Here is a 55,066-nt window from a genome sequence, read left to right on the forward strand (position 1 = left end):
TTGACGTAGTCAGCATGGCCCGGGCAGTCCACGTGGGCGTAGTGACGGGTCGGCGATTCGTATTCGACGTGGGCGGTCGAAATCGTGATGCCACGTGCCTTTTCTTCCGGCGCCGCGTCGATCGCGTCATACGCCTTGAATTCGCCACCGAAGCGCTCTGCACCCACCTTGGTCAGTGCTGCCGTCAGCGTCGTCTTGCCGTGGTCCACGTGACCAATCGTGCCGACGTTGACGTGCGGCTTGGTGCGTTCGAATTTACCCTTTGCCATACGCCTAAAACCCCGATGGAGTCGAATGATGAAAAGTGAGGATGATACCCGCGGACCGCGGTGAGATGGTGCTCATGACTGGAATCGAACCAGCGACCTCTTCCTTACCAAGGAAGTGCTCTACCGACTGAGCTACATGAGCACGAAAAACACCTTACGACGACTTCAATGGAGCGGGAGACGGGAATCGAACCCGCACCATCAGCTTGGAAGGCTGAGGTTCTACCATTGAACTACTCCCGCCTGGTTGAATCAGCCTTTGCGGAAATCGTCTGGTGGAGGGAGGTGGATTCGAACCACCGAAGGCGTAAGCCAGCAGATTTACAGTCTGCCCCCGTTGGCCGCTTGGGTATCCCTCCAACAAAGAACGGCTATTGTGTGGATCGGCCCCGGAACTGTCAACACCTCTCGCGGGAAAATTGACGTTTTCCAGCGATTTTTTTCACTCCTGCAGACGCGTTCTTCAGATGCCCTCGGCCACGTGCGCGTCCACCAGCTGCTCCATCTCCTTGGAAAGATTCATTAGCCGCATGGCCTGCTCTTGCAGCTGGCGCTCGTGGTCGTCGCGCGGCTCCCAGGACGGCACCGGCGTGGGCTTGCCCTCGGGTGCATCCAAGGCCACGAACACCATCACGCAGCTGGTGGCCAGGCGGTGCTCGTCCTTGCGAAGGTCGCGCGCCAGCACGTCCACGGCCATGTGCATGCTGGAACGACCCGTATGGATCAAGCGCGCGCGCACCGTGACGAGGTCGCCGATGAGGATGGGCTTCACGAACTGGATGCCGCTGACCGAAGCCGTGACGCAATACGCGCCGCTCCAGGCCACCGCGCAGGCGTAACCGGCCTGGTCGATCCACTTCATCACCATGCCGCCGTGCACCTTGCCGCCGAAATTGACGTCAGTCGGCTGGGCGAGGAAACGGAAGTTCACTTCGTGCTGCTTGCCGGGCATGGGACGGCCACTCCAACGAGAAAGGCGCCAATTATGCGCCGCGTTACGTGGTCGCACACCAGTGATGTGGCTCACTCATGGTCGTCGACGCGATAGATCATGGGTACAGCGATGATTTTCCCTAGCACACGCCTGGGATCGTGATCGATCACGAAGCCCATGTGGAGATAGACAGGCACGGCACCGGGCGCCGCATTCAGCGTGAAGCTTCGCGCGGCGGCACGGCGGATGCAGTCCTTGCGAAGGCGATCCCACAGTTTCCGGGCAACGCCTTGCCCTTGGTATCGCGTGCCGACAAACAGCTGAAACACATGACTGTCATTGCGCACTGCTGCAACGCCGGCTAGCGCGCCGTCGACAAACGCAAGATGGAAGCGCTGACCAGCCTCGATCTTCCCGCGTATCACGCTCGACCGCAGCGACTCTTCCAGCATGATCACCGCGGCGGGCGGCTGGTCGGGAACGACCCATCGGCGCACGACCCTCCGCACCAGCCGAGAAACCGCGGGCGCATCGTCGACGCGTGCCAGTCGCATGCGGACTTCGCTCATGACGGCATCACAACATGTGGTCACGGGCCGGACAAGACGCCTTTGGCCGCAACCCGACAGCAAGTGCCTCGCGGGTTCGAGCCACCCCTCAATCCAACGCCATTCATCGATTGACGAGCGCCAAGGTTATCCAAGGCAAACGACGACAGGATGTTGTCGAAGTTGGCCGATGCCTCTCTCGTCCAAGCCTGACATCGCCCGCGCCGGCTCATGCGTACTGTCCAAACCCTCTTTAACTAAAACCTAATCAGGAAAGAGGACGCATGAATTTCGGCAAGAACAAGCTCTCTGCATCGGTACGTCTGGCGCTCCGCTGGCAGCGTCGCCGCGATCAAGGCGGCAAGCACAGCTGCTCCTTCCACGATCTACCAGATCCAGAAGATTTGGCATGCGGGCCTCAGCGGTGAGCTGTTCAGCCTGCCTGCGGGTGCCGTCCAGTTGGCCGGCGGCTTCGAGTACCGCAAGGACTACGAACACGCCATTCCCTCACCGCAACTGGTGGTTGACCCCACCACCGGCAGCTGCGTGCTGGGCAGCCAGTGCCTGAGCGCCGTGCAGGGCGGCTACACCACCAAAGACCTGTACGCAGAGGCGTTTATCCCGGTCCTCAGCGGCATGCCGGGCGTGCAATCGTTGAATCTGACTGTCGGCGATCGCTACTCCCGCATTTCCGGTTTCGGCAGCACGAATAACTTGAAGTTTGCGCTCGAGTACAAGCCCTTCGATGACCTGCTGTTACGTGGCACGATGGAGCAGGTGTTCCGTGCGCCGAGTCTCAGTGAGCTGTACACGTCGGGTTCCGACGCGCCACTGATCCACTCCGACCCTTGTGACGGCTATACCGGCGCCCCCGCAGGCTCGCCGTTGGCATTGGCGTGCCAGAACGTGCCGACCAACGGAAAGTTCGTGAACAGCGATGCGGCGAGCCGCAACCAGAGCGGCGCCATCGTGCAAGGCGCATATGTGGCGGGCGTGCCGATCAAACCGGAACACGGCACGTCCTACGACTTCGGCTTCGTTTACAGCCCGTCGTACGTTCCAGGCCTATCGACCACGGTGGATTTCTGGCGCGTCAACCTCAACGACACCATCACCACGGTGGGCCTGCAGAGCCTGCTCGATGTCTGCGCGGCTGGCGTGACGGAAGACTGCCGCTTCATCAAGCGCGACGCTACCGGCAACCTGTCGCCGGCGACGATCGAACCCATCACCAATCTGGGCACCATCAACACCGCGGGCATCGACTGGTCGGCCAACTACAAACTCCCGCAGTTCGCCGTTGGCCAGTTCAATATCGGCGTATCGGCGACCTACTTGCAGTACTACGATCTCATCACCGCACCGGGCATTGCAGGCGCCGACGTCTACAAGAATGCCGGCCATTTGTTGCCCTACGGCTCCTCGGCCTCGGCGGCCTGCCCTGACAATGCTGGCGTCTGCCTGTTCCCGCGCTGGCGCGGGCAGGGCTTCGTAGATTGGCAGGCCGGTGGCTGGAGCGCCCAGTGGCGTATGCGCTACATCGGTCGCTTCCAGAACGGTGCCGCAACAGGCTCGCCCCAGGACAGCTATCCGAACGGCGAGTCGGGCACGATCCTGAAGTACGGCGCGACGGTCTACAACGATGTGTCGATCGGCTACAACCTGGCGCCCATCAACACTCGTCTGGACTTCGGTGTGAACAACGTGCTCGACAAGCAGCCGCCCATGCTCTACGCCAACAACACGCTCAATGCCAACACCGATCCGAGCGACTTCGATCTAATGGGGCGTTACTGGTGGGCTCGCGTGACGGTGAAGTTCTAAGCCGCTCACACACGTGCATGCATCGAAGGCCGCGCAATTCTTTTGCGCGGTCTTCGTTCAGGCACCCACGAGCAGCTACCGAACAATCCACCTACCGCAACACAAAAAAAAGCCGCGCAATGCGCGGCTTTTTTTGTTGCCCTGAGTCGTCCAATCAGACGTTGAACAGGAAGTGCAATACGTCGCCATCCTTGACGATGTAGTCCTTGCCTTCCTTGCGCAAGCGACCCGCCGCGGCGGCGCCGCTTTCGCCCTTGTACTGGATGAAATCGTCATAGCTCACCGTTTCCGCACGAATGAAGCCGCGCTCGAAATCGGTGTGGATGACGCCAGCGGCTTGCGGCGCCGTGAAGCCGCGCTTGATCGTCCAGGCACGCACTTCCTTCACGCCGGCGGTGAAGTAGGTCTGCAGGTTGAGCAGCTTGTAGCCGGCGCGAATCACGCGGTTGAGGCCGGGCTCATCCAGGCCCAGGTCCTTGAGGAATTCGTCGCGGTCGGCGTCGTCGAGCTGCGAGAGTTCTTCCTCGATGGCGGCGCACACTGGCACCACTTCGGCGCCTTCGGTGACGGCGCGGGCGCGCACGGCATCAAGGTGCGGGTTGTTTTCGAAGCCGTCTTCGCGCACGTTGGCGATGTACATCAGCGGCTTGAGCGTGAGCAGGAACAGGTCGCGCACCAGCGCCTTTTCCTCGTCGTCCAGGCCCAGGCTGCGCGCGGACTTGCCTTCGTTGAGGCCTGCGGCCAGCTTCTGCAGCACCGGCTTCTTGGCAATCGCTTCCTTGTCGTTGGCCTTGGCCGAACGCTCGGCGCGGTTCAGCGCCTTCTCGACGGAATCCAGGTCGGCCAGCGCGAGCTCCGTGTCGATGGTCTCGATGTCGGCGATGGGATCGACCTTGCCGGCCACGTGGATGATGTCGGTGTGCTCGAAGCAGCGCACGACGTGCGTGATGGCGTCCACTTCGCGGATGTGCGCGAGGAACTTGTTGCCCAGGCCTTCACCCTTCGACGCGCCTGCCACGAGGCCGGCGATGTCGACGAACTCGACAGCGGTCGGAATCACCTTCTGCGGATTGACGATGTCCGACAGCGCCTTGAGGCGCTCGTCCGGCACCGGCACCACACCCACGTTCGGCTCGATGGTGCAGAACGGGAAGTTGGCCGCAGCGATGCCCGCCTTCGTCAGCGCGTTGAACAGGGTGGACTTGCCGACGTTAGGCAGGCCGACGATGCCGCATTTGATGCCCATGTGTTTTCCGTGAGGTCGGCGCCATTGGCGCCTGCAAAAAGGTGAATGGTAAAGGGAAAGCCCGTGCCGTGTTTTCACGTCGCCGATAGCAGCGCCGTGGGCGCCTGCTCAACGGGCGAGCGATGTCACCCGGCAGGTGTATGGAGTTTCTGCATGGCCTTGTCGAACTGGCCATCCACCGCCAGCGGCAGCACATCGAGGGCGCGCGCAATGCCATCGACGATAGCGTCCTCGTCCTTTTGGGACGCGCGACCAAGCACCCACGACGTGACTTTGTCCTTGTGACCCGGATGACCGATGCCCACGCGCAGACGATGAAATTTCGCGTGGCCAAGATGCGCAATGATGTCGCGCAGGCCGTTCTGGCCGCCGTGCCCGCCATCGAACTTCATGCGCACGGTGCCGGGATCGAGATCCAGCTCGTCGTGCGCCACGAGGCACTCTTCCGGCTCGATCTTGTAATAGCGCAGCGCCGAAGCCACCGCGATGCCGCTCTTGTTCATGAAGGTGGAGGGCTTGAGCAGCCACACCGGCTCACCGCCGATGCGGACCTTGCAGGTCTCGCCATGCAGCTTGCCATCGAAGCCGAAGCGCTCGCCCTGCCCTGACGCTAGGGCGTCAACAAACCAGAACCCGGCGTTGTGCCGGGTTCGGAGATATTCGGCACCGGGATTGCCCAGTCCGACGATGAGTCGAAGACCCGCCATAAGATCACGCGGCCCGCGTTCGCATGGAACGCGGGCCGCAGCGACTTACTTCTTGGGAGCTTCCGGCGCCGGAGCGGCTTCGCCCTCGGCCGGGGCAGCGTCGACTTCTTCCTTCACCGTGTTGGCGGTGACGACGGCCGTGTCGTGGTCGGCGCCCAGGTGCAGGGCAACGATTTCCACGCCCTTCGGCAGCTTGAGCTGCGAAAGGTGGACGATGTCGCCCGGCTTCAGGTCGGCCAGGTCGAGTTCGATGAACTCCGGCAGATCCTTCGGCAAGCAGGACACTTCCACTTCGGTCAGGTTGTGCGAGATCACCACGCCCGAGGTCTTGGCGGCGGCGGACTTTTCCTGGTTCAGGAAGTGCACCGGCACGTTGACGCGCAGGGCGGCGTTTTCGTCGACGCGCTGGAAGTCCATGTGCAGCATCTGCAGCTTGTACGGATGCTTCTGCCAGTCACGCACCAGCACCTTCTGCACCTTGCCGTCGACGTTCAGGTCGAGGATCGAGGAGAAGAACCACTCGTGCTTGGCAGCGAGCAGGATGGTGTTGTGTTCGATCTGGATGCTCTGCGGAGCCTGGCCGGCACCGTAGACAACAGCAGGAACGACGCCGGCATGACGCAGGCGGCGGCTCGCACCTTTCCCCTCGTCATTACGGGCCGAAGCCTTGATTTCGTGAGTCGTAGCCATGTGGGTATTGCCTATCAAAAGTGAGCTGCCTCGCGGCAGTCAGGCGACTCCCCCGCGACCAGAGGAGTCGTGAAACAGCGGCAGGCTTGTGCCTGCCGCGGAAAACTCAGTCGATGTACAACGAGCTCACCGATTCGCCAAAGGCGATGCGGCGGATCGTTTCCGCCAGCAGCTCGGCCACCGAGAGCTGACGGATCTTGCTGCACGCGGCAATCTCAGGCCGCAGCGGCAAGGTGTTGGTGACCACCAGCTGGTCGAGCTGGGAGCCTTCGATGTTCTTCAGCGCCGCACCCGACAACACCGGATGCACGCAGTACGCCACCACCTTGCGGGCGCCGCGCTCCTTCAGGGCCGCAGCAGCCGCACACAGGGTGCCAGCGGTGTCGACGATGTCGTCGACCAGCACGCAGGTCTTGCCGTCGACTTCACCGATGATATTCATCACGGTGGCCACGTTCGCCTTCGGGCGACGCTTGTCGATGATGGCCAGGTCCGCGTCGTCCAGGCGCTTGGCCATGGCACGCGCACGCACCACGCCACCCACGTCCGGACTGACCACGATCAGGTCGTCCATGCTGTAGTTGCGCCAGATGTCCGCCAGCAGCACCGGCGAGGCATAGACGTTGTCCACCGGGATGTCGAAGAAGCCCTGGATCTGATCCGCGTGCAGGTCCACCGTGAGCACGCGATCCACACCCGCGGTACCGATCATCTTCGCCACCATCTTCGCCGTGATCGGCACGCGCGCCGAGCGCGGGCGACGATCCTGGCGGGCATAGCCGAAGTACGGGATGACCGCCGTGACGCTGGCCGCCGAGGCGCGCTTGAGCGCATCCACCAGCGTCAGCAGCTCGAACAGGTTTTCCGCGCTGGGCGCGCCCGTGGGCTGCAGCACGAACACTTCCTGGCGGCGGACGTTCTCTTCGATCTCCACCTGCACTTCGCCGTCACTGAACGTGCTGACGAGCGCCTTGCCCAACGGCACACCCAGACGCTGAGCAACATCCTCGGCGAGCGCACGGTGCGCATTGCCGGTGAAGAGCATCGGACCGGAGATGTCGACAGTCATTTCTCTGAACCTGTGTGAGCCATATGAAAATGGCTGGGGCGGAAGGATTCGAACCTTCGCATGCAGGAATCAAAATCCTGTGCCTTAACCAGCTTGGCGACGCCCCAGTAACAACTGGATTTTCCTATCTGCCGTTCCTGTCGACGCCGCGAAAGCGCGTCAGGGCGACATGCAACGGAGAAACGTCCTCGCCCCTGGCCACATGGGCCGTGAAGCTGGCGGGACACCGCTCCGCAATGGCTTCGGCACGCTCCACGGAGTCCGTTTCCAGGAACACACATGCACCGCTGCCGGAAAGCCTTGCCCGGCCGAAGCCGTCGAGCCAGTCCAGCGCCGCAGCCACACGCGGATGTCGCGCGCGGACCACGGGCGCGAACGCGTTCTCGACCGTTTCGCCCGAAGCAAAGGAAGAAATTGTGGCGGGCGGAGCATTTCGTGTCAATTCAGACGCTTGAAAAAGTGCCCCGGTGGGCACGTGTTCGTGGGGGTCCAGCACCACGTACCAGCGCTGCGGAAGGCCCAGTGGCGTGAGTTTTTCGCCGATGCCCTCGGCCCAGGCCGAGCGCCCGCGCACGAACACCGGCACGTCGGCGCCCAACTGGCAACCCAGCTCGGCCAGGGCATCCTCGTCCAGCCCGACGCCCCACAGGCGGCTCAACGCCACCAGCACGGTCGCGGCGTCGGAGCTGCCCCCACCCAGGCCGCCGCCCATCGGAATGCGCTTTTCCACCTCGATGTCGGCGCCCGCCCCCGGGGATGCGTGTTCCTGCAGCAGACGAGCCGCGCGGACCACCAGGTCGGTCTCGGCCGGTACGCCGGGAACGTCGGTGAGACGGTGAATCTCACCGTCGTGCCGGACGCGCAGGCGAATCTCATCGCCCCAGTCGAGCAGGCGGAAGACGGTCTGCAGCTCGTGGTAGCCGTCGGCGCGCCGGCCGACGATGCGCAGGAAAAGGTTCACCTTGGCTGGCGCGGGCCACACGGTCCAATCGTCGGGGTCGGGCGGCGCCAGCGGTCGGCTCATGAAGACGCGCAGGTCGTCCGGAAAGCCATTCTCGCGATCACGTTCACGGGCGAAATCGAACTCGGGGCGGTGTTTGTCCACCACCTCGAAACCATGCTTGGCATAGAACGGCGCGTTCCACGGCACATCGGCGAGCGTGCCCAGGTCCACGCGGTGATAGCCGGCCATGCGGGCCCAGCCGCAGGCGTGCTCAAGCAAGGCGGCACCGATGCCTCGCTGGCCGTGCGAGGGAAGCACGTCCATCTCGGCCACGCCGATCGCGTTGCCGCCCTCTTCCACGTCCAGCCAGATGAAGCCCACTGGCTCGCCGGAACCGATCACGGCCACCCACACCAGTCCGCGCGCGATGGCTTCGCGCAGCACTTCCGGCGGCACGGACACATTGCGATAGGACGGCCACGCGCGGTGGCCGCGAAACAGTTCGACAGCCGCGCGCTCGATCGCGCACAAGGCATCGACCTGTCCGAGGTGGGCGCGTTGGATGTGGAAGCTCATGGGGCTCCGGGTCATTCTCTGTGCGTGACGTTGGCCGTCACCCCGGCGCAGGCTGGGCTGATGGCTTTGGGTACAACGCGATAAGCGGGGCCTCCTTCAAAAACGGCCTGCACCCCTTATTGAATCGTCCACGACTCGATCGACAGCCGTACCGAACTCGTTGCACTGCTGGCGAAGACCTTGGTGGGCAGGGCGGGCTCGCGCTTGGTGTCCCAGCCGGGGTAGGCCACCGTCCAGCTGTCTTGCGTCAGGGTCACCGGCAGGCCCTGGTCGCCGAACTTCAGTTCGGCCGGGCCGCTGTCGGCACGCGTGCCCAGCACCCAGGCGCGCAGGTTGCGGAACGGCACCTGCCAGCCCAGCGTGTTCTGCACCAGCGATTCGACGTCGGGGCTGCGCTGCGGGCCGCCCTCGAGGCCTTCCAGCGTGGCGCCTTCCGGCGTCACGGTCAGCTTGAAGCTCTTGCTGCCCACCGGCCCGCGCACCACGAATTCGTAGCTCTGGCCGTTCTGCGTCCAGGTGAGCGTGCCGCTGCCGCCCTCCTTCTTGCCGTTGACTTCGCCGGACACGCCGATCTTGCCCTGCAGCACCCAGTGGTCGGTGGTGGCGAGCAGGTGTTCGCGGGCGCGCTGCTCGTTGAGCAACACCGCGTAATCCGCCTTGGGCTGCGGGCGGACGGCTTCCTTATGAACGCAGGCGGCTAGCAGCAGCGGCAACGCTGCCGCGAGGAGTCGAATCGGAAGCTTCATGGATTGAGGCGCTTGAGGGTGTTGTGGAGGTTGTTGCTTTGCGGGTCGATCTTACGCACTTCGTCGAACACCCGGCGCGCATCTTCCTGGCGCCCCTGCTTCCACAGCACTTCGCCCAGGTGCACGCCGACGTCGGCGTCCTTGTGCGCCGCCCATGCGCCGCGCAGTGTCGTTTCGGCCTGGTCCAGATGGCCCAGCCGGTACTGCAGCCAACCCCAGGAGTCCTGGATGGCCGGGTCGTCCGGGCGCGCGGCGCGCGCCTGCTCGATCAGCCGCTGCGCCTCGGGAAGATCGCGATTGGCATCGGCCAGCGTGTAGCCCAGCGCGTTGCTGGCGTCGGTGTCGTCGGGCTTGAGCTGAAGCAGATGGCGGAAATCGTTGATCGCCTGATCCGTCTGCCCGGCCTCGGCATAGGCCAAGGCGCGGCCATACAGCAGGCCCGGATCGTCAGGCGTCACCTGCAGGGCGCGACTGAAGGCGCGCTCGGCCTGGGCGTACTGCTGCTCGTCCATGTACAGCTCCGCATCCACTTCGTAGGTGCGGCGCAGCTGGGTGGGCTGGTCCAGATAATCGGTCTGCATCTGCGCGAGCTGCTCGTGCGCCTCGGCGCTACGGCCCAGGTCTTGCAGCAGCACGGCGCTGCGAAGGTCGGCATCGAACGCATGGTCGTCATCGTCGGCGACCTGGTCGTACCACTTCAGCGCTTCTTCTTTCTTGTCGAGCATTTCCGCCATCTGGCCGAGCAGGTAGGCGCTGCTCTGGCGTACGTCGTCCGGCGAATGCTGGAGCTGGGTGTAGAGACGGTTGATGGTCTTGGTGTCGTGTGCGCGTGCGGCGAACGCGGCGCGCATGGCGTAGGTGTCGGCGTCCTGCGGGCCGCTGTCGAGCATGTGCGCGGCGGCCGCGTAGTCGCCCCCCTGCCCCAGCAGCGTGGCATAGGCGAGGCGCAGGTGCGTGTCCTTCGGGTCCTTGGCCAGCGCCTTGTCGAACAGCGCCTTGGCGCCGTTCTTGTCGCCCTCGCGGTACTTCATCTGGCCCAGCCATGCATACGTGTCGGCCGTGCCGAAACGCTTCACCGCGGCTTCGGCAATCTGCAGTGCATAGGGGTGGCGGCCGAGCTTTTCGCCCAGCTCGCTCATGGCCAGCCAGGCCTGCGGGTCATTGGGCAGCCGTTGCGGCGTAGCCACCGCCTCCAGCAACTGGGCGGACTGGGCGGCATCGCGACCGCTGACCAGCACGCGACCGAACTGTCGCCAGGCATCCGGGTCGCCGGTGTTCACCAGGATTTCGAGCTGGCGGCGCGCCTCCGCCGTATCGCCCTGGCTCAGCGCCAGCTGGGCTCGCGCCTGGGCGAGCGGGGCCGGCTTGCCGCCCAGTGCCTGCCAGCGGGCGATGGCCGCCTGGGCCCCGTCCACATTCCGCGTGGCAATGGCCAGCGCCGCGGCCTGCTCGGCCACCTTGGGATCGGGCGAAAGCTGCATCGCGCGGCCGTAGGCTTCGGACGCCGCCTTGAGATCAGTGCGGGTGAGCGCCATCTCGCCAGCGAGCAGCTGGGCCATCAGGTCGTGGTCTTCATCGGGAACGGCCACCACCAAACGGCCCAGTGGCTGTTTGTCGTTGGCCAACGGGTGTCCCGAGGAACCGGAGACGGTGGCGCACCCGGCCAGAACCAGCGCCGCCAGGCCGGCGGCCGCAAAATGCCGCAGTTGCTTGAACTTGGACCACCTGCTCAGCACACTATTCTCCGCTCATCCGTCCGTGACATGGCCGTATCCACAATGTAGAACGGTCGTCGCTAACCGCCAGTTTACGCCGGATGCCCCCCGCCTCGAATCGCCCTGAACCATGAAGCTGATCGCCTTAGGGCTCAACCACCTCACCGCGCCGGTCAATTTGCGCGAACAAGTGGCATTCGATGCGGAGTCCGCCGGATCGGCCCTGCAGGCGCTTGCCCGCGAGCCCGGCGTGGAAGAGGCGATGATCCTCTCCACCTGCAACCGTACCGAACTTTATGTGAGCGTCTCGGCAGGAGCCGAGGACGTTCCGCAGGCATGGCTGAGCCGACACCATCATCTGACTGCCGGCAAGCTCGATGAGTTCCTCTACCGCCACGACGAAGACGAGGCCGTGCGGCACATGTTCCGCGTGGCCACCGGCCTGGACTCGATGGTGCTGGGCGAGCCGCAGATCCTCGGCCAGGTGAAGGACGCCTACCAGCAGGCGCGCGACGCCCAGGCCCTGCGCGCGCCGATGGAACGCCTGCTGCAGCACACCTTCGCCGTGGCCAAGCGCGTGCGCACCGATACCCGCATCGGCGCGCACACCGTGTCGGTGGCCTTCACCGCCGTACGCCTGGCCGAGCAGGTGTTCACCGATCTTCGCCAGGCCTGCGTACTGTTGATCGGCGCGGGCGACACCATCGAGCTGGCCGCGCGCCATCTGGTGGACAAGCAGGTGCGCCGCCTCATCGTGGCCAACCGCACGCTGGAAAATGCGCAGGATCTGGCCACCCGCCACGGCGGCTACGCCATCTCGCTGAGCGACCTGCCGCAGCATCTTGCCGAGGCGGACATCGTGATCAGCTCCACCGCGGCACGCCAGCCCGTAGTGACGCGCGCCATGGTGGAGAAAGCCGTGGCGGCACGCCGCCGCAAGCCGATGTTCATGGTGGACATCGCCGTGCCGCGCGACATCGAAGCGTCGGTGGGCGAACTGGACGACGTCTTCCTCTACGGCATCGACGACCTGCGCCAGGTGATCGACGACAACCGCCGCTCGCGCGAAGCGGCCGCGCGCGAAGCCGACGCCATCATCGATCTGCAAGTGGAACGCTACATGGCCTGGCGTCGCGCGCTCTCGCTGCGCAACCCGGCCGTGGACCTGCGCCAGCATGCGGAAACCTATCGCGACGAAGTGCTGGAAAAAGCACGCGCCATGATCGCGCGCGGCAAGTCGCCCGATGAAGCGCTGGCCTATCTGGCCAACACGCTCACCAACAAGCTGCTGCACCATCCAAGCGCACGCCTGCGCGAAGCGGCGCTGAGCGGCGACATGGATCTGCTGCACGCGGCCGGCCGCCTGTACGGCATCACGGAGAAACCGGAAGTGAGCGAAGAGTAGCGAGCAGTGAGAAAACACCAAGGCTGCCCGGCCTTCTCTCGCTACTCACTCCTCTCAACTCATTCCTCCCATGACTCCTTCCATTCGCCGCAAACTCGAATCCCTCGCCGAACGTCACGAAGAAATCGGCCTGCTGCTCGCGCAGCCCGATGTGCTGGCCGACAACAACCGCTTCCGCGAACTGTCGCGCGAATACGCGCAGCTCGAGCCGGTGGCGAACTCGCTGCACGAACGTGACCAGGCCGAGCGCGAGCTCAGCGAAACGCGCGCCATGCTCGACGATCCCGAGCTGCGCGACATGGCGAAGGACGATGTCGCCCGTCTCGAACAGCGCCTCACCGAACTGGACGACGAGCTGCAGATCCTGCTGTTGCCGAAAGATCCGCGCGACGAGGCCAACCTGTTCCTCGAAGTACGCGCGGGCACCGGCGGCGACGAGGCGGCCATCTTTGCCGGCGACCTGTTCCGCATGTACACGCGCTACGCCGAGCGTCGCCGCTGGCACGTCGAAGTGTTGAGCGAGAACCACGGCGAGCACGGCGGCTACAAGGAAGTGGTGGCGCGTATCGAAGGCAAGGGCGCGTATTCGCGCCTGAAGTTCGAATCGGGTACGCATCGCGTGCAGCGCGTACCGGAAACCGAATCGCAGGGGCGCATCCACACCTCGGCCGCGACCGTGGCGATCCTGCCGGAGATGGACGACATCGACGACATCGAAATCAACCCGTCCGACATCAAGACCGATACCTTCCGCGCCTCGGGCGCGGGCGGCCAGCACGTCAACAAGACCGACTCGGCCATCCGCATCACCCACCTGCCCACCGGCATCGTGGTGGAGTGCCAGGACGAGCGCAGCCAGCACAAGAACCGCGCGCGCGCCATGAGCCTGTTGAAGGCCCGCCTGCTCGACGACGAACGCAGCAAGCAGGCTGCCGCGCAGGCCGAATCGCGCCGCCTGCAGGTGGGCTCGGGCGATCGCAGCCAGCGCATCCGCACGTACAACTTCCCGCAGGGGCGCATCACCGACCATCGCGTGAACCTCACGCTGTATCGCCTGCCCGAAGTGCTGCAGGGCGACCTGGACGAGCTGGTCGACACGCTCACCCGGGAGAACCAGGCCGACGAACTGAAGGCGCTCACCGCCGGCTGAGCCGCCCATGGCACGCCGATCCGTCCGCACGGATTGGCAGCCATGCCCGCCCTGCGTTAGTTTGGGCGGATGACTGATCTCTTTACCCCCTCTTCCCAGGTGCTCGCGCAGCAGATCGTTGAACAGATCGAGCGCGGTGCGTTCGATGCCGCCGAACAGGCCGCCAGCGATGCGCGCAGGCATTACCCCGACGACGTCGAACTCGCCCGCCTGCACGGCGTGGCCCTGCTGCAGCTGCAGCGGCCCGCCGATGCCGTGAGAGTGCTGGAGGAGGCCTCCCAGCTGGCACCGAAAAGCGTCGAAGTGCAGTGCAACCTCGGCAGCGCCCGGCTCGCCAATGGCGATGCGGATGGTGCCATCGAATTCCTGCGTGCCGCCCTGCGCCAGTCGCCCGGCCACCCCGCCATCCTGCTGACGCTGGGCAACGCACTGATGGCGGCCGCCCGCTTCCAGCATGCGCGCGAGTCCTATGCCATGGCCACGCACGGCGCACCGGACCATCCGGGCCTGCGCCTCAACCTCGCGGCCGCCGAACTGGAACTGGGCAACGTCGATCAGGCGCGCACGCACGCCGACGAAGCCTTGGCCCTGCATCCCCGTTTCGACGCTGCCTATGCGCTGCGTGGACGCATCCTGCAGACGCAGGGCAACGGCGCCGAAGCCACCAAGGCCTGGTTGCAGGCCGAACGCCTGTCGCCACGCAACCCGCAGTACCCGCTTGCCGCGGGCCAGGTGATGGAAGATGGCGGGCAACTCGCAGCGGCAGCCGACGCCTACGAGCGCGCGCTGCGCCTGAATCCCAATGATGGTCGTGCCCTGAGCCAGTTGCTGTTTCTGCGCCGCCGCTTGTGGGACTGGCACGACCTGGACGACCTGAGCAACCGCCTGCAGGCCGCAGTGGTGGATGGCACGACGGTGGTCAGCCCCTTCACCATGCTGGCCGAAGACGTTGATGCCGCCATGCATTTGAAGACGGCCAAGGCCTATGCCGCGGTAATCGAGGAACAGACGGCGCCGCTGCGCAAGCAGCAGGCCTTCAGCCATGCCAAGCCGGCGCCCGACAGCCCGATCCGCGTCGGTTTCGTGGCAGACGGCTTCAACGACCACGCCACCGGTCTGCTGGTGGTGGCGATGTTCGAGGTTCTCGCCAACGACGAGGATCTCGACCTGCACCTGTTCGCCACCACGCCCGACGACGGCGGTTCCATCCGCCGGCGCCTGGCCGCGGCCACCACCATGCACGACCTCTCCGCGCTCAATCACGCGCAGGTCGCCCAGCGCATCCATGACACGGGCGTGGAAGTGCTGGTCGATCTCAACGGCTATTCGGGCCGCGACAACGCCGAACTCTTCGCGTTGCGGCCCGCGCCCATCCAGGTCAACTGGCTCGCCTATCCGGGCAGCATGGGTGCGCCCTGGATGGATTACCTGGTGGCCGACAAGGTCACCGTGTCCGATGAGCTGCGCGCGCACGTCAGCGAAAAGCTGGTGCGCCTGCCGCGCTGCTACCAGCCCAACGACAACACGCGCGAGGTGGCGCAGCCGCCGTCGCGCGCCGAATGCGGCCTGCCCGAACAGGGCACCGTGTTCGCCTGCTTCAACAACGGCTACAAAATCAATCCGGCGGCGTTCGCGCGCATGATGCTGGTGCTCCAGCAAGTACCCGACAGCGTGCTGTGGCTGCTCAGCGGCGTGGACGATGCGAATGATCGCCTGCGCGCCGCCGCCAGCGCCGCGGGCATTGCGCCGGAGCGCCTGGTGTTCCTGCCGCGCCTGGCGCACCCGGAGTACCTCTCGCGTTACCTCAACGCCGACCTGTTCCTCGACACACTGCCGTACAACGCGCACACCACCGCTTCCGATGCCCTGTGGGCAGGCTGCCCGGTGCTCACCTGCACCGGCCACACCTTCGCCGGTCGCGTCGCCACCAGCCTGCTGCAACAGCTCGGCCTGCCTGAGCTGATCTGCGAGGACGAGGAAGCCTTCATCGCCATGGCCACGCAGCTGGGCAACGATCGCGAGGCACTGGCCACGCTGCGCCAGCACCTGTCGCAGCAACGCACGCAAAGCTCGTTGTTCGACATGAAGGGCTTCGCCGGTGATTTCCGTCGCGCGCTGCAGGCCATGAGCGCGCGCTACCGCATCGGCCGCAAGCCGGCCGACCTGGACCTGTAACCCGCCGGCCAGGCTTGCCAGCCGGAGCACGTCGCGGTGCTCCGGTTTCGCGGAACGACGGGCACAAGGCATGGAGGGCTTCTTCACTCCGCCCTTGCCCCGACTACGGACAATGCCAGGGGGCTTTACCCAAGGAGGCGCACCATGGGCAAGAAGAAAAAAACCTATCGCCACAGCATGGCCGAACTCCAGCTGGAGCTGGCCGGACTGCATCGTTGGCTGCAGCGCAGCGGCCACCGGCTGGTGGTGATCTTCGAGGGACGCGACGCGGCCGGCAAAGGCGGCACGATCAAGGCCATCACAGAGTCGATGGATACACGCGGCTACCGTATCGCGGCGCTGGGCAAGCCCAACGACGTCGAGTCCTCGCAATGGTATTTCCAGCGCTACGTGGAACATCTCCCCAGCGCCGGCGAAATCGTGCTGTTCGACCGCAGCTGGTACAACCGCGCCGTGATCGAGCCGGCCATGGGTTTCTGCAGCAAGGCGCAGTACAAGGCCTTCATGTCGGCGGTGCCGGCGTTCGAGAAACTGCTGACCGACGACGGCATCATCCTGCTCAAGTACTGGCTCGCGGTGGACCAGGAAGAGCAGGAAGAGCGCTTCGACGAACGCGCGAAAGACCCGCTCAAGCGCTGGAAGCTCTCGGCCACCGACCTCGCCTCGCGCGACAAGTACGAGGAAATCGGCCACCTGCGCGACCTGATGATCGAACGCACCAGCCGGCCGCACGCACCTTGGTTCGTGGTGAACTTCAACGACCAGAAGCGCGGGCGCATCAACCTGATCCGACACCTGCTCGAACAGGTGCCGCGCAGCGAGGAAAGCATTCCCGAACCCAAGCTGCCCAAGCTCAAGGGCAAGCCCAAGTCCGAGCAGGTCACGCGCAAGGCGGAATGGGTGCCCGACAGCTTCGGCGAGTGAGGCTTATCCCGCGGCCGCGCGGCGCAACGCGTCCACGTCGATCTTCTGCATGCTCATGATGGCGGCGTGGACGCGCGCCACGCTGGCCGCATCGCCGGTGGTGAGCAAGGGCATCATCTCGTCCGGCACCACCTGCCACGAGAGGCCGAAGCGATCCTTCAGCCAGCCGCATTGGCCGTTCTTGTCGGCGGCGCCTTCGAGCAGACGATCCCAGTAGTGATCGATCTCCTCCTGCGAGCGGCAGTGCACCACGAGCGACATGGCTTCATTGAACTGGAAGATCGGGCCACCGTTCAAGGCCGCCATGGACTGGCCGTCGAGTTCGAAATCGACCGTCATCACCGAACCTTCGGCACGACCCGATGCCCTGGCACTCTCTGCCGTGTAGTGCGTGGTGGCGAGGATGCGCGAGTTGGGAAAGATCGACACGTAGAACCGGACAGCGTCCTCGGCCTGATGGTCGAACCACAGGAACGGCGTGATGCGCTGGAATCGCGTGGACATGCGGCACTCTCCTTGGCGTGATGGATCGACCATCGATGGGCTGGCCGTCGCAGGGCGTGGCCCTTCATCCAGACGACGAGCGACGCGCCGCCGAATCGACACGGTGATGTACTCCCCGCGCCGTGCGTCCAAGGTCGACGCGAAGTGAAGGCCCGGGCCGGCCCGGTTCAAGCTTTGCCTTCCCGGGCCGATAAGGCGAAGGCCTGAAATCCAGGCACGCTGGGGTGCGTCTATGCCAGGAAGAGGCCGGAGGCCCGAACTGGTCAAAGGGGACAGAGCGGCCGAGATCGTCACGCCGTTCGTACTGGTCGTCGTGGTGATGATTGGGCTGTGCGTTGCCAGCCTGGACATCCTTTCCGCGGCGCGCGCCTTCGTGGGCGGCGAAAGCCGTTGGTCCAAGGCGCAGAAGATCGCTGTCTCCAGCCTGCAGCACTACCTATCCAGCAACGCCGAAGCCGACTACCGGCAGTTCCTCGACGCCGTCGCCGTACCCCTGGGCCATCGCGCCGGACGCGTCGAACTGGACCGCGCCCACCCCGACATGTCGGTGGTGACCGAGGGATTCCGTCGCGGCGGCACCGACGAGGCCGACATTCCCGGCATGGCCCGTCTCTATCGCTACTTCCACAACGTGGGCAGCATCCGCCGCGCGGTCGACATATGGGTGGAAGCCGATCGTTCCATCGATGACATGGTCGCGCTTGGCGCCGACGCGCACCGACGCATCAGCGCGGGCGAGCGTGACCGCGCCTGGGCCGAATCGACCAGTGCGCAGCTGCGCGCCATCGACGAACGGCTCACGCCGATGGAATACGCATTCACCGATGCGTTGGGTTCCGCCTCGCGCGAAACCGTCAACCTGCTGCGCGTGTGGTTGTGCCTGGCGGCAGCGACGATGGTGCTGATCGCCGCGCGACGCGCACGCCGACTGCTGGACGATCGCGTGCGGGTGGCCGATGAGCTGCGCGCCAGCGAAGACCGCTTCCAGCTCGCGGTGGCCGGCAGCAACGACGGCCTGTGGGATTGGGACCGCACCACCGGGCACATCTACCTCTCCCCTCGCCTGCGGCAGATGCTTGGACTCAACATCACGGACGACGGCGCCGCCACTTCCGTGTTTCTCTGCCTGCATCCGGACGACCGTCGCCAGGTGATGCGCGCCGTGACCGCGCACGTGTGGCGCAACCATCCGCTGAACGTCGAATTCCGGGTACCGCAACGCTTCGGTGCACCGCGCTGGTTCCATGCGCGCGGCGCCTCCTCGCGCGATGCCACGGGCGCGTCGCGACGCATGGCAGGCTCCGTCACGGAGATCACCGAGCGACGCAAAGCGGACGCCATGCTGTTCGCGGCGAAGGAACGCGCCGAGGTCACGCTGCAGTCCATTGGCGACGCGGTGATCACCACCGACGCCACCGGCTGCATCGAATTGCTCAACCCCAGCGCCGAACGCCTCACGCGCTGGACCACCGACCGCGCGCGCGGCCGGCCGGTGGGTTCCATCTGCCATTTCGTGGCCGAGAGCAGCGGCGTTCCCATCGCCGATCCGGTCATGCAGGTGCTCGATGGCCAGCCGGCCTGGAGCCAGAACGACAAGCTCGTGCTGATGCATCCGGAAGGCACGACGATCGCCGTCGACCTGACCGCCACGCCCATCCGCGATCGCTCCGGCAACATGGATGGCGCCGTGCTGGTGCTGCGCGACGTCAGCAGCGATCGCGAGCATGCGGCGCAATTGAGTTACCAGGCGAGCCACGATGTACTCACCGGCCTGATCAACCGCCGCGAGTTCGAACGCCGTCTTGCGCGCGCCATGACCTCCGCGGAAAGCAACGGTCGCCCGTTCACCGTGCTGTACCTGGATCTCGATCAGTTCAAGGTGGTCAACGACACCTGCAGCCACGCGGCCGGCGACGAACTGCTGCGCCAGATCGCCGCCTTGTTCTTCGAACACGTGCGCCCGACGGACGCGGTGGCGCGACTGGGTGGCGACGAATTCGTGGTGTTGCTGGAAGACTGCGACGCGGATGCCGCGCTCACCGTTGCCGAGGGACTGCGCGTCGCCATCGGCGACCTCAACTTCGCGTTCGGCGAACGCGGCTTTGCGACCAGCGCCAGCATCGGTCTGGTCAGCCTGAGCGCCGATGATCGACTGGCGCGCGAGGACATCCTCGGCGCGGCCGACGCGGCCTGCCATCTGGCCAAGGAAAAAGGCCGCAATCGCGTGCAGACCTATCACCTCGACGACGACGAGGTGGCCGTGCGGCAGACCGAGATGAGTTGGGTCAGCCGCATCCAGGCCGCGCTCGCCAGCCAGCGGTTCGCACTCTACGAGCAGGACATCGTGGACTTGCGCCGCCACCCGCCTCATCGGCACGTGGAAGTGCTGCTGCGCATGGTGGGCGAAGACGGCGAACTGATACCGCCGCGGGCCTTCATCCCCGCCGCCGAACGCTACGGGTTGATGCCTTCCATTGATCGGTGGGTGGTGCAATCGGCGTTTGCCGCGTTGCGCGGGGCGATGGATCGGGGCGTGGCCGAAATCCCCTCGCAATGCGCGATCAACCTTTCCGGCACCTCGCTATGCGAGGAGGGCTTTGCCGTGTTCCTGCGCCAGCAATTTGCGGCGTTCGACATTGCACCCTCGTCGATCTGCTTCGAGATCACCGAGACCGCGGCCATTTCCAGCCTTTCACGCGCCACGGCCTTCATCCACGAGATGCGCGCGCTGGGCTGCTATTTCTCGCTGGACGACTTCGGCGCCGGCATGTCCTCGTTTACCTATCTCAAGCACCTGCCCGTCGATTTCGTGAAGATCGAAGGCAGCTTCGTCAAGGACATGATCGACGATCCCATCGACTACGCCATGGTCGAGGCGATCAACAACATCGGCCACGTCACCGGCAAGCGGACGATTGCCGAATGCGTGAGCACGCCTGAACTGCTGGCGGCGGTGCATCGGCTGGGCATCGACTTTGCACAGGGCTTCGTGCTTTCCGTGCCGCGGCCGTTCCTGCAGCGGACGGGACCGCTGGGAACCGCGCGCGCATCGACGCACTCCAGCGCGTGAGCCACTCAGTGCGTGCGGAAGCCGACGACGTCGATTTCTTCGCAGGCTTCACGCACCACTTCGTCGACACGCGCGCCGGTGGGCCCTTGCCACAACCATCGTTCCAGCTTCTCGATGCATGGCGCCGCGCCGATGGCGACGACCTCGACGCGACCGTCCTCCAGATTTCTCGCATAACCCGACAAGCCAAGCGCCATCGCCTGCTCGCGCGTGCTGGCGCGATAGAACACGCCCTGCACGCGACCTTTGACGAAGAAGCGCATGGCGGCCATGGTTATTTGCCGAGGCCGATGGCCTGGCCCAGCGAGGTTTCGTTGACCGTGCCGACGAAACGCTTGGCCACCTTGCCATCCGGGCCGATCAGCCAGGTGGTGGGCAGGCCACGGGGTTCATCGAAATCCTTCAGCGGCTTGTCCATCGTCACCTGCGCAATCGGATAGCTCACCGGGTGCTTGGCGACGAACGCCTGGATGTCCGCCTTGTCGCTGTCGTCGTAGGCAAGGCCGATGGCGCTGACCTTGTCCTTGTGAGCGCTGACGAACCTGGAAATGTCCGGCATTTCCTTGATGCACGGCACGCACCAGGTGGCCCAGTAATTGACGATCACCCACTTGCCACGCTGCGAGGCCAGGTCGTACGGCTTGCCATCGAGCGTGGTCACCTTGATCGACGGCTGCTCGGGCATGGCGGCGTGCGCCGCGCCGGCCAGGGCCAGCATGCAGCCTGCGGCGGCGAGCGTTTTCAACAACTTCATCGCGATGTGTCCTTGGATAAGTTCGAAACCGTTTGGTCCAGCGGATAAGCGTCGTGCAACGACGTGTGCAGCATGCCGTCCAGCGCCAGCGCCGCCTCATCGAGCAGCGCAAGCAGCGGGGCCGGCAAGCGCAGTTCATGCACGCTGGCCGCTTCTACCGGATGCAAGGGCACGCGGTAGCTGCAATGAGCATACACGCGCATCAGGTCAGTACTGTCGAGACTGCGCGAAAGCAGCCAGCCGGAACCCACTTCGCCCTCGATGAGTTTCGCGCGCTGCAGGTCGCCGAAATAATTCACGATGGACGCGCGATGCAGTCGCGGCTCTTTGGCGCGCACCGTATCGGGCGTGATCTTGCGTCCTTCGCGCTGTGCCTCGATGAAATGCCCCAGCACCACGAGCAGGCCCAGCAAGGCCGCATCCTCGCGAAGAAATTGCGAGGGCGGCAGGTAGTCGAAGGCCGAAACCGCCGCGGCCACGGACGCGCAAAGAATCACGATCACCCACGACAGGTAGATCCACAGCAGGAAGATCGGCAGCGCCGCCAGCACGCCATACACCTGCTGGTAGGTTTGCGCATGATGGATGAAGCGCGCAAAACCCCAGCGCGCCAGCTCGAACAGGATGGCCCCCATCAAGGCGCCGATGGCGGCGTTGCGCCAATGGATGCGGCGGTTGGGCACCACCATGTAGATCAGCATCAGCGTCAGGAAGGTGACGGTGAACGGCAGCACGCCGACCAGTCGCCCCTTCAGGTTGAGCGTGCTTGCCGCATCGTTGAGTAACGGCAAGGCCGTAGCGTAGGACGCCACCGCGACACCGCCCACGATCAACACCGGCCCCAGCGTGAGCGCGGCCCAATACAACAGCAGGCGCGACACCCAGCCGCGTTGGCGTTGCACGCGCCAGATGCGGTTCATGCGGTCCTCGATGCTCACCATCATCGACAGCGCGCTGAAGAACATCACCAGGATGCTGATGCCGGTGAGCTGGCTGGCGTTGTTGGCAAAGGCGTCGAGGTACTTCTTCACGTATTCGCCCGCCGCGGGAACGAAGTTGGTGAATACGAAATCGATCAGCGTGCCGCGCGCGCCGGCAAACGCGGGAAACGCGGCGAAGATCGCCAGCGAGGCCACGATCAGTGGCACCAGCGAGACCAGCGTGGTGTAGGACAGCGCGCCGGCCGTCTCGAAGCACTTGTCGTCGATGAACCGCTGCCACAGGAAACGGCGGAAGCTGTGCAAGCGGTCGCGATCGAAACGCAAGGCCATGGTGACTCCTTTCGACGTCGAACGCCCCATGGTGACGCCATGCCTCATGCGCAGTGCGTGAACAGGGCGCCGACGGGGGCTTGAACGCCCGTTACACTAACCGATCGAGACACTCACGCCCAACGCCATGAGCCAAGACATCCTGGTCCTCTACTACAGCCGCTCCGGCCATACCGCCCAGCTCGCCCGATTGATCGCGCGCGGCGTGGAGGAAATCCCCGGCATGCGCGCCCGGCTGCGCCAGGTGCCGCCCGTCGCGCCCGTCACCGAAGTGGCGCAGCCGCCCGAGCCGGAAGAAGGCGCGCCCTACGTGACGCGCGAGGACCTCGCCGAATGCGTCGGTCTGGCATTGGGCAGCCCGACTCGCTTCGGCAACATGGCGGCGCCGCTCAAATACTTCCTCGACTCCACCGGCGCGGAATGGGCCAGCGGCGTACTCGCCGGCAAGCCTGCCGCGGTGTTCACCGCCACCAGCACCATGCACGGCGGCCAGGAATCCACCCTGCTCAGCATGGCCCTGCCGTTGCTCCATCACGGCATGCTGCTGGTCGGCCTGCCGTACACCGAGCCCGCACTCACCGCGACCCAGAGCGGCGGCACGCCTTACGGCGCCAGCCACGTTGCCGGCGCCAAAGGCGACAACGCCATCAGCGAACACGAACGCGAACTGGCCCGCGCGCTGGGGCGTCGCCTTGCGGACGTGGCGCGTCGTTTGGCGGGTGCCGCATGACGGCATCTGTCACCACCAACTATCGCGTGGGATTGCTCGCGTGGGCCGCGCTGACCGTGCTGCAACTGGTTTGGCATGGCTGGCTGTTTCCCGCGCAGACCATGCCGCCTGCCCTGGTGCTCGCCATCACGGTAGTGCCGTTGCTGCTACCGCTGCTTGCGGTTCGCGACGTGCGTCGCGCGTTGCTCTGGGTGGGCATTCTCAGCCTGTTCTATTTCTGCCATGGCGTGAGCGAGGCGTGGAGTGCACCGGGAGAGCGTTGGCTGGCGTGGTTGGAGATTGGATTTACGTTGACGTTGATTGGGGTGTTGGGGGCGGGGGTGAAGAGGCGACGTTCGGTGTAGCGCTTGATGATTGCTGCCTGCTTCTACCCAACTACATCGCGATCTGGCTCGCCTGCCGCGGGCTTCCGAACCGCTGCCGCGGTCCGGGTCACTTTTCTTTGCTTGCCCAAAGAAAAGTAACCCAAAGAAACGCCCCCCCCGGATGACACGCCTTCCGTCCCTTGGACGGAAGGTACGCGGTCGGGTTACGGGGTTTTTCGACAGGACATCCGTGTCCTGTCGAAAAACTGGCCGCATCCCTGCGGCCACCCTGCGGGCTTTCCTCCACCCGCCCGCCGCTGTCATACGGGGACCCCACAGAGCCAAGAGCAGAAGCAAATGCGAAAGCCAAAGCTCGAAGTAGCTACGCGTCCGCGAGCACCCGCCCCTCACCCCAGCCCTCTCCCACAAGGGGAGAGGGAGAAGTGAGGTGCACAGAGAAGGCGTGAAGAGCGAAGCCAAAGCAAAGGCCGATGCGAAGCGAGGCTCCGCTTTAAGTCCTCTGCGATTCGGGCGCGTTGCGCAGCGCTTTGGCGTACTCGCTGTGTGGCCTCCCATGGGTGTCCCGCGCAAACCATCCTCGAGCGTTAGGGCTTATCCCCTCGCTATGCTGCGAGCCTTTGCTCTGAAGGCCATTTTCTTTGGGTTACTTTTCTTTTGGGCCAGCAAAAGAAAAGTGACTCGAGCGGCGGCAGCCGATCGAAACGCCCGCTGCGTAAGCGGCCAGATCGCAGAAGCGCCGCATAAGAGCGAGCAGAGGATTCGCGGCAACCAAGTGCAAAGTCACTGGATGACCAGCCTTCGGCTGTTGAAAAGCGCCTCCTGCCTCCGCAGGAATGACGAGCTAAGCCATCCTTCGCTGCTGAAAATCGCCTGCGCAGGAATGGCGATCGAAAGAACCCACTCGCAAACACCTGCCCAAAAACCATCCCCTTAAAAACACTCCGCCAACCTCCTCACCCCCTCATCAATCTGCGCAAGATTCGCCCCCCCATACCCCAGCAACAACCCTCCCCTCTCCGGCGCAACGATGTAGCACGGCGTCAGCGGCCGCACCGACACGCCCTTGGTAGCCGCCTTGCGCGACACCGCCACATCATCCACGCCATGCGGCAACAACCCCGCCAACTGCATGCCTGCTTCCGTGCCGATCACCTCCAGACGCTCGCCCAGATATTTCTGGATGGCGTCGTGCACCGCGACGCGGCGCTCCATGTACAGCGTGCGCATGCTGCGGATATGCCGCGCGAAATGTCCCTCGCGGATGAATTCGGTCATGACCGACTGGTAGAGCATCGATGAGAACGTGTCGATGGCATCGCGCGCCGCATGGAAGTCCGGCACGAGGTCGTGTGGCACCACGACGTAGCCCAGTCGGAGCGCAGGGAACATCACCTTGCTGAAGGTGCCCAGATAGATCACGCGCGCATGCGTGTCGGTGCCCTGCAACGACGACAGCGGGCGGCTGCCGAAGCGGTATTCGCTGTCGTAGTCGTCCTCGATGATCCATGCATCGTTTTGCGCAGCCCAGCGCAGCAACTGCATGCGCCGCGACGCGCTCATCGCCATGCCCAGCGGGAACTGGTGCGACGGCGAGATGTACACGGCACGCGCACCCACGCCCACGCGTGTGCCGTGCGCCACGTCGATGCCTTCCGCATCCACGGGCACCGGCACCAGTTCGGCGCCGGCCGTGCGCAAGGCCTGGTGCGCGCCGGGATAGCCGGGATCTTCCATCCACACGCGCTCGCCCGGATCGAGCAACACGTGTGCGCAGATCTGCAACGCCTGCTGCGAACCGGTGGTGATGAGGATTTGCGACGCATCGCAGCGCACGGCGCGCGAGGCACCCAGGTATTCGGCAATGGCCTCGCGCAGCGGCAGATGTCCCATGGGATCGCCATAGCCCATCGCCTCCGGCGACAGATGGCGCGCGTGCCGGCTCACCAGCTTCGACCATAGCGCCGTGGGAAACGCATCCAGCGCCGGCAGGCCCACGCGAAACGCGCCCATGTTCGCCAGCCAGGTCGCTTCCGGCGTATGCATCTGTGCGGCGCGCAGCGACGTGCGCCGTGAGCCGCTACGCGTGGTCGGTTCCGGGCGCGCTGCCTTGATCCGGCCCATCGTCATGTCTGAGGGAATGGCCCTGGCCACGCAGGTGCCTGCGCCGGTGAAGGTTTCGAGGAATCCTTCGGCCTGCAGTTGTTCGTACGCGCCGAGCACCGGAATGCGCGAAATGCCCAGCTCGTTGGCCAGGCTGCGGGTGGAAGGCACGCGCTGCCCAGGCCTCAGCTGCCCGCTGCTGATGGCGCGGCGAAACCAGTCCGACAGCTGCTGGTACATGGGCGAATCGCTGGCCATGTCCATGGCCACGGGCGGCAGGAATCCGGCGGGAATGCGCTGCATGGCGACGGCTCCAGAGTGGTCATATCAACTGATGACAAAGTGGTTATTTCAGCCAACCACTTGCGGGCATAGCTTGCACCCGTCCGACCGAGCCATCAACCATGAAGCGCCAACCGCCCTCATCGCTGATCGACCCACGCTTTTTCGTGCTGTGCCTGGCGCTGCTGCTGTGCCTGCCGGGCAGTTGCCACGCGCAGGACGAATCCTCCGCGACCGAAGTGCCGCAGACCCGCGAGAACGCCTGGTGGACCGGCCCGATGATGGCCAATTCGGCCGAAACGCTGCCGCCTGGCCACGTGCTGCTCGAGCCTTATCTCTACGACGTCACCAGTCGCGGCGTGGACAGTTTCGGTTCGCGCACGTACATGAATTACGGCGTGGCCAACAACTTCACCATGGGCATCATTCCGGTGTTCGGCTACAACCGCGTCAGCGGCGCGCCGAACAGCAACGGCGTGCAAGTAGGCGACATCACGGTGCAGGCGCAATACCGCCTGCGGCAGTTCCACGAAGGGAGCTGGCTGCCCACCGTGGCCATCCAGGTGCAGGAAACCTTTCCCAGCGGCAAATACGATCGCCTCGGGAATCGCCCCGCCGACGGCCTCGGAAGCGGCGCGTACACCACGACCATTGGCCTCAACACGCAGACGTATCTGTGGATGCCCAACGGCCGCATCCTGCGCGTGCGCTTCAATGTTTCCCTCTCGTTTTCATCGAGCACGGATGTGGAAGGCGTAAGCGTGTACGGCACCGACGCAAACTTTCGCGGCCACGCACGCCCCGGCAACAACGCCTTCGCCAATGCGTCGTTCGAATACAGCCTCACGCGGAACTGGGTGCTGGCGCTGGATGTGATCTACAACCACAACAGCAGTACGCACGTGGGCGGACAGGAATTCGCGAACAACGATCCCTTTCCACCCGACACACCGCTGGGCGCCAAGTCCAATCGCTACATCGGGTTCGCGCCGGCCGTGGAATACAATTGGTCGCCGAACATCGGCCTGCTGCTGGGCGTGCGTGTCATTCCCTCGGGCAACCGCACTACGTCGTCCGTCACGCCTGCGATCGCTCTCAACTACGTGCACTGAGGAAATGACCCCATGAAGCGTTTCCGCCTGATCGCTGTTGCCGCCTTGCTCACTGTCACCGCCGCGGTAGCAGCGCCGGCGACGCATCCCCTGCCGAGCTTCGTCGGCCTGGCCATCGCCGACAAGCATCGCCCCGAGGAAGATCGTGCGCTGGATGAGCAGCGCAAACCCGCCGTCGTGCTCGGCTACACCGGCATCAAGCCCGGCGATGTCGTGGTGGATCTGATGCCCGGCAAGGGCTATTACACGCGCCTGTTCAGCCGCATGGTCGGCAGCAAGGGCAAGGTCTACGCGCTGCAGCCCGCCGAGATGGACAAGATCGCGCCGAAGGGCCTGGAAAGCGTGCGCAGCTTCGCCGGCAAGGAAGGCTATGCCAACGTCAGCGTGCTGGTGGAACCGGTGAACGAACTGAAGTTGCCCGAACCGGTGGACGTGATCTGGACCTCGCAGAACTACCACGACCTGCACGATCCCTTCATGGGCGCGCCGGACATGGCCAAGCTCGACAAGCGCCTGTTCGATGCGCTGAAGCCCGGTGGCATCCTGATCGTGCTCGATCACGCCGCGGCCGATGGCACCGGCATCACCAAGACCAACGACCTGCATCGCATCGACCCGGCCGCGGTGAAGAGCGAGCTCACCGCCGTTGGCTTTCAGTTCGATGGCGAAAGCGATGCGCTACGCAATCCTGCCGACGATCACACCAAGGGCATCCGCGATCCGTCCATCAAGGGCAACACGGATCGCTTCATCTACAAGTTCCGCAAACCCTGAGCTGCTTCACTTTGTCCGGCGCACTTCACCGTCCCCCTGCTGCGTGCCTTCGTTCCTGATGAAATCGACGAAGGCACGCAGTGGCGCCGGCATGTGCGTGCGGCTGGGGTAGTACAGCAACGGGCCGGTGAAACCTTGGCACCAGTCTTCGAGCACCGGTTCCAGCGCACCGCTTTCCAGCTGCGGCTGCAGGAATTCCTCGAAGGTGTGGATGATGCCCAGGCCCGCCACGGCTGCCTCCACTTCCATCTCGATGGTGGACGCGAGCAGGGGGCCATCGGGACGGATGCGCACGGTCTTGCCGCGACGCTCGAATTCCCATGCCGCAATGACACCACTGGGAAAGCGATGCCGGATGCAGGCGTGATTCACCAGGTCCTGCGGTTTCGCCGGTCTTCCACGCTCTGCCAGATAGGAGGGCGATGCTGCCGCCACGAAACGCTGCGTGCGCGGCCCGATGGGCATCGCGATCATGTCGCGTTCCACGCGTTCCTCATAGCGAATGCCCGCATCGCAACCCGCCGCCAGCATGTCGACGAAGGCATCGTCGGTGATCACATCGAGCGTGATGCCCGGATGCGCTTTCAGGAAACGCGTGGCGATGGGTGGCAGTACATGCCGCGCCACGATGGAAGGCACGTTGAGGCGCAGCGTGCCCGTGGGGCTGTCGCGGTACGCGTTGATGCTGTCGAGCGCACCACCGATGTCGCCGATCAGCGGCGCTAGCCGATCGAGCAAACGCTGCCCGGCTTCGGTGGGCGTGACGCTGCGCGTGGTGCGATTGAGCAGGCGCACGCCAAGGCGTGACTCCAACCGGCGCAATGCGGCGCTCAGTGCAGAGGCGGAAACATTGCCCTGCAACGCAGCGCCGCGAAAACCGCGGGCGCGCGCCACCGCGATGAATGCTTCGATATCGGCGAGGCCAAGCTCTTCCATTGTGCGGATTCCGGCACAGGTCGTACGGATAGGACCGGATTATCGTACACCGGACGCTACGCCATACTTCCCCTCGAACCGATCCCCCCGCCTGCTGCGGCCACCCTCTGGAGATTCACCATGCAACACCGTCAACTTGGCGCCACCGGTCCCCGCGTTTCCGCCCTCGGCCTGGGCTGCATGGGCATGTCGGGCATGTACGGACCTTCCGATCGCGCCGAAAGCATCGCCACCATCCACGCCGCGCTCGATGCAGGCATCGCCCTGCTCGATACCGGCGATTTCTACGGCATGGGCCACAACGAAATGCTGATCGGCGAAGCGCTGAAGAACGTGCCGCGCGAGAAGGCCCTCATCAGCGTGAAATTCGGCGCGTTGCGCGATCCCGCCAACGGCTGGGGCGGCAACGACACGCGTCCCGCCGCGATGAAGAATTTCCTCGCCTATACGCTGCAGCGCCTGGGAGTGGATTACATCGACGTCTATCGTCCCGCGCGGCTCGACCCCAACGTGCCCATCGAAGACACCGTCGGCGCCATCGCCGACATGGTGAAGGCAGGCTACGTGCGCCACATCGGCTTGTCGGAAGTGGGCACGGAAACCATACGCCGCGCTGCGGCCGTGCATCCGATCGCGGATCTCCAGATCGAATACTCGCTGATCTCGCGCGGCATCGAGGACGGCATCCTGCAGACCTGTCGCGAACTGGGCATCGGCATCACCGCGTACGGCGTGTTGTCGCGCGGCCTGATCAGCGGACACTGGGACAAGAACAGCACGCGCAAGGGCGATTTCCGCGCCATCAGTCCGCGTTTCCAGGCGGGCAACGTCGACCACAACCTTGCGCTGGTTGACGCGCTGCGCACGATTGCACAAGAGAAGAACGTATCCGTGGCACAGCTCGCCATTGCGTGGGTTGCCGCACAGGGCAAGGACATCGTGCCGCTGGTGGGTGCGCGTCGTCGCGATCGACTGCAGGAAGCGCTCGGTTCGCTCGATGTTTCGTTGAGCGGCGATGATCTGGCCGCCATCGAAGCCGCCGTGCCGAAGCATGCCGCTGCCGGCGAGCGTTACGCCGCTGCGCAGATGGCGCACCTGGATAGCGAGCGCGCGCACGCCCACTGATGGCCTGCGTGGCCACATCGCTGTATCGATGTGGCCACCACGCAACACCACCGGGCGCGGCCTATACTCGACGGCACCGATCCGTCGAGAGCCGATCATGGGATTCCTGCAAGATCCGCCGCAGCTCGCTCATCCGTATCGTGAAGACCCGCTGCTGCGCGCCATGCTTCGTCGCGCGCTGCCGCCCTCGCGCCTCGCCGCCATCGAACCTGACCTGCAGGCGCTGGGCGACTACGCCGTCATGGAATGGGAACGCGCCTGCCGCAGCACGCGTCGCAAGCCCGTGCTCACGCAGTGGGATGCGTGGGGCAACCGTGTCGATCGCATCGAGCTCACCGAGGCCTGGCGGGAAGGCCCGCACATCACGACCAAACACGCCGTACTCGCCGCCGGCCACGAAGCGCATGAGCATGCGCGGCTGGAAGAATTCGCACGCGCCTACCTCTATCACGTGGCCAGCGAGTTCTACAGCTGCCCGCTGGCGATGACCGATGGCGCGGCCACCGCGCTCAAGGCCTCGGGCAACAAGGCGCTGATCGAACGCGCGCTGCCGCATCTGCTCAGTCGCGACGCATCGACGTTCTGGCTCAGCGGCCAGTGGATGACCGAGAACGCCGGTGGCTCGGACGTGGGCAACACCGAGACCATCGCGCGGCAGGATGCGTCGGGACAATGGCGCCTCCATGGGCGCAAATGGTTCAGCTCGGCCGTGGTCGGCGAAATGGCGCTGGGCCTCGCGCGCCCCGAAGGCGCCGGCAGCGGCCCGGGCGCGCTGGCGCTGTTCTACGTCGAGACGATGGATGGCGAACGTCGCAAGCCCGAACTCATCATCGATCGCCTGAAGGACAAGCTCGGCACGCACGAGCTGCCCACGGCGGAAATCCATCTCGATGGCCTGCCCGCGTGGCCGCTCGGCGAATTGTCGAACGGCGTGCGGCAAGTGGCGCCGATGCTCAACATCACGCGCACGTGGAATGCCGTGGGCGCCACCGCCAGCATGGCGCGCGCGTTGTCGCTGGCGCGCGATTACGCCACGCGACGCCGTGCGTTCGGCAAGCGGTTGATCGATCAGCCGCTGCACGCGCAGACGCTGGCTGACATGCAGGCGGAATTCGAAGGTGCATTCGCGCTCACCTTCGAAGTAGCGCATCTGCTTGGACGCGTGGAACACGGTGCCGCGCAACCGCATGAAGTCGCCCTGCTTCGCCTGCTTACGCCGCTGGCCAAGCTGTGGACCGGCAAGATGGCAGTGGAGCTGTGTTCCGAAGCGCTGGAATGTTTCGGCGGCGCCGGCTACATCGAGGACACCGGCCTGCCCCAGTTGCTGCGCGATGCGCAGGTGTATGCGATCTGGGAGGGCACCACCAACGTGCTGTCGCTGGATAGCCTGCGCGCGCTGGCCGGCGACAACCTCGGCGCCCTGCGCACGGCCATCGAAGGCTGGCTGGCCGACAGCATCGATGCGCATGCGCGCCAGGACATCCACAAGGCGCTCGACGCCGCCACCGCCTACCTGCAAAGCCGCGCCGGCGAGCGCGACGCGCTGGAGGCGGGTGCCCGTGGCCTGGCGCTCACCCTCGCCCGCTGCACCGCCGCCGCGCTGCTGGCCCGCCACGACACCTGGTCCGCACCGCACGGCGCGGCGCGTACCGGGGCCGCGCTGCGCCGCTTCGTGGCCCACGGCCTGTCGCGGTTCACGGCGGCCGACGCCACCGATACCGCCCTGCTGCTGGGCCCGCACTGAGCACGAAAACGGCCCAGCCGCTAAAATGCCCGCTTCCCCACCCTGGCGACTTCCGACCATGCAGCATCTGACCATCGTCACCACCGGCGGCACCATCGACAAGATCTATTTCGACGACAAGTCGGACTACAAGATCGGCTCGCCCCAGATCGGCGACATCCTCAGCCAGCTCGGCGTGGCCTTCCAGTTCGATGTGATTCCGATCCTGCGCAAGGACAGCCTGCACATGAACGATGAGGACCGCGCGCTGGTGCGTTCCACCATCGAAGCGCAGCCGCATCGCCACGTGCTGGTGACGCACGGCACCGACACCATGGTGGAAACCGCACGCGAGCTGGCCAGCATCAAGGGCAAGGTGATCGTGCTCACGGGCGCGCTCAATCCCGCGCGCTTCCAGGGTTCTGATGCGGTGTTCAACATCGGTTGCGCCGTGGCCGCCGTGCAGACGCTGCCCGATGGCGTGTACATCACCATGAACGGTCGCGTGTGGGATCCGTCCAAGGTGCGCAAGAACCGCGACGCGAATCGCTTCGAGGAAAGCAACGGCTGATTTGCACGTATAACGACGAAAGAAAAAAGGCCCGGTCATCGTTGACCGGGCCTTTTGCTTTTGCACCACGCGAACGCGCGGTTACTGCACGTTGAGGTTCACGTCATCGAGCACGAACGAGGTCTGCTCCGACGAATCCTCCGTGCCGGTGAACTTGATCGTCACCGTCTGGCCGATGTACGCACTGAGATCGAAATTCGCCTGCGCGTAACCTGCCGCCGCGTTGAGGTTCGAGTACGTCACCAGCGTCTTCAGCAGCGTGCCGCTACTGTTGAGCACCTGCACGGTGAGCTTGTCGTACGCGGTGGTCTTGGTGGTCTCGGCGGTATCGATGTGCAGGTAGTACGTCAGCGTGGCCGAGGTCTTGCCGCTGGGGATGGTCACCTTCTGCGACGCGGTGTCGGTGTGTGTGCTGCCGTAGCCATCCAGCCATACGAACCAGGTGCCGGCATGCGCCGTCTCGCCGCTGCAGGTGCTGTTGCTGCAGAGCGCGCCGGAGCTGATCGTCCACGGAGTAGCCGTGCCGGTTTCGAAGCCGGGATTCACGAGGAGCTGCGACGGCGTACCGCCGCTCGTCACCGTCACCGACGAGGTCTTGCTCGAAGTCTTGGCGCTGACGCCATCGGTCACCGTCTCCGTCACGCTGTACGTGCCGGCCGCGGCATAGGTGTGGCTCGGGCTTGCCGTGGTGGAGGTGCCGCCATCGCCGAAGGTCCATGCATGCGCGGAGATGCTGCCGCCCGTATCGGTCGAACTGTCGGTGAAGTTGGCGACGAGGCCATTGGTGACGAAGCTGAAGTTCGCCGTCGGCGTGCCGCCCGTGCCACCCCCACCACCGCCGCCCCAGTACTGGGTGACGTAGCTGTTGAACTTGGCGATGTCGAGCGAGCCCCAACCGGTGGCGTTGTCATAGCCGGCCTTGGCGGTGTAGCCGTTGCCGCTGTAGCCGTTGTTGCCCGAGGTGACGTCATGCAGCGGCGTGGCGTCGGTGGGGAAATGCGCGTACATGTTCTGCGTCGGCAGGCCCAGCGTGTTGTTGTTCGCCGAGAGGATGCGCGCCCAGATGCCGACAAAGATCGGCGAAGCCAGGCTGGTGCCGCCGATCTGGTAAGTCTGGCCCTGGATCACGATGTTCGCGCCGGTGGATTGCGCGGCATCGAACGCCACGTCGGGCACCTGGCGCTTGGTGACCGACGAACCCAGCGCGGTGGTCTGCCAGCTCGGTGCGGCTTCAAACAAACTCACGCCGCCGCCGGTGGCCCACAGGCGCTTGTTGTTGTCGCCATTGTTCGGATCGACGGCGGCAAGCCCTTCGTTCCACACCGTCTCGCCTGACCACGTGGTGCCCGTGGTGCTGAGCGTGGTACCGCCCACCGCTACCACGTTCGGCGAACTGGCCGGCTCGCTGACGGAGTAATGGGTGAGCGAGATTTTCACGGTGCCCGCGGAGTTGGCGACGTAACCCGGCGCGCCTTCGGTGGGATCGCTGGACCACTGATACACGCCCGCATCGCCCGAGGCGATGGAGAAGGTCTGACCCTGCGCTACCGCCTGCGCGAAGATCGCGTCGTCCGCCGATTGCGTACCGGAGCTGTTGGCCGCCGATTCGTCCTCGCCCAGCGACACGTTGATCACCTTCGCCGTGTTGTCGGTCACCGCGCGGTTGTACGCCGCGGTGATGGCCGCATCGGTGAGGCAACTGTCGTTGGCGCAGTTGGGCGCGGTGTAGAAGATCAGCGTGTTCACGCCGCCCGAGGTACCGGTGATGGTCTGGCTATCCAGGTTCCATTCGCCGTCGCCGTCGGGATCGTCCGCATAGGCCTGGCTGCCGGTCTTCACCACTTGCGTGTTCACCGTGCTCATGCCGGCGCCGGTGGTGAAGGTCTTCAAATCGGCAATGGTCTGGGTCATGTCACCCCAGGTGATGATGCCGACCTTGGTAGTGGATGCCGTCGGCGTGCTGCCGGCGTCGTAGATCGCCGGGAAATCCTTCGGGCTGTGCGAGGTCTGTGCCGCCGCGGCCAGGATGCCGACGTTGTTCGCGTTCGCATGCACCGGCCCCACGATGTGATGCATGGTGTGCGGCACGTTGAGGTTCTGCAGGCCGAGCACGGCATTGACGATGCCACCGAGTGCGGCCGGCACCTGTACGGCCGAATCATTGGCGATGCGCTGCTTGCCGCCAAAGGCGAAGGTACGCATGGTGGTGCGGAAGGCTGCGTTGACCGACGTGGCATTGCCATCGGCCTCGATCAACATGTTGTTCGGCGACACCTGCACGTTGCTGAAGCCCGACTGGCGCAGATGCGCCAGCACCTGCGCCACTTGATCGTCGGTCGGCGCGTAGCGTGCCTTGAACTGCGCAGGCGTGAGGAAGTGGTGGAACTGCGCGCTGGCGGGATCGTTCACTGCATGCAGGAATGTCTCCAACTCATCCACATTGCGCAGGTTGAGGCTGAGCGCCACGTGCACCGGCCTGCTCGCTTCCAGCGGCGACACCGTCGCGGCGTCGACCGTTGGCGAGCCGTGCATGCTCAATGTCCACGTGCCGTTGCTTGCCGCGGCAGTGGTGGCGGCGGTGCTGAGCCCGGACGAGCGACTCATGGCTGCTTGCGTGCGTACGCCTACCCAAGCGTCATTGGTCGCCGCGTGCAGCGATCCAGCCATGGCAAGCGACATGGCCATCGGCAGCAGTGCCTTGCGAATTGCCTTTCCCCGCAAATCGATACGAACAGTCATTCTTGTCTCCTTGACGTTTTTGAGGACGAACCGACCCGATGCGGTGCGTTGCACCACATGCATGAAGGCGCCGCGCTAAGCGGCCTCAGGTCTCGTGACTGTGTTGCGATCCGATAGGCACCCGGACTTGCTTTCCCCCTGCCATTCCATGGAACGGCATGCCCAGGCACAGACTCGCTAAACGACGCGTACCGGGCGAAGCCCGGTATCCACGTCGCCAAAGGACCATCCGTCAACCCTCCCGCTCACGGATCAATTGACGCTAATCAAGAAAATTCGGAGCGTCAACGCAAACGGGAAGTCATGAGAAACGCCTCAAAAGCAGCAATAACCTGCGAATCAAGGGCCGTTTTCGTTTTTAGTTGCGACCGCTTGCGCAACCCATACAAAGACAGGATCGCTTTGGAATTCGACGCGATTCAAATCGTTGAAAAAAGTGGTGATGCCCGTCGCAATTTTTGCATCCGAACGCCGATGGCTATCTGGCGCGAGTTATATCGATTCGATGTCGTCTAGGTGGTTCGCTCGAAAATCGCGGATCGAAAGAGCACATGCGAAAGATATTGCGCGCACGCCAGCAACGCCTCTTCACGGCACGATGAAGAAAATTAATCATCGATAAATTCAAGCGGCACCGGTAGCGCTCCCATGGCCGGCGTTGCGATGGGGCTTAACCAAAAAGCGCCCGCCCCACGATCAACGGATCGGCCAGACCGATGGTGCGCTCGTCGCGATTGGCGTAAGCGATGCGGTTGAGGATGTGCCGCATGGCATTGAGGCGCGCCCGCTTCTTGCAGTCGGAACGGATCACCATCCACGGCGCATCGGCCGTGTCGGTGTGCGCAAACATGGCCTCCTTGGCCTTGGTGTACTCATCCCACTTGTCCAACGACGCCAGGTCCACGGGACTGAGCTTCCATTGCTTGAGCGGATGCAGCTTGCGTTCCTCGAAACGTCGACGTTGCTCCGCCCGACTCACCGAAAACCAGAACTTGAAGAGATGGATGCCGCTATTGGCCAGGTGCCGTTCGAATTCGGGTACCTGGCGCATGAATTCGTCGTACTCGGCGGGCGTGCAGAAACCCATCACGCGCTCGACGCCGGCGCGGTTGTACCAGCTGCGGTCGAACAGCACGATCTCGCCGCGTGTCGGCAGATGCTGGATGTAGCGCTGGAAATACCATTGGCCACACTCCGATTCGGAGGGCTTTTCCAGCGCGACCACGCGCGCACCGCGCGGGTTCAGATGCTCCATGAAGCGCTTGATGGCGCCGCCCTTTCCTGCTGCATCACGGCCTTCGAAAAGAATGACCACGCGCTGGCCCGTCTCGCGCACCCACGCCTGTAATTTCAGCAACTCCACCTGCAGGCGGTATTTCTGCTTCTCGTACGAACGACGCTGCATCTTGTAGCGGTATGGGTATTCGCCGTTGCGCCAGCCGGCCGAGAGTTCGTCGTCGGGGTGACGATGCCCCGTGCTGCGCATGCCCGGATCGCCTTCCAGCACCAGGCTGCGAATGCGCGCCGCGTCATCAGGCGACAATCCATCGAGCACGGTGCGCATGCTCTCGTACAGCGAATCGGCATCTTTGGCCGCCTCGCCCACGAAGATGTCTCGCGCGCCTTCGGCCACCGCCGTCTGCGCAGAGGCCACGGCATGGCCGACCGTCTGTATTTCCTTGGCATGCGGACCGCCGCCGTTGGCAGGAGGCGACAACGTGGCTGCATTCGAGCGCCTGGACGCAGCGCGACGCCCCGTCGATGAGATGGACATGGCGATTCCTTTCGGTGTTGGCGATGTTGCGCATGCGCGCGCAACATTCGATGCCCGTCGATCAGACGGCGGAGGCCTTGCGCAGGATCACGTAGATCTGATCCTTCAGGTGCAGCTTCTCTTTCTTGAGCTGCTCGATGGCCATGTCGCCAGCGGGCGTGACACCCAGCTCCATGTTCCTGATTTCCTGGTCCAGCTCGTTGTGGCGATGAAACAGGCGGATGAAGTGTGGATCACGCGATTTCAGGTCGGTGATGAGTTCGCGGTATTCGGGAAACATGCCTTGGCTCCTGGCAACGAAACAGACTGCGCTACGCAGTCTGGCGTTGCCACGAAGAGCCGGTGATGATTTGCATCAAGCGCATGCGCCGCGCGCGACCTTGCTCGCGCGGCGTCGCGCGAGGTCATCATGGTTCAAGAGAAAGAGCGCCGCCGTCGCGGCGTCAGAGCATGCCGGTTTCGAGCTTGGCCGCGTCCGACATCATCGAATGGTTCCACGGCGGATCGAACACCAGATCCACGTCCGCTTCGGACACCGTCGGGATGAGTTCGAGCTTGGTGCGCACGTCGTCGACGAGGATGTCGCCCATGCCGCAACCGGGCGCGGTCAGGGTCATCTTCACGTAGACCTTGCGCTGGTCGGGAGCCGGGTGCTCCATGCTCACGTCGTAGACCAGGCCGAGTTCGACCACGTTGATGGGGATTTCCGGATCGAACACCGTGCGCAGCTGCTGCCACACGAGCGCCTCAACATCGGCATCGCTGGCGTCGCTGGCCAGCTCGATCGGCGGCGGCGGTTCCTTGCCCAGCGCGTCGGCGTCGTTGCCGGCGATGCGGAACAGGTTGCCTTCCACGTAGACGGTGAAGCTGCCGCCCAGCGCCTGGGTGATGTAGCCGATCTGGCCGGCCGGCAGGCTCACCGTTTCCCCTTGGGGCACCATGACTGCCTGGCAGTCGCGCTCCAGGGTGAAAGGTTCGCTGCTAAGACTGAAACCGCTCATGCCGATCCTGCCGAATCTCATCGTTGGGCGGGGCAAACTGCCGCGCCAAGCTGCTCATTATGCCGGTTGACGGCCGGTCATGTCCGCCGAGATCAGGTCGGAACAGGTCAATCTCAAGGGGAACGGGGCCCAAAACCGGGGGCGGAGAGGCGCCACGGCGCGCTACTATGGCGGTTTTACGCCCGGGAAGAATCGTGTCCGCCGTCCAGTTTGCCGCTTGCCGTTCATGAACGTCCGGGCCGTTTTTTCGTTGTTGTTCGCGCTGGTGAGCGCAGTGATGCTGGGCCTGGCTGCAGGTGCGGTCTGGATGGTTCCCACGCTTTATTTGCGGCAACCGCTGCCCTGGCTCGCGCTGGCGCTGGGCTGGCTGCTGGGCAAGGCCATCCGGCACTGGGTCCGTCCTGCCGGCGGCAATGCCGCCATCCTGGCGGCGCTGGCGACCTTCATCGCGGCGCTATACGTCAACCTGCTCACGGCGGCCGCGCGCATCGCCGGCCTGATGGGCTTGGGCCTGGTCGATTCCATGCGCACGGCGGGCTTCCAGCTGTTGCTGCAGCTGGCCGAACTGGGATGCAGCCCCAGCGACGGGATCTGGTTCATCGTCGGCATGGGCATCGCCGCTTTCGTCGCGCTCCGCCAGGCTCACCCGCCGAAGGTGGGCGACTGATCCTTCAACCGTCCAAGGTCTTCAGCGCCGCTACCAGCTCGCTCGCCGCAGCCTGCCCGTCGCCATACAGCATGCGTGCGTTGTCGGCGTAGAACAGCGCATTCTCGATGCCCGCAAAGCCGGTGCCCTTGCCGCGCTTGACCACGATCACCTGCTTGGCTGCGGAAACGTCGAGGATCGGCATGCCATAAATGGGCGAGGCCGGATCGGTCTTGGCCAGCGGGTTCACCACGTCGTTGGCGCCGATCACCAGGGCCACGTCGGTCTGCGGGAACTCGGGATTGATGTCGTCCATGTCGGCGATCAGGTCGTAGGGCACGCCTGCTTCCGCCAGCAATACGTTCATATGGCCAGGCATGCGGCCGGCCACTGGATGGATGGCGAACTTCACCTTCACGCCGCGCTCGATCAGCAGCTTGGCGAACTCCCATACCTTGTGCTGCGCCTGCGCCACGGCCATGCCGTAGCCGGGCACGATCACCACGCGCTCGGCGTAGGCCATCATCACCGCCGCGTCGCTGGCCTCGATCGGTTTCTGAGCACCGGCAATCGCCTGCGCCGCACCACCGGCGGCACCAAAGCTGCCGAACAGCACGTTGCCGATCGAGCGATTCATGGCCTTCGCCATCAACTGCGTGAGTAAGGTACCGGCGGCGCCGACCACGGTGCCGGCAATGATCATCGCCTCGTTCTGCAGCACGAAGCCCTCGAAGGCCACGGCCAGGCCGGTAAAGGCGTTGTAGAGCGAAATCACCACCGGCATGTCCGCGCCGCCGATGGGCAGGGTCATCATCAGGCCGAACAGCAGCGCCAGCACGAAGAACGCCACGATCAGCGGCATGGTCAGCTGGCCGCTGGCGATCATCCCGCCCAGCACCACGGCGGCGGCCAGCACCAGCAGGTTCACCACGCGCTGGCCGGGAAAGACGAAGCGCCGGTCCAGCCAGCCCTGCAGCTTGGCAAAGGCGATCAGCGAGCCTGAAAAACTCACCGAACCGATCAAGGCACCGAGCACGGCCAACACCAACTGCGCCGCGCTGGGCGTATCGACGCCGTTGGCGGTGAACTGGCCACCATCCAGCAGGGTTACCGACTTGCCCGCGTAGCTGAACAGCTCGGCCGCGCCGATGGCCGCGGCTGCGCCGCCGCCCATGCCGTTGTAGAGGGCCACCATCTGCGGCATGGCCGTCATGGCCACCCGGCGTCCCGACCACCAGGCGGCGGACACGCCGATCAGCACCGCGGCCAGGATCAGCCCCCGGTTCTGCATGTCCGGCAGCGCGAAGGTAGCGAGCACCGCCACCAGCATGCCCACGCCCGCCCACACGATGCCGCCCCGCGCCGAACGCGGCGAGCTCATGCGCTTGAGACCGAGAATGAAAAGAAGGGCAGCGAGGAAGTAACAGGCCTTGATCACCACAGGCAGCCAGGCCATTACTTAGCCTCCTTGCCGGCATTGGGCTTGCTGGCCTTGAACATCTCCAGCATGCGTTCCGTCACCACGTAGCCGCCGGCGGCATTGCCCGCCCCCAGCAGCACGCCGATGAACCCGATGGTCATCGCGAAAGGAGTCTGTGCATGACCTAGCGCTATCATGGCGCCCACCAGCACAATGCCGTGGATGAAATTGGAGCCGGACATCAACGGCGTGTGCAGAATGACCGGTACCCGGGCGATGATCTCGTATCCCGTGAAAGCGGCCAGCATAAAGATATAAAGCGCCAGGAAACCGTCGATCATGACCCCTCCCCGCCAGGACATCGGTGTAACCGCACTATACGGTTGCGGGTCAACGCGTGCGAGCGTCGGACGTTGATGTCAGAGGACGTACCGATGGAGTCTCACGATGGCCGAGCCGACGAACCGGACGACGACGGCATGAACAGTGCCGTCTCCACGCTGGAAGCCGACCTGCTGGCCGACGACGTTCGGGCGGCGCCCGCATCCATGAACGCCTTCCTGGCCCAGGTGGAGCGCCGCGCCTTCCGCATGGCCGAGCTGAACCTGGGGCACCGCGAGGATGCACTGGACGCCGTGCAGGACGCCATGCTGAGGCTGGTCAAGCATTACAGCGACAAACCCGCCCAGGAATGGACCCCGCTGTTCTGGGGCATCCTGCGCCGGCGCATCGTGGATCTGCAGCGTCGCCGGAAGGTGCGCTCGATCATGGTGGGCTGGCTCGGCGGACGGGATGATGACGGTGAAGACCTCCCGGCCTGGGAACCGGCCGACACGGGTCCGGGCCCGCTGGAACGGTTGAACGATGCACAGTCCTACGCGGATATGGCGGCAGCCGTGAAACTGCTGCCCCAGCGCCAACGCGAAGCTTTCATGCTGCGCGTGCTGGAGGGCCTGGATGTGGCGGAAACCGCCCAGGCCATGGGATGTTCGGAAGGGAGCGTAAAAACACACCTGTCGCGCGCGCTGCAACGTTTGCGCGACCAACTGGAGGAATGGCGATGAACGCGCCTGACAACCACCTCGAACGCCGCGCCCGTGAGCTGTATCGCGAGGCTTCGCGTCACGTCGATCCCGCCGTGGCCGCGCGGCTGCGTGCTGCCCGACGCGAAGCGCTGGCCAAGGCCGACCACTCGTCGCTGGCCCACCGCCTGCTGCAACTGCTATTGCCGGCGGGTGCCTTCGCGGCCATCGCCTTCGTGGCCCTGTTCATGTCCTCCCCGGTACAGCGCCCGACCGCGGTGACGCCGAACGGCGTCACCCTGGCCGTGGACGTCGACGGCGAACTGCCGCCGGATGCCGCTGCCGCCGACCCGACGCTGTACCAGAACCTGGATTTCTACGGTTGGCTGGCCAAGAACAGCGACAGCGAGGCGAGCAGGTAACCATGCGTCGATGCCGTGTTTTCGTGTCGCTGCTTTTGGTCCTTGGACTCAGCGGCATCGCCACTACCACGTTGGCCCAGCAGTCGCCGCCGGGCGCGCAGGACGACCCCGTGCACGCGCCGCCGGGCGGTCTTTTCCCACCCGGACCACCGGGCGACATGCACGGGCCGCCGCCCCCGCCGCGTCCGTGGCAGAGCCTGTCGCCGGATGAGCGCAACATCCTCGCTCCGCTGGGCGACAAGTGGAATACGTTTCCGCCCGAGCGCCAGGCACGCATGCTCGAACGTGCACAGCAGTGGAAGTCGTTGCCGCCGGACCAGCGCGAGGCGATCCGCCAGCGCATCGACCAGTGGCAGAAGATGACGCCGCAGCAGCGCGAACAGGCGCGCGAGAACAGCAAGCGCTTCCAGCAATTGCCGCAGCAGGAGCGTGAGCAGTTGCACGCCGCTTTCCAGCGTTTCCAGCAACTGTCGCCCGATCAGCGCGAAGAGTTGCTTCGCCAGTGGCACAGTGAAATGCGCGATGGCCCGCCCATGGGGCATCCAATGGGGCCGCCCAAGGGACCGCCCGGTGGTCCCAGGCATTGAAGAAAAGCCCCGCATTGCGGGGCTTTTTTCATGAGTCCATGGGCAAATGGACGTCCATCGCATCACCCCTGGAAATGCGGCTCGCCATTGCGCGTGATGCAACTCTTGGCCACCAGCTCATCGTTGAAATCGGGCACGAGCGTGCCGCCCTGCACCAGCAGTTCGACGAAGTTATACACGTTGCGCGCATACATCTCTGAGGCATGCAGCGGCGCGCCGGCCGGAAGATTCAGCGGCCCGAGGATCGCCACACCGTTGTGCTCCACGCGCTCGCCTGGCCGGGTGAGTTCGCAATTGCCGCCGCCTTCCGCCGCAAGGTCGACGATCAAGGCGCCCGGCTTCATGCCGTCGACCATCGCACGCGTGAGGATCTTGGGCGAGGGACGACCCGGCACCGCTGCCGTGGCAACGATGACGTCCACGCTCTTGAGGTGCTCGGCCAGCGCCTGTTGTTGCGCCGCGCGCTCCTCGGCCGTCAGCTCGCGCGCATAACCGCCGCTGCCTGCCGCGCTTACACCCAGTTCGATGAATTTCGCGCCCAGCGATTCCACTTGCTCGCGCGTTTCGGGACGCACGTCGTAGCCTTCGGTTTGCGCGCCAAGACGACGCGCCGTGGCAATGGCCTGCAACCCGGCCACGCCCGCGCCAATCACCAGCACACGCGACGGGCGGATGGTGCCGGCCGCGGTGGTGAGCATGGGAAAGAATTTCGGTGACGCTTCGGCAGCGATCAACATGGCGCGATAACCGGCTACTGCCGCTTGCGAACTCAACACGTCCATCGCCTGCGCGCGCGTCGTGCGTGGCAGCAATTCAAGCGCAAACGCGGTGAGCCTGTGCTTGCCCATCGCCACGATGCGTGCCGCCGCGCCATAAGGGCGCAACTGGCCGACCACGACGACGCCGTCGCGCAAGCGCGCCCAGACGCTGTCGTCGGGCGGAAGCACGCAGGTGAACAGGTCCGCTTGCGCCAGCACGGTATCGGCGTCGGCGAATTCGACGTCGGTGTACAGCTGATCGGGGAACCCCGCCGCCGCGCCGGCCCCGCGCTCCAACAGCACGCGGACATCCTTGCCTCGCAACTTCTTCGCCACCTCCGGCGTGATCGCCACGCGGCGTTCGCCGGCAGCGGTTTCGCGCAATGCAGCCACGGTGATCGGCATCGTGCATTTCCTGCGGAAAGGGTGAGAGCATCCTATCCGATGGTCTGCCGCACCGGCCACCGGCTACTTGCGGTCCACTCGCCAAGGGAGTTAACTGGCCCGCCACCGGTCCGGAAACCGCCTTGGGCGACAGTTTCGGTGGGGTCCCGCCATGGAGATCCCGATGACTGATGTCGTTGTTCCCGATGTCCTGCTGAACCTGGCGCGCCAGGCGCGCGAACACGCGTATGCGCCCTACTCCCGCTTTCTCGTCGGTGCCGCACTGGTGACCCGCGATGGCCGCCACTTCACTGGCTGCAACGTGGAAAACGCCTCCTATGGCCTGTGCAATTGCGCCGAACGCACGGCCCTGTTCACTGCCGTGGCTGCGGGTTGCCGGCCGGGTGATTTCGCGGCACTTGCCGTGATCGGCGACACCGCCGGCCCGATCAGCCCCTGCGGCGCCTACCGCCAGGTGATGTCCGAGCTGTGCGACGAGGCCATGCCGGTGTGGCTGGGCAATCTCGCCGGCGCCGTGCAGGAAACCAGCGTGCAGGCTTTGCTGCCGGGGTCGTTCCGGCTGGCTAGCTGATAGCGCAGGAGTGAGTGGAGGTAAGTGAGAGAAAGCTGCCCTCTCTCGCTTCCCACGCCCGTTCTCTCACTCCCGCCCTCCTGCGTTAGCATCAAGGTTTGGCCTCCCCGGACCTCCCCATGTCCCATCCCCTTTCCCTGCTGCAAAACCGTCATTCGGTGCCGTCCCGCCAGCTGGGTGAACCCGGTCCCGACGCAGCCACGCTGAAAACGCTGCTCGAAGCGGCCATACGCGTGCCGGATCACGGCAAGCTCGAACCCTTTCGCCTGATCGTGCTCGAGGGCGCTGCCAAGCTTGCCTTTGGCGATCGCCTGGCCACGCTCTCGCTGCGGGTGAATCCGGACATGACCGATTCCAAGCGCGAGAAAGACCGCACGCGCTACGACTTCGCGCCGCTGGTGGTCGTGGTGGTGGCGCGCCTCGATGCCGCCAGCAAGGTGCCGGTGATCGAGCAGCAGCTTTCCGCCGGCTGCGTTGCCTACAACCTGCTGCTGGGTGCACAGGCGCTGGGCTTTGGCGCGCAGTGGCTGACCGGGTGGGCGGCGTACGATCGCGAGGCGGCCGCCATCATGGGGCTCAAGGACCATGAAAGCGTGATCGGCTTCGTGCATATCGGTACACCGCAGATCGATGTTCCCGATCGCGAGCGCCCGGTGCTCGCCGGCGTGGTCAGCACATGGACGCCATGAGCCGTCCAGCCGTCCATCTGGTTGACGGCAGTCTCTACGTGTTTCGCGCCTGGCATTCCATGCCCGACGAGTTCCACGACGTGGACGGGCATCCGGTCAATGCCGTGCACGGCTTCACCCGTTTCCTGTGCGAGCTGCTGGAGCGCGTGAAGCCCGAGCACGTGGCGGTGGCGTTCGATGCCTCGCTCACCACCTCGTTCCGCAATGCCATCTACCCCGCCTACAAGGCCAATCGCGAACTGCCGCCGCCGGATCTCGAACACCAGTTCGTGCTGTGCCGCGAAGTGACGCAGGCGCTGGGCGTGCCGGTGCTGATCGATCACAGCTTCGAGGCCGACGACCTGATCGGCAGCGCCATGTGGACCTTGCGTGGACATGGCTTCCGCAGCGTGATCGTGTCGGCGGACAAGGACTTCGGCCAACTCCTCGGCGAATTCGACGAACAGTGGGATTACGCGCGCAACCTGCGCTGGGGGCCGGCCGGCGTGCACGAGAAGCTGGGCGTGCATCCGCATCAGGTGGCGGACTATCTCGCACTCTGCGGCGACGCCGTGGATAACATTCCCGGCGTGCCGGGCGTGGGCGCCAAGACGGCCGCCGCGCTGCTTTCCCATTTCGGCAGCCTGGATGCCTTGCTCGATCGCGTGGACGAAGTGCCGTTCCTGCGCCTGCGCGGCGCGGCGAGCTGCGCGGCGAAGCTGCGCGAGCATGCGGAGTCGGCGCGGCTCTATCGCCGTCTCACCCGTATTGCGCTGGATGCTCCCGTGCCGCCCGAAGCCGATGCCTTGCGCCGGTTGCGTGGCGAAACCGAGGGCATGGATGCGCTGTGCGAACGCCTGCGCTTCGGACCGCTGACACGTACGCGCCTGAAAGCCTTGCTGACCTGACCACGCTGCCGCCACGCGCATCGCGCTAGCATGGCGGCATGCAAGGCGTGTCTTCCACGTTCCCATCGCAACGCGACGAAGCCGAGTTCCGCATGGCGGCGCATCGGCCGGGCGTGGAGCTTTATCGCGCGCACATCGTGCGTCACGCCTTCGAGCCGCACACGCACGACGGCTTTGGCCTGGGCGCCATCGAATCGGGCGTGGAGCGCTTCCGCTATCGCGGCGCGGATCATCTCGCGCCCGCCGATTCGGTGCTGATGATGAATCCGGACGAGTTGCACACCGGCCGCGCCGAAACCGAAGGCGGCTGGCACTACCGCATGGCGTACATCGAGCCATCGGTCGTTGCCGATGTCACGGGCGAACCGGCGTGGTGGTTCAGCGACGTGGTACGCGAAGACGTGTCCAGCGCACGTCGCGTCACTGATCTGCTTGATGCGCTGTGGCGCGCACGCGAGCCGTTGGCGTTCGACAGTCTGTTGTACGAACTGCTCGGCCAGTTTCGTCGCCATGCGCACGCAACGCGCAAGCCGCAGGATGGACGCGCGGCGCGTTTCACACCCGTGGTGGACTATCTGCACGAGCATCTTTCGCGCCGGCTCACGCTCGACGAACTCGCCGCCGTGGCCGGCCTCAGCCCGTTCCATTTCCTGCGGCAGTTCCAGTCGCAGCATCACGCCACGCCGCAACAGATGCTGATGGCATTCCGCCTCGCCGAGGCCAAGCGCTTGCTGTCGCGCGGCGAATCGCCCGCGCAGGTGGCGGCCGCCGTAGGGCTCACGGACCAGGCGCATCTCACGCGCACGTTCGCGCGCCGCTATGGCGTGACGCCGGCGCGCTATCAACGCGCCTTGCAGCGATAGCTGCGCTGCGTCAGGGCCCTTTTCCGCAATCTGGTACAAGACGGCCGCCTCGCGCGACGTCACGCTGTGCGGATGTGGACAGGCACTCTCTATGCACTCACCGCCGGCCTGATGTGGGGGCTGGTCTTCGTCAGCCCGCTGTTGCTGCCAGACTATCCGGCGGCGCTGCAATCGGTGGGGCGTTACCTTGCGTTCGGCGTGATCGCGCTGCCGCTGGCGTGGATGGACCGGCGCGCGCTGCGCGTGCTCGCGCGCGTCGACTGGCTGGAGGCACTCAAGCTCGCCGCCGTCGGCAACCTGCTGTACTACGTGTGCCTGGCCAGCGCGATCCAGCTGGCCGGCGCACCGCTGCCGACGATGATCATCGGCACGCTGCCCGTGGTCATCGCCATCACGGCGAATCTGCGCGACGCGCATCGCGATGGGCGCCTGCCGTGGTTGTCGCTGGCGCCTTCGCTGGCGTTGATCGCGCTGGGCATCGCCTGCGTGAATCGCGCGGAGATCGCCATGCTCGACCATCCCTCGGGGGCGGACCTGTGGCGCTACGCACGCGGCGCCCTGCTCGCTGCCGGCGCGGTGGTGTGCTGGACGTGGTATCCGCTGCGCAATGCCGACTGGCTGCGTCGCCATCCAAATCGCAGCCCGCGCACCTGGGCCACCGCACAGGGGCTGGCCACGTTGCCGCTGGCCTTGTGCGGCTATGCATTGCTGTGGTCGCTGATGAAACTCAGCGGCCATCCGTTCGCCATGCCGTTCGGACCGCATCCGTGGCGCTTCGTGGGACTCATGGCAGCCATCGGCCTGTTCGCATCGTGGCTGGGCACCTTGTGCTGGAACGCGGCGAGCCAACGCTTGCCGACGGCGCTGGCGGGACAGCTGATCGTGTTCGAGACGCTGGCTGCGCTTGCCTACGCCTTCATGCTGCGCGGACGCCCACCGGGCGCGCTCACGCTCGTCGGCGTGGCCCTGCTGGTGGCAGGCGTGGCGTGGGCCGTGCGCATCAAGCCACGCCCGGTGGAACTGGCGGTGGAATGACGGCGCGGTTGTGGCTGACATGAGCGCACGGCAACATGCATCACTTCGAACCTGCCGCGCGGCCACGCCGATGAATCATCCCGATACCCGCCTTCCCGCCGATGCCGATGCACCGGTGGAAACCCTTTATGTCGGCAAGTGGCTGAGCCTGCGCAAGCGCGGGCGCTGGGAGTATGCCGAGCGCAACAACCCGGGCGGCGCGGTGATCATCCTGGCGGTGACGCCGGAGGACAACATCCTGTTCGTGGAGCAGTACCGCGTCTCCATCCTCAAGCACACCATCGAAATGCCGGCGGGCCTGGTGGGCGACCTGCACGAGCACGGCGATGAAGACGCCCTGCTCGCCGCCGGCCGCGAGCTGGAAGAAGAAACCGGTTACCGCTGCGGACGTCTGGAGTTCGTCCACGAAGGCCCCTCGTCCTCGGGCATGAGCACCGAGATGATCGCCTTCGTGCGCGCCTGGGATCTGCAGAAGGTCGGCCCGGGCGGCGGCGACGAGAGCGAGAACATCATCGTCCACGAAGTGCCGCGCGCACAGGCCGGCCAGTGGCTGTTCGCCCGCGCGGCCGAGGGTTACTCGATCGACCCGAAGCTGTTCGCGGGTCTGTGGTTCATCGAGCACACGGAGTTGAAGGGCCGAATCTGAACGCAATCCGCTGCGGGTACTAAAGATTTCGGCGGGACCGCCGATGTGAGTCAGGTCGACCCATCCCAACCTGACCACATCACGGATCCCTTTATGAAGAAGACCCTGATCGCCGCCGCCCTGTTCCTGGCCGCCCCGCTGGCCGCCCATGCCGCCTGCGCTCCCACCGATTTCGCCGTGCAGGACTTCAAGATGAAGCTCGTCGGCGCTGGCGCCGCCGCCCGCCTGAGCCTCAGCGGCTCGCTGGTGAACCATTGCGCCGAAGCCGCTGCCGCGCAAATCAGCATTGACGCGAAGGACGGTGCGGGCAAGGTCATCCAGAGCAAGAAGGGCTGGCCGGCCGGCACCACCAACATCGGCCCGGGCCAGTCCGTGGAATTCGATCTGGGCCGCCTGTTCCGTTTCGACCCCGAAATGCAGCAGTACACCGTCGGCGTGGCCGACGTGCGCACCTGGTAAACCCTGTTTGGTGTAAGCCCCTACGCTCTGTTTTTTATTTTTTTCGAGGCTCCTCCCGGGGCCTCTTTTTTTTGGCCGACGCCCCACAAATGTGACGCAGTTCAAGTTTTGGAGAATTTGTCCGATATGCTTGAGTGACCCAGTCACCGCCTCATCGGAGGCCCTGCGCGCCCTCTTGGCCAAGAGGCTTCGCTGGCATCAGGGAGCGACATGCATCTAGACATTCCCACCCTGGCCCTTGTCAGCCTTCTGATGGGTATTGCCGCGTCGGTTGGTTTCACGTCGTTGATGGCGGTGTTGAACACGCAGAAGGTGCTGCGCATCTGGGTGGCCAGCATCTGGGTCAACACGCTGGGCATCACGCTGATCGGGCTGCGCAACCACATCCCCGACGTCATCTCCATCGTCGTCGGCAACGGCCTGCTGGTCACCGGCAACATTCTTGCGCTCAAGGGCATTGCCCAGCATCTGGGGCTGCCGATGCGATGGCGCTGGCCGTGCAGCCTCGCCGCGGTCTACACCAGTGCCATCGCCTGGTTCGCCTTTGCGTCGCCCAACCTGGGCGCGCGCCTGTTGGCCGGCAGCCTGCAGGCCATGGCGTTCAACTTTGCCTATGCCTACCTGCTGCTGCGCTACAGCGAACCGGACATCCGCAAGAGCTGCCGCATTGCCGGCGCCGTGCTGATGATCAATGGCCTGTTCTACCTGGCGCGCGTGTTCGTTCCGCTCGATCCGGCGTCCAGCCAGGACCTGACGATGGCAGGCATGCCGGTGGCGGCCACCTATGTGGTGGGCATTCTCGCCACGCTCGCCTCGTACTTCGCGTTGCTGCAACTCATTACCGAGCGACTGATGGTGGACCTGCGCCGCGCCGCGCGCACCGATGGCCTCACCGGCCTGCTCAATCGCAGCGCCATCGTGGCCGAAGGGCGCGCGGCGCTGGAACGTTGCCTGGAACGCGGCCAGCCGTTTGCGTTGCTGATCTTCGATCTCGATCACTTCAAGCAGATCAACGATCGCTGGGGCCACGACGCCGGCGACGCCGTGCTGCGCCACGTCACGCAGATGCTGCGCAAGGCGATCCAGTGGCCGCACCAGCTCGCCAGCCGCTACGGCGGCGAGGAGTTCGTGGTCGCGCTGCCCGGCGCCACGCTGGTGCAAGGCCTGGAGGCTGCCGAACGCCTGCGGCTTGCGCTGGCTCATTCGCATGCGCGCGTGGGCGACCAGACCATTCCCGTGACCGCGAGCATCGGCGTGGCCACGGCGCGACAGGGCACGCGTTTCGAGCATCTCGTGCGACAGGCCGACCAGGCGATGTATCGCACAAAGTTCGACGGCCGCAACGGCGTGAGCTTCGCGGGCGACCGCGATTCGCGCCTGGCCGAGGCGGGCGACACGCGCTGCTGAGTCGTGCCCCGCATGGATCGGCCGGCCTGCGATGACCGCAAAGCCGGCCGCCATCATCGTGTCGACATCCGAACCTATTTCGCCGCCTTCAGCTCAACCACCACGGCCTTGGTCGGCGCCGTTCCGGTGTTGAGGTTGCTGTGGGTCACCGGACCGCTCCACACCGCTTCGCCGGCCTTGCGTTCCGTCTCGGTCACCTTGCCGTCCGCGGTCGTCATCTTGCCCTTGCCATCCGTGACGAACACGACGACGTTGGCCGGATGCGAATGCATCGGCAACGATTCCCCGGGTTTCAGCCAGACTTCGATCACCCTCACCTGATCGTTGTCGATCACCACCTTGGTGTTCTTGGGTGCCACCTTCGCCATGTCCTGCGCCAAGGCCGTGCCTGCACAAGCGCAGGCCAGCACCAGCAACGCACACTTCATGCCGCACGGAACCGAAATAGCCATCGCACGTTCTCCCATGGTTCGACGACGTCGACAGGGCCTGGGGCGATAGCGCCCGCGAAAGCCCGCTGTTGGGGCGTCCTTGTCCCGGCGGACGAAACATCCGCGCCATCCCCTGCATGGATCCGAACGGCTATTCCCGAGAAGCCAGCACGCAATAGCGCCGCACATCGGAGTCATGTGCGCGCAAGTCGAGGGGGCGGAAGCGACGACGTGTGCGTTGAACAACGCCGGACACGAGAGACCGGGATGTTGCTCCCGGTGACCCGCAGAAACCTACGCCCCGCCCGGCGCAGCGTCAATCGAGCGTAAGGCCGAGCGTGGGCGGACGCATGATTTACGGGGTTCCGAGGCAGGCTCGGGCTTGCTTGCCTTCGCCACACTGACGCGGGACGGCATTGCCCCGTCCAAGTCCGTGCGGCGGCAACAGGCGTTCGTTGAACGCCTCCATCGGGCGGTGACCCGAACTTCAGTGCAGCACGAACAGCTTGTCGAAGCCCGCCACGCGCAGCGTGCCGCGCAGACTGGTGTCCGCGTTGACGATGCGGATTTCCGCACGGTCGGCGCCGGCATGTTCGCGCAGCAGAAGCAGCATGCCGAGCGCGGAACTGTCCATGCTCGACACCTCGCCGAGGTCGATCACGTAGCTGCGCGCGGCACGGCCGCCGAGGCAGGCGTCGTGGAAGGCGCGATGCACGGTGAAATCGAAGCGCTCGCCCATCTGCAGGGTGACGCAGTCCAGGTCGGGATCGTGGTGAACGGTCAGGCTCATCGGGGCATTACCTATGTCAGGAGTGCGATCCATCGAAGGATCACCGTGAGCGCGCCACTGCACGCTCACGGCACGTCAAATCAGAACAGTTCGATCTCGCCGGCATCCATCGAATTCTGCAACGCCGGGCCGCGCGAGCGGATGCGTGCCTTCTCGCGCTGGATGGCCAAACGATTGCGCACGCGTTCGGCGCGCTGCGCCAGCAACTCGGCATCGATGGGATTGCACGCCAGCTCCTGGATGTCGCGGGTGCATTCGGTGGTGATGTCCTGCAGTTCCACCAGGCGCTGGCGCGTCTGGTTGATCAGCTGGCTGAGGATGTCCTCGAACTGCAGCGAACGCACCGTGGTGGCGACGTCGGTGCCCAGGCCGCGGTTGATCTCCACCACTTGATCCGCCACCTTGCTGGTGCGCGCGTCGCTTTCGGTCACGTGCGCCATCATGGCGTCGATGCCGCCCTTGGCCGACAACGCCACGTTGAGGTCCTGCGACGCCATCGTGCCGACCAGGCCGCGCAGCTGCTCCATCGCGGTACGCGCGCGCTCGACGTGGCTGCCGATCTGTTCGTTGAACTGGTTGGAATGGCTCGCCAGGTTGCGGATCTCGCCTGCCACCACCGCAAAGCCGCGGCCGGATTCACCCGCACGCGCCGCCTCGATGGCCGCGTTGAGCGCCAGCAGGTTGGTCTCCTCGGCGATGGTGTTGACGTTCTTGAGCAGGCCGAACACGGCGTCCATTTCCTTCGCCATGCCATCGATGCGATAGACGATGCGCAGGCTCTCGCGCGACATCTGCACGATCATGTCGACGAAGTGCGCGAGCAGGTCGCTGGTACGCGCGGCAAAATCCTGCACGGACACGCCTTCGTTCTGGCCGTCGATGATCTGGCGCAGCAGCGACTGCTGCATGCCGGTCTTGCGCGACAGGCCGTCGAAGCCGCCGCCGAGTTCCGACACGGCATCGCGCAGCAGGTCCAGCGCCTGATGAAGTTCACGCGTGGCGTGGCCGAGTTCGTCGACCAGCGAGCTGCGCACTTCCTCCAGCGCTTCGCGCACCGGCTCGTGATGATCCAGCGATGCCTGGATCACCGGCTCGACGGCGGGCACGGCACGGCGCGTCTCGACGATCCATGCCGCGGTGAGCAGCACGATGATGACCGGACCGAGCCAAGCCGACGGCCACAACATGGTCAGGATCAGCGCGATGGCACTGGCGGCCAGGCCGGCCACGGGTCGCATGCGCACGAAGGAAAGAAAGGCATCCATAGACATATCCGCAGATCAGGTGGCCGACACGGCGGCGCGGGAAACGGGTTGATGCGCCATCGCGAGCAGTCGCGCGGCAATGTGTTCGAGCGGAAGCTTTTCGCTGGCCGCGCCCAGCTTCCAGGCAGCGCCGGGCATGCCCCACACCACCGAGGTTTCTTCGTCCTGCACCAGCGTATGCGCACCGCCCTGCTGCAGTTCGAGCAGGCCGCGCGCACCGTCGTCGCCCATGCCGGTAAGCAATGCCGCGATGGCGGACTTGCCCACGCTGGCCGCCATGGAACGGAACAGCACGTCCACGCTGGGCTTGTGGCGATTCACCGGCGGACCGTTGTGCAGGCGGCACACGTACTTGGCGCCGTCCCACATCACCAGCAGGTGCTGGCTGCCTGGCGCGATGTAGGCGTGGCCCACCTGGATCGGCTGGCCATCCTGCGCCTCGCACACGCGCATGGCGGAACATGTATCCATGCGCGCTGCGAACGCACCGCTGAAAGCGGCAGGAATATGCTGGGTGATGACGATCGGCGGCGCATCCGGCGGCATCGCCTCCAGCACCACGCGAATGGCTTCGGTGCCGCCGGTGGACGCACCGATGGCGATGATGGGCATGCCACCGCGCGTGCCGGCGCTCTGCGCACGCGGCAGCACCGCGTCGGCGGTGAGGCGCGGCGGCACGTCGATCTTGCGAACCGCGGTGCGCTGGCGCGGACGGGCCAGCGCGGCCAGTTTCACCTTGGCGCAGATTTCCTGCGCACCTTCGGCGAAGGTGCTGGCCAGGTCGTTGCTCGGCTTGGTGAAGAAATCCACCGCGCCCAGTTCCAAGGCGCGCAGTGTCACTTCCGCGCCTTCCTGGGTGAGCGAGGACACCATCACCACCGGCATCGGACGCAGGCGCATCAGGTTCTCGAGGAAGGTGATGCCGTCCATGCGCGGCATTTCCACGTCGAGCGTGAGTACGTCGGGATTGAGCTGCTTGATCTTCTCGCGCGCAATCAGCGGATCGGCGGCGGTACCCACCACCTCGATGCCCGGATCGCACGAAAGCATGGTCGACAGCAGCTTCCGCACCAGCGCGGAATCGTCGACAACCAGGACACGTACTCTTTCCATCGCGTATTCGTCTCGCCTTCGTGGTGCGGTGCAGGTGCATGACCCGCGTCCGCCGGCCCGTGTCGGCGCCAGATGCCTGCCAGAGGAAACCGTCGTGACGCAGCGTGCGTCAGAACAGCTCCACCTCTCCCTTTATCGGATCGTTTGCCAATCGCTTGAGATATTGACGCTCGCCGTCCACCAGCACGGTGTCGGTGCGGCCACGCAGCTGGCGCACGCGCGCCTTGCCGGTGGCGGGGAAAAACTGCACGTGGCGCGGATGCACGTCGCCGAGATCCTCCGCCGCCACTTCCAGCCGCTCGGCCTCCAGGTAGCGCCGCACGAAGGCGATGTTGCGCTGGCCGATGTCGGTCATGGTGGCCAGCACGCGGCCGCCGCCGAACACCTTCACCATCAGGTTCGCGCGCTGCCCACCCGCCTTGAGGATGGCGTTGATCAGCTGCTCCATCGCGTCGTTGCCATAGCGCGCGGCGCGGCCCACCGTGTCGACCCAGCCGCCGCGCTCACCATTGACCGGCTCGGGCAGCATGAAATGGTTCATGCCGCCGATGCAGCGCACCGGGTCGAAGATGCAGGCCGACACGCACGAACCAAGCACCGTCGAAATCATTTCCTGCTGCGCGCTCACATAGAACTCGCCGGGCAACACCTTCACCGTCATGCACGACTGCGTCGGGTCCCAGAAACGGCGCAGGTGTTCGAACCCAGGCAACACGCGCGCCGGATCGTACCCAGTCCCGGTGGGGACCTTTACTGCCACACCATTCATGCACTGCGTTTCCGGTAGACCGTGCGTCCGATCAGGTCAAAGCTGTCGTTGAGTCCGTACATGGACTCGGAATGTCCGAGGAACAGATAGCCGCCATCCGGCAGCAGACCGGCGTAGCGCTGGAACAACCGCTGCTTGGTCGGCTTGTCGAAATAGATGACCACGTTGCGGCAGAAGATCGCGTCGAACGGGCCTTGCATCGGCCAGTCGTGCAACAGGTTCAGCGGCAGGATGCTCACCAGTTCGCGCAAGCGCGGGTTCACGCAGACGTAGTCGGCGTAGTCGCCTTCGCCACGCAGGAACCAGCGACGTCGACGCTCCACGCTCACGCCTTCCAGACGCTCGAGCGCATACACGCCCTTGCGTGCCGTTTCCAGCGCCTGCGGCGACAGATCGGTGGCGAGGATCTTCGCGTCCATCTGCTGCGCGCCGTGCTTTTCCAGCGCTTCGGCCAGCACCATGGCAAGCGTGTACGGCTCCTCGCCCGTGGCGCAGCCGGCCGACCAGATGCGCAGCCGGCCGCCGTGTTTCTTCTCGGCGATCCAGCGCGGCAGCAACTCGTCGGTGAGCAGCTCGAAGTGATGCACTTCGCGAAAGAACGCCGTGACGTTGGTGCTGATCGCGCTGGCCAGCTCGCCCAGTTCCTGCTGTGGATCGCGCCGCAGCAGTTCGCAATAAGCCTGGAAATCGCGCAGCTTCAGCGCACGCAGTCGACGCAGCAGGCGCCCCTGCACCAGCTGCCGCTTGTGTTCGCCGAGCGAGATGCCGCATTGCTCGTACACGAACGTGCGCAGGAATTCGAACTCGGCATTGCCCAGCAACGGGCCGCCCACGGCCGCCACGCCACCGTTGTTGTCCATCGTGGCAGCCGTGGTCATGCTCAGAATTCCTTCCAGGAACCAGCGTCGGTTGCTTCGACGCGCGCAACACGCGGTGCCGGCGCGTGGGAGCTGCGCACGGCGGCGAACACGGCTTCGGCCTCGGCCATCACCGACTGCGAACGCGCCTTCTCGGTCGCCACGTCCGCACCGCCTTCGCCGAGCTGGAAGAAGCCCACCTGGCGAGCGAGTTCACCGGCCTGCTCCTGCATGGCGCGGGCAGCGGCAGCGGCCTCTTCCACCAGCGCGGCGTTCTGCTGGGTCATTTCGTCCATCTGCAGCACGGCGTG

56 protein-coding genes and 4 tRNA genes (1 of these 60 cut by a window edge) are annotated in these 55,066 nt (G+C 65.1%); 26 read left to right on the forward strand and 34 right to left on the reverse strand.

Going from position 1 to position 55,066, the window contains the following annotated elements; genetic code table 11:
- The 6 genes from ABIC75_RS06685 to ABIC75_RS06710 all read right to left on the reverse strand — a co-directional run.
- On the reverse strand, nt 1-269 hold a 269-nt coding region (locus ABIC75_RS06685; protein ID WP_302073458.1), incomplete at its 3' end, for a GTP-binding protein.
- Nucleotides 270-335: 66 nt separating this feature from the next.
- Nucleotides 336-411, reverse strand: a tRNA-Thr gene (locus tag ABIC75_RS06690).
- Between the two features lie 27 nt (nt 412-438).
- Nucleotides 439-512, reverse strand: a tRNA-Gly gene (locus ABIC75_RS06695).
- 30 nt (nt 513-542) lie between these two features.
- Nucleotides 543-628, reverse strand: a tRNA-Tyr gene (locus ABIC75_RS06700).
- A gap of 104 nt (nt 629-732) precedes the next feature.
- Nucleotides 733-1,221 (reverse strand): acyl-CoA thioesterase, encoded by a 489-nt coding sequence (locus tag ABIC75_RS06705; protein WP_354013083.1) that lies wholly within the window; start codon nt 1,219-1,221, stop codon nt 733-735.
- 71 nt (nt 1,222-1,292) lie between these two features.
- The gene (locus ABIC75_RS06710; RefSeq protein WP_354013084.1) at nt 1,293-1,772 is read right to left on the reverse strand and encodes a GNAT family N-acetyltransferase; all 480 of its coding nucleotides are present in this window, start codon (nt 1,770-1,772) and stop codon (nt 1,293-1,295) included.
- A 263-nt stretch (nt 1,773-2,035) separates the two neighbouring features.
- Here ABIC75_RS06710 and ABIC75_RS06715 point away from each other — a divergent pair, with 263 nt between their 5' ends.
- Both ABIC75_RS06715 and ABIC75_RS06720 read left to right on the forward strand, forming a co-directional pair.
- On the forward strand, nt 2,036-2,179 hold the full coding sequence (locus tag ABIC75_RS06715) for a hypothetical protein (RefSeq protein WP_354013085.1): 144 nt from the start codon (nt 2,036-2,038) through the stop codon (nt 2,177-2,179).
- 10 nt (nt 2,180-2,189) lie between these two features.
- Entirely contained in the window at nt 2,190-3,575 is a 1,386-nt protein-coding gene (locus tag ABIC75_RS06720) for a TonB-dependent receptor domain-containing protein (protein WP_354013713.1), read from the forward strand.
- A 154-nt stretch (nt 3,576-3,729) separates the two neighbouring features.
- Here ABIC75_RS06720 and ychF read toward each other — a convergent pair whose 3' ends face one another.
- The 8 genes from ychF to ABIC75_RS06760 form a co-directional block, all read right to left on the reverse strand.
- The gene (gene ychF, locus ABIC75_RS06725) at nt 3,730-4,821 is read right to left on the reverse strand and encodes a redox-regulated ATPase YchF (RefSeq protein WP_354013086.1); all 1,092 of its coding nucleotides are present in this window, start codon (nt 4,819-4,821) and stop codon (nt 3,730-3,732) included.
- Between the two features lie 125 nt (nt 4,822-4,946).
- A complete protein-coding gene (pth, locus tag ABIC75_RS06730) occupies nt 4,947-5,528 on the reverse strand; it encodes an aminoacyl-tRNA hydrolase (protein ID WP_354013087.1) in 582 nt (193 codons plus the stop codon).
- A 45-nt stretch (nt 5,529-5,573) separates the two neighbouring features.
- On the reverse strand, nt 5,574-6,218 hold the full coding sequence (locus tag ABIC75_RS06735) for a 50S ribosomal protein L25/general stress protein Ctc (RefSeq protein ID WP_354013088.1): 645 nt from the start codon (nt 6,216-6,218) through the stop codon (nt 5,574-5,576).
- Nucleotides 6,219-6,324: 106 nt separating this feature from the next.
- Nucleotides 6,325-7,263: a ribose-phosphate diphosphokinase gene (locus ABIC75_RS06740; RefSeq protein WP_074547662.1), complete on the reverse strand. Its 939-nt coding sequence runs from the start codon at nt 7,261-7,263 to the stop codon at nt 6,325-6,327.
- A gap of 54 nt (nt 7,264-7,317) precedes the next feature.
- Nucleotides 7,318-7,394: transfer RNA gene (locus ABIC75_RS06745), tRNA-Gln, on the reverse strand.
- 17 nt (nt 7,395-7,411) lie between these two features.
- Nucleotides 7,412-8,806, reverse strand: a complete 1,395-nt coding sequence (gene ispE / locus ABIC75_RS06750) for a 4-(cytidine 5'-diphospho)-2-C-methyl-D-erythritol kinase (RefSeq protein WP_354013089.1) — start codon at nt 8,804-8,806, stop codon at nt 7,412-7,414.
- A 116-nt stretch (nt 8,807-8,922) separates the two neighbouring features.
- Nucleotides 8,923-9,552, reverse strand: coding sequence for a lipoprotein insertase outer membrane protein LolB (gene lolB / locus ABIC75_RS06755; RefSeq protein ID WP_354013090.1), 630 nt, complete (start codon nt 9,550-9,552; stop codon nt 8,923-8,925).
- The gene (locus ABIC75_RS06760; protein ID WP_354013091.1) at nt 9,549-11,288 is read right to left on the reverse strand and encodes a tetratricopeptide repeat protein; all 1,740 of its coding nucleotides are present in this window, start codon (nt 11,286-11,288) and stop codon (nt 9,549-9,551) included. Before ABIC75_RS06760 ends, lolB begins: the two co-directional genes overlap by 4 nt.
- Nucleotides 11,289-11,397: 109 nt before the next feature.
- On the opposite strand from ABIC75_RS06760, the gene hemA reads away from it, so the two are divergent.
- The 4 genes from hemA (at nt 11,398) to ppk2 (ABIC75_RS06780) (ending at nt 16,921) form a co-directional block, all read left to right on the forward strand.
- Nucleotides 11,398-12,672, forward strand: a complete 1,275-nt coding sequence (gene hemA / locus ABIC75_RS06765) for a glutamyl-tRNA reductase (RefSeq protein ID WP_354013092.1) — start codon at nt 11,398-11,400, stop codon at nt 12,670-12,672.
- A 70-nt stretch (nt 12,673-12,742) separates the two neighbouring features.
- A complete protein-coding gene (gene prfA / locus ABIC75_RS06770; RefSeq protein WP_354013093.1) occupies nt 12,743-13,822 on the forward strand; it encodes a peptide chain release factor 1 in 1,080 nt (359 codons plus the stop codon).
- Nucleotides 13,823-13,891: 69 nt separating this feature from the next.
- Nucleotides 13,892-15,997 (forward strand): O-linked N-acetylglucosamine transferase family protein, encoded by a 2,106-nt coding sequence (locus ABIC75_RS06775; RefSeq protein ID WP_354013094.1) that lies wholly within the window; start codon nt 13,892-13,894, stop codon nt 15,995-15,997.
- 144 nt (nt 15,998-16,141) lie between these two features.
- Entirely contained in the window at nt 16,142-16,921 is a 780-nt protein-coding gene (gene ppk2 / locus ABIC75_RS06780; protein ID WP_354013095.1) for a polyphosphate kinase 2, read from the forward strand.
- 3 nt (nt 16,922-16,924) lie between these two features.
- Here ppk2 (ABIC75_RS06780) and ABIC75_RS06785 read toward each other — a convergent pair whose 3' ends face one another.
- A complete protein-coding gene (locus tag ABIC75_RS06785; RefSeq protein WP_354013096.1) occupies nt 16,925-17,425 on the reverse strand; it encodes a VOC family protein in 501 nt (166 codons plus the stop codon).
- 232 nt (nt 17,426-17,657) lie between these two features.
- Here ABIC75_RS06785 and ABIC75_RS06790 point away from each other — a divergent pair, with 232 nt between their 5' ends.
- A complete protein-coding gene (locus tag ABIC75_RS06790; protein WP_354013097.1) occupies nt 17,658-20,495 on the forward strand; it encodes an EAL domain-containing protein in 2,838 nt (945 codons plus the stop codon).
- A 5-nt stretch (nt 20,496-20,500) separates the two neighbouring features.
- Here the strand turns inward: ABIC75_RS06790 and ABIC75_RS06795 are convergent, their stop codons facing one another.
- The 3 genes from ABIC75_RS06795 to ABIC75_RS06805 are packed head-to-tail and all read right to left on the reverse strand — an operon-like array spanning nt 20,501 to nt 22,520.
- Nucleotides 20,501-20,767, reverse strand: a complete 267-nt coding sequence (locus ABIC75_RS06795; protein ID WP_354013098.1) for an acylphosphatase — start codon at nt 20,765-20,767, stop codon at nt 20,501-20,503.
- Between the two features lie 2 nt (nt 20,768-20,769).
- Nucleotides 20,770-21,249, reverse strand: a complete 480-nt coding sequence (locus ABIC75_RS06800; protein ID WP_354013099.1) for a TlpA family protein disulfide reductase — start codon at nt 21,247-21,249, stop codon at nt 20,770-20,772.
- Nucleotides 21,246-22,520 carry a YihY family inner membrane protein gene (locus tag ABIC75_RS06805; protein ID WP_354013100.1) on the reverse strand — a complete coding sequence of 425 codons (1,275 nt, stop codon included), beginning with the start codon at nt 22,518-22,520 and terminating at the stop codon, nt 21,246-21,248. The genes ABIC75_RS06800 and ABIC75_RS06805 overlap by 4 nt, the downstream gene beginning before the upstream one ends.
- Before the next feature lie 127 nt (nt 22,521-22,647).
- Here ABIC75_RS06805 and wrbA point away from each other — a divergent pair, with 127 nt between their 5' ends.
- Together wrbA and ABIC75_RS06815 are read left to right on the forward strand one after the other, a co-directional pair.
- A complete protein-coding gene (gene wrbA, locus ABIC75_RS06810) occupies nt 22,648-23,250 on the forward strand; it encodes an NAD(P)H:quinone oxidoreductase (protein WP_354013101.1) in 603 nt (200 codons plus the stop codon).
- Nucleotides 23,247-23,594, forward strand: a complete 348-nt coding sequence (locus tag ABIC75_RS06815) for a DUF2069 domain-containing protein (RefSeq protein WP_354013102.1) — start codon at nt 23,247-23,249, stop codon at nt 23,592-23,594. The genes wrbA and ABIC75_RS06815 overlap by 4 nt, the downstream gene beginning before the upstream one ends.
- Before the next feature lie 912 nt (nt 23,595-24,506).
- Here the strand turns inward: ABIC75_RS06815 and ABIC75_RS06820 are convergent.
- Nucleotides 24,507-25,979 carry a PLP-dependent aminotransferase family protein gene (locus ABIC75_RS06820; protein ID WP_354013103.1) on the reverse strand — a complete coding sequence of 491 codons (1,473 nt, stop codon included), beginning with the start codon at nt 25,977-25,979 and terminating at the stop codon, nt 24,507-24,509.
- A 101-nt stretch (nt 25,980-26,080) separates the two neighbouring features.
- Here ABIC75_RS06820 and ABIC75_RS06825 point away from each other — a divergent pair, with 101 nt between their 5' ends.
- Both ABIC75_RS06825 and ABIC75_RS06830 read left to right on the forward strand, forming a co-directional pair.
- Nucleotides 26,081-27,070: a transporter gene (locus tag ABIC75_RS06825; protein WP_354013104.1), complete on the forward strand. Its 990-nt coding sequence runs from the start codon at nt 26,081-26,083 to the stop codon at nt 27,068-27,070.
- A gap of 12 nt (nt 27,071-27,082) precedes the next feature.
- Complete coding sequence (locus tag ABIC75_RS06830) at nt 27,083-27,844, forward strand: class I SAM-dependent methyltransferase (protein ID WP_354013105.1); 762 nt, start codon at nt 27,083-27,085, stop codon at nt 27,842-27,844.
- A gap of 6 nt (nt 27,845-27,850) precedes the next feature.
- Here the strand turns inward: ABIC75_RS06830 and ABIC75_RS06835 are convergent, their stop codons facing one another.
- Nucleotides 27,851-28,756, reverse strand: a complete 906-nt coding sequence (locus ABIC75_RS06835; RefSeq protein WP_354013714.1) for a LysR family transcriptional regulator — start codon at nt 28,754-28,756, stop codon at nt 27,851-27,853.
- 144 nt (nt 28,757-28,900) lie between these two features.
- Between ABIC75_RS06835 and ABIC75_RS06840 the strand changes: the two genes are divergently transcribed.
- From ABIC75_RS06840 to ABIC75_RS06850, 3 genes are all read left to right on the forward strand, one after another.
- Nucleotides 28,901-29,905 (forward strand): aldo/keto reductase, encoded by a 1,005-nt coding sequence (locus tag ABIC75_RS06840; protein WP_354013106.1) that lies wholly within the window; start codon nt 28,901-28,903, stop codon nt 29,903-29,905.
- A 97-nt stretch (nt 29,906-30,002) separates the two neighbouring features.
- Entirely contained in the window at nt 30,003-31,649 is a 1,647-nt protein-coding gene (locus ABIC75_RS06845) for an acyl-CoA dehydrogenase family protein (protein WP_354013107.1), read from the forward strand.
- A gap of 58 nt (nt 31,650-31,707) precedes the next feature.
- A complete protein-coding gene (locus tag ABIC75_RS06850; RefSeq protein WP_046973055.1) occupies nt 31,708-32,199 on the forward strand; it encodes an asparaginase domain-containing protein in 492 nt (163 codons plus the stop codon).
- A gap of 81 nt (nt 32,200-32,280) precedes the next feature.
- Here the strand turns inward: ABIC75_RS06850 and ABIC75_RS06855 are convergent, their stop codons facing one another.
- The 4 genes from ABIC75_RS06855 to sufT all read right to left on the reverse strand — a co-directional run bounded on the left by ABIC75_RS06855 (nt 32,281) and on the right by sufT (nt 37,713).
- Nucleotides 32,281-34,938, reverse strand: a complete 2,658-nt coding sequence (locus tag ABIC75_RS06855) for a protease pro-enzyme activation domain-containing protein (RefSeq protein WP_354013108.1) — start codon at nt 34,936-34,938, stop codon at nt 32,281-32,283.
- Between the two features lie 670 nt (nt 34,939-35,608).
- Complete coding sequence (ppk2, locus tag ABIC75_RS06860) at nt 35,609-36,712, reverse strand: polyphosphate kinase 2 (protein ID WP_354013109.1); 1,104 nt, start codon at nt 36,710-36,712, stop codon at nt 35,609-35,611.
- Nucleotides 36,713-36,773: 61 nt separating this feature from the next.
- Entirely contained in the window at nt 36,774-36,992 is a 219-nt protein-coding gene (locus ABIC75_RS06865; RefSeq protein ID WP_354013110.1) for a YdcH family protein, read from the reverse strand.
- A 163-nt stretch (nt 36,993-37,155) separates the two neighbouring features.
- Entirely contained in the window at nt 37,156-37,713 is a 558-nt protein-coding gene (gene sufT / locus ABIC75_RS06870; protein WP_354013111.1) for a putative Fe-S cluster assembly protein SufT, read from the reverse strand.
- Between the two features lie 79 nt (nt 37,714-37,792).
- Here sufT and ABIC75_RS06875 point away from each other — a divergent pair, with 79 nt between their 5' ends.
- On the forward strand, nt 37,793-38,380 hold the full coding sequence (locus ABIC75_RS06875) for a hypothetical protein (RefSeq protein WP_354013112.1): 588 nt from the start codon (nt 37,793-37,795) through the stop codon (nt 38,378-38,380).
- A gap of 4 nt (nt 38,381-38,384) precedes the next feature.
- On the opposite strand, the gene ABIC75_RS06880 is transcribed toward ABIC75_RS06875, so the two are convergent.
- Both ABIC75_RS06880 and ABIC75_RS06885 read right to left on the reverse strand, forming a co-directional pair.
- Nucleotides 38,385-39,815 carry an NAD(P)(+) transhydrogenase (Re/Si-specific) subunit beta gene (locus ABIC75_RS06880; protein WP_354013113.1) on the reverse strand — a complete coding sequence of 477 codons (1,431 nt, stop codon included), beginning with the start codon at nt 39,813-39,815 and terminating at the stop codon, nt 38,385-38,387.
- On the reverse strand, nt 39,815-40,120 hold the full coding sequence (locus ABIC75_RS06885) for an NAD(P) transhydrogenase subunit alpha (protein ID WP_354013114.1): 306 nt from the start codon (nt 40,118-40,120) through the stop codon (nt 39,815-39,817). Before ABIC75_RS06885 ends, ABIC75_RS06880 begins: the two co-directional genes overlap by 1 nt.
- Nucleotides 40,121-40,258: 138 nt before the next feature.
- Here ABIC75_RS06885 and ABIC75_RS06890 point away from each other — a divergent pair, with 138 nt between their 5' ends.
- The 3 genes from ABIC75_RS06890 to ABIC75_RS06900 are packed head-to-tail and all read left to right on the forward strand — an operon-like array spanning nt 40,259 to nt 41,810.
- Entirely contained in the window at nt 40,259-40,843 is a 585-nt protein-coding gene (locus tag ABIC75_RS06890) for an RNA polymerase sigma factor (protein WP_354013115.1), read from the forward strand.
- Entirely contained in the window at nt 40,840-41,223 is a 384-nt protein-coding gene (locus tag ABIC75_RS06895) for a hypothetical protein (protein WP_354013116.1), read from the forward strand. The genes ABIC75_RS06890 and ABIC75_RS06895 overlap by 4 nt, the downstream gene beginning before the upstream one ends.
- Before the next feature lie 23 nt (nt 41,224-41,246).
- The gene (locus ABIC75_RS06900; RefSeq protein WP_354013117.1) at nt 41,247-41,810 is read left to right on the forward strand and encodes a DUF3106 domain-containing protein; all 564 of its coding nucleotides are present in this window, start codon (nt 41,247-41,249) and stop codon (nt 41,808-41,810) included.
- A 62-nt stretch (nt 41,811-41,872) separates the two neighbouring features.
- Here ABIC75_RS06900 and ABIC75_RS06905 read toward each other — a convergent pair whose 3' ends face one another.
- On the reverse strand, nt 41,873-42,973 hold the full coding sequence (locus ABIC75_RS06905; protein ID WP_354013118.1) for an NAD(P) transhydrogenase subunit alpha: 1,101 nt from the start codon (nt 42,971-42,973) through the stop codon (nt 41,873-41,875).
- Between the two features lie 163 nt (nt 42,974-43,136).
- On the opposite strand from ABIC75_RS06905, the gene ABIC75_RS06910 reads away from it, so the two are divergent.
- From ABIC75_RS06910 to ABIC75_RS06945, 8 genes are all read left to right on the forward strand, one after another.
- On the forward strand, nt 43,137-43,544 hold the full coding sequence (locus tag ABIC75_RS06910; RefSeq protein ID WP_354013119.1) for a cytidine deaminase: 408 nt from the start codon (nt 43,137-43,139) through the stop codon (nt 43,542-43,544).
- A 119-nt stretch (nt 43,545-43,663) separates the two neighbouring features.
- The gene (locus tag ABIC75_RS06915; protein WP_354013120.1) at nt 43,664-44,233 is read left to right on the forward strand and encodes a nitroreductase family protein; all 570 of its coding nucleotides are present in this window, start codon (nt 43,664-43,666) and stop codon (nt 44,231-44,233) included.
- Nucleotides 44,221-45,120, forward strand: coding sequence for a 5'-3' exonuclease (locus ABIC75_RS06920; protein WP_354013121.1), 900 nt, complete (start codon nt 44,221-44,223; stop codon nt 45,118-45,120). The genes ABIC75_RS06915 and ABIC75_RS06920 overlap by 13 nt, the downstream gene beginning before the upstream one ends.
- A gap of 38 nt (nt 45,121-45,158) precedes the next feature.
- On the forward strand, nt 45,159-45,983 hold the full coding sequence (locus ABIC75_RS06925) for an AraC family transcriptional regulator (RefSeq protein ID WP_354013122.1): 825 nt from the start codon (nt 45,159-45,161) through the stop codon (nt 45,981-45,983).
- Between the two features lie 72 nt (nt 45,984-46,055).
- Nucleotides 46,056-47,018: a DMT family transporter gene (locus ABIC75_RS06930; RefSeq protein WP_354013123.1), complete on the forward strand. Its 963-nt coding sequence runs from the start codon at nt 46,056-46,058 to the stop codon at nt 47,016-47,018.
- 70 nt (nt 47,019-47,088) lie between these two features.
- Nucleotides 47,089-47,664, forward strand: a complete 576-nt coding sequence (locus tag ABIC75_RS06935) for an NUDIX hydrolase (protein ID WP_354013124.1) — start codon at nt 47,089-47,091, stop codon at nt 47,662-47,664.
- A 93-nt stretch (nt 47,665-47,757) separates the two neighbouring features.
- Nucleotides 47,758-48,123, forward strand: a complete 366-nt coding sequence (locus ABIC75_RS06940; protein WP_204637684.1) for a hypothetical protein — start codon at nt 47,758-47,760, stop codon at nt 48,121-48,123.
- 210 nt (nt 48,124-48,333) lie between these two features.
- The gene (locus ABIC75_RS06945; protein ID WP_354013125.1) at nt 48,334-49,530 is read left to right on the forward strand and encodes a GGDEF domain-containing protein; all 1,197 of its coding nucleotides are present in this window, start codon (nt 48,334-48,336) and stop codon (nt 49,528-49,530) included.
- 74 nt (nt 49,531-49,604) lie between these two features.
- Here ABIC75_RS06945 and ABIC75_RS06950 read toward each other — a convergent pair whose 3' ends face one another.
- The 7 genes from ABIC75_RS06950 to ABIC75_RS06980 all read right to left on the reverse strand — a co-directional run.
- Nucleotides 49,605-49,982: a cupin domain-containing protein gene (locus tag ABIC75_RS06950; RefSeq protein ID WP_354013126.1), complete on the reverse strand. Its 378-nt coding sequence runs from the start codon at nt 49,980-49,982 to the stop codon at nt 49,605-49,607.
- A 466-nt stretch (nt 49,983-50,448) separates the two neighbouring features.
- The gene (locus tag ABIC75_RS06955; RefSeq protein WP_354013127.1) at nt 50,449-50,751 is read right to left on the reverse strand and encodes an STAS domain-containing protein; all 303 of its coding nucleotides are present in this window, start codon (nt 50,749-50,751) and stop codon (nt 50,449-50,451) included.
- 80 nt (nt 50,752-50,831) lie between these two features.
- Nucleotides 50,832-52,016, reverse strand: a complete 1,185-nt coding sequence (locus tag ABIC75_RS06960) for a methyl-accepting chemotaxis protein (protein ID WP_354013128.1) — start codon at nt 52,014-52,016, stop codon at nt 50,832-50,834.
- 15 nt (nt 52,017-52,031) lie between these two features.
- Nucleotides 52,032-53,129, reverse strand: a complete 1,098-nt coding sequence (locus tag ABIC75_RS06965) for a protein-glutamate methylesterase/protein-glutamine glutaminase (protein ID WP_354013129.1) — start codon at nt 53,127-53,129, stop codon at nt 52,032-52,034.
- Between the two features lie 109 nt (nt 53,130-53,238).
- Nucleotides 53,239-53,898 (reverse strand): chemoreceptor glutamine deamidase CheD, encoded by a 660-nt coding sequence (cheD, locus tag ABIC75_RS06970; protein ID WP_354013130.1) that lies wholly within the window; start codon nt 53,896-53,898, stop codon nt 53,239-53,241.
- Nucleotides 53,895-54,776, reverse strand: a complete 882-nt coding sequence (locus ABIC75_RS06975) for a CheR family methyltransferase (RefSeq protein WP_354013131.1) — start codon at nt 54,774-54,776, stop codon at nt 53,895-53,897. Before ABIC75_RS06975 ends, cheD begins: the two co-directional genes overlap by 4 nt.
- 2 nt (nt 54,777-54,778) lie before the next feature.
- Nucleotides 54,779-55,066: the end of a methyl-accepting chemotaxis protein gene (locus ABIC75_RS06980; RefSeq protein ID WP_354013132.1), read on the reverse strand. The gene runs 1,425 nt beyond the window's last position; 288 of the gene's 1,713 nt are visible here — the last part of the coding sequence; its start codon lies beyond the right edge, outside the window — the gene reads right to left on this strand; it ends in the stop codon at nt 54,779-54,781.

Origin of the sequence: Dyella japonica, assembly GCF_040545895.1 — a bacterium.
Classification (GTDB): Bacteria; Pseudomonadota; Gammaproteobacteria; order Xanthomonadales; family Rhodanobacteraceae; genus Dyella; species Dyella japonica_D.

Excerpts from the sequence above, each read along its gene's own strand:
- ABIC75_RS06705 (WP_354013083.1), bottom strand. The coding sequence starts at position 1,221 with ATGCCCGGCAAGCAGCACGAAGTGAACTTCCGTTTCCTCGCCCAGCCG.
- ABIC75_RS06710 (WP_354013084.1), bottom strand. The coding sequence starts at position 1,772 with ATGAGCGAAGTCCGCATGCGACTGGCACGCGTCGACGATGCGCCCGCG.
- ABIC75_RS06715 (WP_354013085.1), top strand. The coding sequence starts at position 2,036 with ATGAATTTCGGCAAGAACAAGCTCTCTGCATCGGTACGTCTGGCGCTC.
- ychF (WP_354013086.1), bottom strand. The coding sequence starts at position 4,821 with ATGGGCATCAAATGCGGCATCGTCGGCCTGCCTAACGTCGGCAAGTCC.
- pth (WP_354013087.1), bottom strand. The coding sequence starts at position 5,528 with ATGGCGGGTCTTCGACTCATCGTCGGACTGGGCAATCCCGGTGCCGAA.
- ABIC75_RS06735 (WP_354013088.1), bottom strand. The coding sequence starts at position 6,218 with ATGGCTACGACTCACGAAATCAAGGCTTCGGCCCGTAATGACGAGGGG.
- ABIC75_RS06740 (WP_074547662.1), bottom strand. The coding sequence starts at position 7,263 with ATGCTCTTCACCGGCAATGCGCACCGTGCGCTCGCCGAGGATGTTGCT.
- ispE (WP_354013089.1), bottom strand. The coding sequence starts at position 8,806 with ATGAGCTTCCACATCCAACGCGCCCACCTCGGACAGGTCGATGCCTTG.
- lolB (WP_354013090.1), bottom strand. The coding sequence starts at position 9,552 with ATGAAGCTTCCGATTCGACTCCTCGCGGCAGCGTTGCCGCTGCTGCTA.
- hemA (WP_354013092.1), top strand. The coding sequence starts at position 11,398 with ATGAAGCTGATCGCCTTAGGGCTCAACCACCTCACCGCGCCGGTCAAT.
- prfA (WP_354013093.1), top strand. The coding sequence starts at position 12,743 with ATGACTCCTTCCATTCGCCGCAAACTCGAATCCCTCGCCGAACGTCAC.
- ABIC75_RS06775 (WP_354013094.1), top strand. The coding sequence starts at position 13,892 with ATGACTGATCTCTTTACCCCCTCTTCCCAGGTGCTCGCGCAGCAGATC.
- ppk2 (WP_354013095.1), top strand. The coding sequence starts at position 16,142 with ATGGGCAAGAAGAAAAAAACCTATCGCCACAGCATGGCCGAACTCCAG.
- ABIC75_RS06785 (WP_354013096.1), bottom strand. The coding sequence starts at position 17,425 with ATGTCCACGCGATTCCAGCGCATCACGCCGTTCCTGTGGTTCGACCAT.
- ABIC75_RS06790 (WP_354013097.1), top strand. The coding sequence starts at position 17,658 with ATGCCAGGAAGAGGCCGGAGGCCCGAACTGGTCAAAGGGGACAGAGCG.
- ABIC75_RS06795 (WP_354013098.1), bottom strand. The coding sequence starts at position 20,767 with ATGGCCGCCATGCGCTTCTTCGTCAAAGGTCGCGTGCAGGGCGTGTTC.
- ABIC75_RS06800 (WP_354013099.1), bottom strand. The coding sequence starts at position 21,249 with ATGAAGTTGTTGAAAACGCTCGCCGCCGCAGGCTGCATGCTGGCCCTG.
- ABIC75_RS06805 (WP_354013100.1), bottom strand. The coding sequence starts at position 22,520 with ATGGCCTTGCGTTTCGATCGCGACCGCTTGCACAGCTTCCGCCGTTTC.
- wrbA (WP_354013101.1), top strand. The coding sequence starts at position 22,648 with ATGAGCCAAGACATCCTGGTCCTCTACTACAGCCGCTCCGGCCATACC.
- ABIC75_RS06815 (WP_354013102.1), top strand. The coding sequence starts at position 23,247 with ATGACGGCATCTGTCACCACCAACTATCGCGTGGGATTGCTCGCGTGG.
- ABIC75_RS06820 (WP_354013103.1), bottom strand. The coding sequence starts at position 25,979 with ATGCAGCGCATTCCCGCCGGATTCCTGCCGCCCGTGGCCATGGACATG.
- ABIC75_RS06825 (WP_354013104.1), top strand. The coding sequence starts at position 26,081 with ATGAAGCGCCAACCGCCCTCATCGCTGATCGACCCACGCTTTTTCGTG.
- ABIC75_RS06830 (WP_354013105.1), top strand. The coding sequence starts at position 27,083 with ATGAAGCGTTTCCGCCTGATCGCTGTTGCCGCCTTGCTCACTGTCACC.
- ABIC75_RS06840 (WP_354013106.1), top strand. The coding sequence starts at position 28,901 with ATGCAACACCGTCAACTTGGCGCCACCGGTCCCCGCGTTTCCGCCCTC.
- ABIC75_RS06845 (WP_354013107.1), top strand. The coding sequence starts at position 30,003 with ATGGGATTCCTGCAAGATCCGCCGCAGCTCGCTCATCCGTATCGTGAA.
- ABIC75_RS06850 (WP_046973055.1), top strand. The coding sequence starts at position 31,708 with ATGCAGCATCTGACCATCGTCACCACCGGCGGCACCATCGACAAGATC.
- ABIC75_RS06855 (WP_354013108.1), bottom strand. The coding sequence starts at position 34,938 with ATGACTGTTCGTATCGATTTGCGGGGAAAGGCAATTCGCAAGGCACTG.
- ppk2 (WP_354013109.1), bottom strand. The coding sequence starts at position 36,712 with ATGTCCATCTCATCGACGGGGCGTCGCGCTGCGTCCAGGCGCTCGAAT.
- ABIC75_RS06865 (WP_354013110.1), bottom strand. The coding sequence starts at position 36,992 with ATGTTTCCCGAATACCGCGAACTCATCACCGACCTGAAATCGCGTGAT.
- sufT (WP_354013111.1), bottom strand. The coding sequence starts at position 37,713 with ATGAGCGGTTTCAGTCTTAGCAGCGAACCTTTCACCCTGGAGCGCGAC.
- ABIC75_RS06875 (WP_354013112.1), top strand. The coding sequence starts at position 37,793 with ATGTCCGCCGAGATCAGGTCGGAACAGGTCAATCTCAAGGGGAACGGG.
- ABIC75_RS06880 (WP_354013113.1), bottom strand. The coding sequence starts at position 39,815 with ATGGCCTGGCTGCCTGTGGTGATCAAGGCCTGTTACTTCCTCGCTGCC.
- ABIC75_RS06885 (WP_354013114.1), bottom strand. The coding sequence starts at position 40,120 with ATGATCGACGGTTTCCTGGCGCTTTATATCTTTATGCTGGCCGCTTTC.
- ABIC75_RS06890 (WP_354013115.1), top strand. The coding sequence starts at position 40,259 with ATGAACAGTGCCGTCTCCACGCTGGAAGCCGACCTGCTGGCCGACGAC.
- ABIC75_RS06895 (WP_354013116.1), top strand. The coding sequence starts at position 40,840 with ATGAACGCGCCTGACAACCACCTCGAACGCCGCGCCCGTGAGCTGTAT.
- ABIC75_RS06905 (WP_354013118.1), bottom strand. The coding sequence starts at position 42,973 with ATGCCGATCACCGTGGCTGCATTGCGCGAAACCGCTGCCGGCGAACGC.
- ABIC75_RS06910 (WP_354013119.1), top strand. The coding sequence starts at position 43,137 with ATGACTGATGTCGTTGTTCCCGATGTCCTGCTGAACCTGGCGCGCCAG.
- ABIC75_RS06915 (WP_354013120.1), top strand. The coding sequence starts at position 43,664 with ATGTCCCATCCCCTTTCCCTGCTGCAAAACCGTCATTCGGTGCCGTCC.
- ABIC75_RS06920 (WP_354013121.1), top strand. The coding sequence starts at position 44,221 with ATGGACGCCATGAGCCGTCCAGCCGTCCATCTGGTTGACGGCAGTCTC.
- ABIC75_RS06925 (WP_354013122.1), top strand. The coding sequence starts at position 45,159 with ATGCAAGGCGTGTCTTCCACGTTCCCATCGCAACGCGACGAAGCCGAG.
- ABIC75_RS06930 (WP_354013123.1), top strand. The coding sequence starts at position 46,056 with ATGTGGACAGGCACTCTCTATGCACTCACCGCCGGCCTGATGTGGGGG.
- ABIC75_RS06935 (WP_354013124.1), top strand. The coding sequence starts at position 47,089 with ATGAATCATCCCGATACCCGCCTTCCCGCCGATGCCGATGCACCGGTG.
- ABIC75_RS06940 (WP_204637684.1), top strand. The coding sequence starts at position 47,758 with ATGAAGAAGACCCTGATCGCCGCCGCCCTGTTCCTGGCCGCCCCGCTG.
- ABIC75_RS06945 (WP_354013125.1), top strand. The coding sequence starts at position 48,334 with ATGCATCTAGACATTCCCACCCTGGCCCTTGTCAGCCTTCTGATGGGT.
- ABIC75_RS06950 (WP_354013126.1), bottom strand. The coding sequence starts at position 49,982 with ATGGCTATTTCGGTTCCGTGCGGCATGAAGTGTGCGTTGCTGGTGCTG.
- ABIC75_RS06955 (WP_354013127.1), bottom strand. The coding sequence starts at position 50,751 with ATGAGCCTGACCGTTCACCACGATCCCGACCTGGACTGCGTCACCCTG.
- ABIC75_RS06960 (WP_354013128.1), bottom strand. The coding sequence starts at position 52,016 with ATGGATGCCTTTCTTTCCTTCGTGCGCATGCGACCCGTGGCCGGCCTG.
- ABIC75_RS06965 (WP_354013129.1), bottom strand. The coding sequence starts at position 53,129 with ATGGAAAGAGTACGTGTCCTGGTTGTCGACGATTCCGCGCTGGTGCGG.
- cheD (WP_354013130.1), bottom strand. The coding sequence starts at position 53,898 with ATGAATGGTGTGGCAGTAAAGGTCCCCACCGGGACTGGGTACGATCCG.
- ABIC75_RS06975 (WP_354013131.1), bottom strand. The coding sequence starts at position 54,776 with ATGACCACGGCTGCCACGATGGACAACAACGGTGGCGTGGCGGCCGTG.